At 45.8% G+C, this 54,538-nt stretch carries 77 protein-coding genes, 2 tRNA genes, 7 pseudogenes and 1 CRISPR repeat array (1 of these 87 cut by a window edge); of the genes and pseudogenes, 37 read left to right on the top strand and 49 right to left on the bottom strand.

From position 1 onward, the window contains the following. From JCM11216_RS06395 to JCM11216_RS06385, 3 genes are all read left to right on the top strand, one after another. Positions 1-169, top strand: partial view of an alpha/beta hydrolase gene (locus tag JCM11216_RS06395; RefSeq protein WP_243675522.1) — the end only. 257 nt of this gene lie to the left of the window's left edge; only the last 169 of its 426 coding nucleotides appear in the window; its start codon lies off the left edge, out of view; it ends in the stop codon at positions 167-169. 241 nt (positions 170-410) lie between these two features. Continuing rightward, positions 411-935, top strand: coding sequence for a hypothetical protein (locus tag JCM11216_RS06390; RefSeq protein WP_054853663.1), 525 nt, complete (start codon positions 411-413; stop codon positions 933-935). Next, complete coding sequence (locus JCM11216_RS06385; RefSeq protein WP_054853662.1) at positions 910-1,737, top strand: hypothetical protein; 828 nt, start codon at positions 910-912, stop codon at positions 1,735-1,737. The genes JCM11216_RS06390 and JCM11216_RS06385 overlap by 26 nt, the downstream gene beginning before the upstream one ends. Before the next feature lie 39 nt (positions 1,738-1,776). Here the strand turns inward: JCM11216_RS06385 and JCM11216_RS17265 are convergent. The 6 genes from JCM11216_RS17265 to JCM11216_RS17245 form a co-directional block, all read right to left on the bottom strand. After that, positions 1,777-1,881 (bottom strand) — tRNA-OTHER (locus JCM11216_RS17265). Between the two features lie 42 nt (positions 1,882-1,923). Beyond that, the gene (locus tag JCM11216_RS06380) at positions 1,924-2,409 is read right to left on the bottom strand and encodes a PaREP1 family protein (RefSeq protein WP_054853745.1); all 486 of its coding nucleotides are present in this window, start codon (positions 2,407-2,409) and stop codon (positions 1,924-1,926) included. 131 nt (positions 2,410-2,540) lie between these two features. Then, a complete protein-coding gene (locus JCM11216_RS17260; protein WP_243675520.1) occupies positions 2,541-2,876 on the bottom strand; it encodes a hypothetical protein in 336 nt (111 codons plus the stop codon). Positions 2,877-2,878: 2 nt separating this feature from the next. Beyond that, entirely contained in the window at positions 2,879-3,238 is a 360-nt protein-coding gene (locus tag JCM11216_RS17255) for a hypothetical protein (RefSeq protein WP_243675519.1), read from the bottom strand. Beyond that, positions 3,238-3,507, bottom strand: a complete 270-nt coding sequence (locus tag JCM11216_RS17250) for a hypothetical protein (protein ID WP_243675518.1) — start codon at positions 3,505-3,507, stop codon at positions 3,238-3,240. Before JCM11216_RS17250 ends, JCM11216_RS17255 begins: the two co-directional genes overlap by 1 nt. After that, on the bottom strand, positions 3,398-3,919 hold the full coding sequence (locus JCM11216_RS17245; RefSeq protein WP_243675517.1) for an MFS transporter: 522 nt from the start codon (positions 3,917-3,919) through the stop codon (positions 3,398-3,400). The genes JCM11216_RS17250 and JCM11216_RS17245 overlap by 110 nt, the downstream gene beginning before the upstream one ends. An 84-nt stretch (positions 3,920-4,003) precedes the next feature. On the opposite strand from JCM11216_RS17245, the gene JCM11216_RS06370 reads away from it, so the two are divergent. The 3 genes from JCM11216_RS06370 (at position 4,004) to JCM11216_RS17235 (ending at position 5,657) form a co-directional block, all read left to right on the top strand. Continuing rightward, a complete protein-coding gene (locus JCM11216_RS06370; RefSeq protein ID WP_243675516.1) occupies positions 4,004-5,038 on the top strand; it encodes a mandelate racemase/muconate lactonizing enzyme family protein in 1,035 nt (344 codons plus the stop codon). A gap of 215 nt (positions 5,039-5,253) precedes the next feature. Further along, positions 5,254-5,397: a hypothetical protein gene (locus JCM11216_RS17240; protein ID WP_243675514.1), complete on the top strand. Its 144-nt coding sequence runs from the start codon at positions 5,254-5,256 to the stop codon at positions 5,395-5,397. After that, on the top strand, positions 5,397-5,657 hold the full coding sequence (locus JCM11216_RS17235) for a hypothetical protein (protein WP_243675512.1): 261 nt from the start codon (positions 5,397-5,399) through the stop codon (positions 5,655-5,657). The genes JCM11216_RS17240 and JCM11216_RS17235 overlap by 1 nt, the downstream gene beginning before the upstream one ends. Here the strand turns inward: JCM11216_RS17235 and JCM11216_RS06360 are convergent. Beyond that, positions 5,652-6,329, bottom strand: a complete 678-nt coding sequence (locus tag JCM11216_RS06360) for an ABC transporter substrate-binding protein (RefSeq protein ID WP_243675510.1) — start codon at positions 6,327-6,329, stop codon at positions 5,652-5,654. The two genes, JCM11216_RS17235 and JCM11216_RS06360, sit on opposite strands and share 6 nt — an antisense overlap. After that, positions 6,326-6,469 (bottom strand): hypothetical protein, encoded by a 144-nt coding sequence (locus JCM11216_RS17230; protein ID WP_243675508.1) that lies wholly within the window; start codon positions 6,467-6,469, stop codon positions 6,326-6,328. The genes JCM11216_RS06360 and JCM11216_RS17230 overlap by 4 nt, the downstream gene beginning before the upstream one ends. Before the next feature lie 210 nt (positions 6,470-6,679). Here JCM11216_RS17230 and JCM11216_RS06355 point away from each other — a divergent pair, with 210 nt between their 5' ends. From JCM11216_RS06355 to JCM11216_RS17210, 9 genes are all read left to right on the top strand, one after another. Next, on the top strand, positions 6,680-7,612 hold the full coding sequence (locus JCM11216_RS06355) for a hypothetical protein (RefSeq protein ID WP_054853661.1): 933 nt from the start codon (positions 6,680-6,682) through the stop codon (positions 7,610-7,612). A gap of 31 nt (positions 7,613-7,643) precedes the next feature. Continuing rightward, positions 7,644-7,979, top strand: coding sequence for a hypothetical protein (locus JCM11216_RS06350; RefSeq protein ID WP_054853660.1), 336 nt, complete (start codon positions 7,644-7,646; stop codon positions 7,977-7,979). 120 nt (positions 7,980-8,099) lie between these two features. Next, on the top strand, positions 8,100-9,641 hold the full coding sequence (locus JCM11216_RS06345; RefSeq protein ID WP_054853659.1) for an aldehyde dehydrogenase family protein: 1,542 nt from the start codon (positions 8,100-8,102) through the stop codon (positions 9,639-9,641). A gap of 126 nt (positions 9,642-9,767) precedes the next feature. Continuing rightward, positions 9,768-10,082: a DUF779 domain-containing protein gene (locus tag JCM11216_RS06340; protein ID WP_243675506.1), complete on the top strand. Its 315-nt coding sequence runs from the start codon at positions 9,768-9,770 to the stop codon at positions 10,080-10,082. 133 nt (positions 10,083-10,215) lie between these two features. Beyond that, positions 10,216-10,869, top strand: coding sequence for a protein-L-isoaspartate(D-aspartate) O-methyltransferase (locus JCM11216_RS06335; RefSeq protein ID WP_054853658.1), 654 nt, complete (start codon positions 10,216-10,218; stop codon positions 10,867-10,869). A gap of 33 nt (positions 10,870-10,902) precedes the next feature. After that, complete coding sequence (locus tag JCM11216_RS17225; protein ID WP_243675504.1) at positions 10,903-11,346, top strand: MFS transporter; 444 nt, start codon at positions 10,903-10,905, stop codon at positions 11,344-11,346. 79 nt (positions 11,347-11,425) lie between these two features. After that, on the top strand, positions 11,426-11,932 hold the full coding sequence (locus JCM11216_RS17220) for a hypothetical protein (RefSeq protein ID WP_243675502.1): 507 nt from the start codon (positions 11,426-11,428) through the stop codon (positions 11,930-11,932). Beyond that, positions 11,932-12,087 (top strand): hypothetical protein, encoded by a 156-nt coding sequence (locus tag JCM11216_RS17215; RefSeq protein WP_243675501.1) that lies wholly within the window; start codon positions 11,932-11,934, stop codon positions 12,085-12,087. The genes JCM11216_RS17220 and JCM11216_RS17215 overlap by 1 nt, the downstream gene beginning before the upstream one ends. A gap of 14 nt (positions 12,088-12,101) precedes the next feature. Beyond that, positions 12,102-12,308, top strand: a complete 207-nt coding sequence (locus JCM11216_RS17210; RefSeq protein WP_243675499.1) for a hypothetical protein — start codon at positions 12,102-12,104, stop codon at positions 12,306-12,308. A gap of 13 nt (positions 12,309-12,321) precedes the next feature. Here JCM11216_RS17210 and udp read toward each other — a convergent pair. Beyond that, a pseudogene (udp, locus tag JCM11216_RS06325) lies at positions 12,322-13,168 on the bottom strand (uridine phosphorylase). Between the two features lie 52 nt (positions 13,169-13,220). On the opposite strand from udp, the gene JCM11216_RS06320 reads away from it, so the two are divergent. From JCM11216_RS06320 to JCM11216_RS17185, 7 genes are read left to right on the top strand one after another with little or no spacing between them, the layout of a single operon-like run. Continuing rightward, positions 13,221-14,648, top strand: coding sequence for a phosphoglucomutase (locus JCM11216_RS06320; protein ID WP_054853657.1), 1,428 nt, complete (start codon positions 13,221-13,223; stop codon positions 14,646-14,648). 52 nt (positions 14,649-14,700) lie between these two features. Then, a complete protein-coding gene (locus JCM11216_RS06315; RefSeq protein ID WP_243675498.1) occupies positions 14,701-15,579 on the top strand; it encodes a hypothetical protein in 879 nt (292 codons plus the stop codon). Positions 15,580-15,601: 22 nt separating this feature from the next. Continuing rightward, positions 15,602-15,802 carry a hypothetical protein gene (locus JCM11216_RS17205; protein WP_243675497.1) on the top strand — a complete coding sequence of 67 codons (201 nt, stop codon included), beginning with the start codon at positions 15,602-15,604 and terminating at the stop codon, positions 15,800-15,802. A gap of 55 nt (positions 15,803-15,857) precedes the next feature. Further along, complete coding sequence (locus JCM11216_RS17200) at positions 15,858-16,574, top strand: DEAD/DEAH box helicase (protein ID WP_243675495.1); 717 nt, start codon at positions 15,858-15,860, stop codon at positions 16,572-16,574. Beyond that, positions 16,549-16,758: a helicase-related protein gene (locus tag JCM11216_RS17195; RefSeq protein ID WP_243675493.1), complete on the top strand. Its 210-nt coding sequence runs from the start codon at positions 16,549-16,551 to the stop codon at positions 16,756-16,758. Before JCM11216_RS17200 ends, JCM11216_RS17195 begins: the two co-directional genes overlap by 26 nt. 46 nt (positions 16,759-16,804) lie before the next feature. Beyond that, positions 16,805-17,014 (top strand): hypothetical protein, encoded by a 210-nt coding sequence (locus JCM11216_RS17190; protein ID WP_243675492.1) that lies wholly within the window; start codon positions 16,805-16,807, stop codon positions 17,012-17,014. 10 nt (positions 17,015-17,024) lie between these two features. Beyond that, on the top strand, positions 17,025-17,909 hold the full coding sequence (locus JCM11216_RS17185; RefSeq protein WP_243675491.1) for a DUF1998 domain-containing protein: 885 nt from the start codon (positions 17,025-17,027) through the stop codon (positions 17,907-17,909). Here JCM11216_RS17185 and JCM11216_RS06305 read toward each other — a convergent pair. From JCM11216_RS06305 to hmgA, 4 genes and pseudogenes are all read right to left on the bottom strand, one after another. Next, positions 17,887-18,897, bottom strand: coding sequence for a lysylphosphatidylglycerol synthase transmembrane domain-containing protein (locus tag JCM11216_RS06305; RefSeq protein ID WP_054853656.1), 1,011 nt, complete (start codon positions 18,895-18,897; stop codon positions 17,887-17,889). The two genes, JCM11216_RS17185 and JCM11216_RS06305, sit on opposite strands and share 23 nt — an antisense overlap. A gap of 110 nt (positions 18,898-19,007) precedes the next feature. Then, positions 19,008-19,625 (bottom strand): isochorismatase family cysteine hydrolase, encoded by a 618-nt coding sequence (locus JCM11216_RS06300; protein WP_054853655.1) that lies wholly within the window; start codon positions 19,623-19,625, stop codon positions 19,008-19,010. 69 nt (positions 19,626-19,694) lie between these two features. Next, a complete protein-coding gene (locus JCM11216_RS06295) occupies positions 19,695-20,120 on the bottom strand; it encodes a hypothetical protein (RefSeq protein ID WP_243675490.1) in 426 nt (141 codons plus the stop codon). 102 nt (positions 20,121-20,222) lie between these two features. Then, a pseudogene (gene hmgA / locus JCM11216_RS06290) lies at positions 20,223-21,481 on the bottom strand (hydroxymethylglutaryl-CoA reductase (NADPH)). A gap of 55 nt (positions 21,482-21,536) precedes the next feature. On the opposite strand from hmgA, the gene JCM11216_RS17180 reads away from it, so the two are divergent. Genes JCM11216_RS17180 through JCM11216_RS06280 form a run of 4 tightly spaced genes read left to right on the top strand, consistent with a single transcriptional unit; the run spans position 21,537 to position 23,113 of the window. Further along, positions 21,537-21,965, top strand: coding sequence for a hypothetical protein (locus JCM11216_RS17180; RefSeq protein ID WP_243675489.1), 429 nt, complete (start codon positions 21,537-21,539; stop codon positions 21,963-21,965). After that, the gene (locus JCM11216_RS17175; protein ID WP_243675487.1) at positions 21,962-22,576 is read left to right on the top strand and encodes a thiolase family protein; all 615 of its coding nucleotides are present in this window, start codon (positions 21,962-21,964) and stop codon (positions 22,574-22,576) included. The genes JCM11216_RS17180 and JCM11216_RS17175 overlap by 4 nt, the downstream gene beginning before the upstream one ends. Continuing rightward, positions 22,558-22,701 carry a hypothetical protein gene (locus tag JCM11216_RS17170; protein WP_243675485.1) on the top strand — a complete coding sequence of 48 codons (144 nt, stop codon included), beginning with the start codon at positions 22,558-22,560 and terminating at the stop codon, positions 22,699-22,701. Before JCM11216_RS17175 ends, JCM11216_RS17170 begins: the two co-directional genes overlap by 19 nt. A gap of 1 nt (position 22,702) precedes the next feature. Further along, on the top strand, positions 22,703-23,113 hold the full coding sequence (locus JCM11216_RS06280; protein WP_054853654.1) for a Zn-ribbon domain-containing OB-fold protein: 411 nt from the start codon (positions 22,703-22,705) through the stop codon (positions 23,111-23,113). Here JCM11216_RS06280 and JCM11216_RS06275 read toward each other — a convergent pair. From JCM11216_RS06275 to JCM11216_RS06265, 6 genes and pseudogenes are all read right to left on the bottom strand, one after another. Next, complete coding sequence (locus tag JCM11216_RS06275; RefSeq protein ID WP_243675483.1) at positions 23,100-23,336, bottom strand: hypothetical protein; 237 nt, start codon at positions 23,334-23,336, stop codon at positions 23,100-23,102. The genes JCM11216_RS06280 and JCM11216_RS06275 overlap by 14 nt on opposite strands. Next, positions 23,326-23,478, bottom strand: coding sequence for a hypothetical protein (locus JCM11216_RS17165; RefSeq protein ID WP_243675481.1), 153 nt, complete (start codon positions 23,476-23,478; stop codon positions 23,326-23,328). Before JCM11216_RS17165 ends, JCM11216_RS06275 begins: the two co-directional genes overlap by 11 nt. 89 nt (positions 23,479-23,567) lie before the next feature. Next, complete coding sequence (locus JCM11216_RS17160) at positions 23,568-23,918, bottom strand: ATPase domain-containing protein (RefSeq protein WP_243675479.1); 351 nt, start codon at positions 23,916-23,918, stop codon at positions 23,568-23,570. Continuing rightward, the gene (locus JCM11216_RS17155; RefSeq protein WP_243675477.1) at positions 23,911-24,453 is read right to left on the bottom strand and encodes an RAD55 family ATPase; all 543 of its coding nucleotides are present in this window, start codon (positions 24,451-24,453) and stop codon (positions 23,911-23,913) included. The genes JCM11216_RS17160 and JCM11216_RS17155 overlap by 8 nt, the downstream gene beginning before the upstream one ends. 81 nt (positions 24,454-24,534) lie before the next feature. Further along, positions 24,535-24,819 carry a hypothetical protein gene (locus JCM11216_RS17150; RefSeq protein WP_243675475.1) on the bottom strand — a complete coding sequence of 95 codons (285 nt, stop codon included), beginning with the start codon at positions 24,817-24,819 and terminating at the stop codon, positions 24,535-24,537. Beyond that, positions 24,795-26,229: pseudogene (locus JCM11216_RS06265) on the bottom strand (AMP-binding protein). The gene JCM11216_RS17150 and the pseudogene JCM11216_RS06265 overlap by 25 nt, the downstream one beginning before the upstream one ends. 172 nt (positions 26,230-26,401) lie before the next feature. Here JCM11216_RS06265 and JCM11216_RS06260 point away from each other — a divergent pair. Next, positions 26,402-26,920 carry a hypothetical protein gene (locus JCM11216_RS06260; protein WP_243675473.1) on the top strand — a complete coding sequence of 173 codons (519 nt, stop codon included), beginning with the start codon at positions 26,402-26,404 and terminating at the stop codon, positions 26,918-26,920. 167 nt (positions 26,921-27,087) lie between these two features. On the opposite strand, the gene JCM11216_RS06255 is transcribed toward JCM11216_RS06260, so the two are convergent. After that, positions 27,088-27,924 carry a DMT family transporter gene (locus tag JCM11216_RS06255; protein ID WP_054853651.1) on the bottom strand — a complete coding sequence of 279 codons (837 nt, stop codon included), beginning with the start codon at positions 27,922-27,924 and terminating at the stop codon, positions 27,088-27,090. 111 nt (positions 27,925-28,035) lie between these two features. On the opposite strand from JCM11216_RS06255, the gene JCM11216_RS17145 reads away from it, so the two are divergent. Both JCM11216_RS17145 and JCM11216_RS17140 read left to right on the top strand, forming a co-directional pair. Then, a complete protein-coding gene (locus JCM11216_RS17145) occupies positions 28,036-28,857 on the top strand; it encodes a hypothetical protein (protein ID WP_243675471.1) in 822 nt (273 codons plus the stop codon). Beyond that, positions 28,787-29,935, top strand: a complete 1,149-nt coding sequence (locus JCM11216_RS17140) for a hypothetical protein (RefSeq protein ID WP_243675469.1) — start codon at positions 28,787-28,789, stop codon at positions 29,933-29,935. Before JCM11216_RS17145 ends, JCM11216_RS17140 begins: the two co-directional genes overlap by 71 nt. Here the strand turns inward: JCM11216_RS17140 and JCM11216_RS17135 are convergent. Further along, the gene (locus JCM11216_RS17135; protein WP_243675467.1) at positions 29,922-30,311 is read right to left on the bottom strand and encodes an MBL fold metallo-hydrolase RNA specificity domain-containing protein; all 390 of its coding nucleotides are present in this window, start codon (positions 30,309-30,311) and stop codon (positions 29,922-29,924) included. The genes JCM11216_RS17140 and JCM11216_RS17135 overlap by 14 nt on opposite strands. A gap of 186 nt (positions 30,312-30,497) precedes the next feature. Then, positions 30,498-31,865, bottom strand: coding sequence for an MBL fold metallo-hydrolase (locus tag JCM11216_RS06245; RefSeq protein ID WP_243675466.1), 1,368 nt, complete (start codon positions 31,863-31,865; stop codon positions 30,498-30,500). 144 nt (positions 31,866-32,009) lie between these two features. Between JCM11216_RS06245 and JCM11216_RS06240 the strand changes: the two genes are divergently transcribed. Next, positions 32,010-32,624, top strand: coding sequence for a dienelactone hydrolase family protein (locus tag JCM11216_RS06240; protein ID WP_243675464.1), 615 nt, complete (start codon positions 32,010-32,012; stop codon positions 32,622-32,624). Further along, positions 32,621-32,803: a dienelactone hydrolase family protein gene (locus JCM11216_RS17130; RefSeq protein WP_243675626.1), complete on the top strand. Its 183-nt coding sequence runs from the start codon at positions 32,621-32,623 to the stop codon at positions 32,801-32,803. Before JCM11216_RS06240 ends, JCM11216_RS17130 begins: the two co-directional genes overlap by 4 nt. Positions 32,804-32,951: 148 nt before the next feature. On the opposite strand, the gene JCM11216_RS06235 is transcribed toward JCM11216_RS17130, so the two are convergent. The 4 genes from JCM11216_RS06235 to JCM11216_RS06220 form a co-directional block, all read right to left on the bottom strand. Further along, the gene (locus JCM11216_RS06235; RefSeq protein ID WP_054853650.1) at positions 32,952-33,137 is read right to left on the bottom strand and encodes a hypothetical protein; all 186 of its coding nucleotides are present in this window, start codon (positions 33,135-33,137) and stop codon (positions 32,952-32,954) included. Further along, positions 33,128-33,379, bottom strand: a complete 252-nt coding sequence (locus tag JCM11216_RS06230; RefSeq protein ID WP_054853649.1) for a hypothetical protein — start codon at positions 33,377-33,379, stop codon at positions 33,128-33,130. The genes JCM11216_RS06235 and JCM11216_RS06230 overlap by 10 nt, the downstream gene beginning before the upstream one ends. Further along, entirely contained in the window at positions 33,363-33,812 is a 450-nt protein-coding gene (locus tag JCM11216_RS06225; RefSeq protein WP_243675462.1) for a hypothetical protein, read from the bottom strand. The genes JCM11216_RS06230 and JCM11216_RS06225 overlap by 17 nt, the downstream gene beginning before the upstream one ends. 131 nt (positions 33,813-33,943) lie before the next feature. Then, complete coding sequence (locus JCM11216_RS06220; RefSeq protein ID WP_054853647.1) at positions 33,944-34,561, bottom strand: hypothetical protein; 618 nt, start codon at positions 34,559-34,561, stop codon at positions 33,944-33,946. 258 nt (positions 34,562-34,819) lie between these two features. On the opposite strand from JCM11216_RS06220, the gene JCM11216_RS17125 reads away from it, so the two are divergent. Further along, positions 34,820-34,966: transfer RNA gene (locus JCM11216_RS17125), tRNA-Pro, on the top strand. Positions 34,967-35,146: 180 nt separating this feature from the next. On the opposite strand, the gene JCM11216_RS17120 is transcribed toward JCM11216_RS17125, so the two are convergent. The 5 genes from JCM11216_RS17120 to JCM11216_RS17105 all read right to left on the bottom strand — a co-directional run bounded on the left by JCM11216_RS17120 (position 35,147) and on the right by JCM11216_RS17105 (position 37,648). Then, positions 35,147-35,314: a hypothetical protein gene (locus JCM11216_RS17120; RefSeq protein WP_243675460.1), complete on the bottom strand. Its 168-nt coding sequence runs from the start codon at positions 35,312-35,314 to the stop codon at positions 35,147-35,149. 264 nt (positions 35,315-35,578) lie between these two features. Next, the gene (locus JCM11216_RS06210) at positions 35,579-36,679 is read right to left on the bottom strand and encodes an ATP-binding protein (RefSeq protein ID WP_243675458.1); all 1,101 of its coding nucleotides are present in this window, start codon (positions 36,677-36,679) and stop codon (positions 35,579-35,581) included. A 67-nt stretch (positions 36,680-36,746) separates the two neighbouring features. Next, positions 36,747-36,971, bottom strand: coding sequence for a hypothetical protein (locus JCM11216_RS17115; protein WP_243675457.1), 225 nt, complete (start codon positions 36,969-36,971; stop codon positions 36,747-36,749). Between the two features lie 60 nt (positions 36,972-37,031). Beyond that, on the bottom strand, positions 37,032-37,301 hold the full coding sequence (locus JCM11216_RS17110) for a hypothetical protein (protein ID WP_243675456.1): 270 nt from the start codon (positions 37,299-37,301) through the stop codon (positions 37,032-37,034). 41 nt (positions 37,302-37,342) lie between these two features. After that, positions 37,343-37,648: a Rieske 2Fe-2S domain-containing protein gene (locus tag JCM11216_RS17105; protein ID WP_243675455.1), complete on the bottom strand. Its 306-nt coding sequence runs from the start codon at positions 37,646-37,648 to the stop codon at positions 37,343-37,345. A 291-nt stretch (positions 37,649-37,939) separates the two neighbouring features. Between JCM11216_RS17105 and JCM11216_RS06200 the strand changes: the two are divergent. Beyond that, positions 37,940-38,660 (top strand): annotated as a pseudogene (locus JCM11216_RS06200) (SDR family oxidoreductase). 51 nt (positions 38,661-38,711) lie between these two features. On the opposite strand, the gene JCM11216_RS17100 reads toward JCM11216_RS06200, so the two are convergent. Then, positions 38,712-38,873 carry an ATP-binding cassette domain-containing protein gene (locus JCM11216_RS17100; protein ID WP_243675453.1) on the bottom strand — a complete coding sequence of 54 codons (162 nt, stop codon included), beginning with the start codon at positions 38,871-38,873 and terminating at the stop codon, positions 38,712-38,714. Positions 38,874-39,018: 145 nt separating this feature from the next. On the opposite strand from JCM11216_RS17100, the gene JCM11216_RS17095 reads away from it, so the two are divergent. After that, on the top strand, positions 39,019-39,564 hold the full coding sequence (locus tag JCM11216_RS17095) for a hypothetical protein (RefSeq protein WP_243675452.1): 546 nt from the start codon (positions 39,019-39,021) through the stop codon (positions 39,562-39,564). 6 nt (positions 39,565-39,570) lie between these two features. On the opposite strand, the gene JCM11216_RS17090 is transcribed toward JCM11216_RS17095, so the two are convergent. The 12 genes and pseudogenes from JCM11216_RS17090 to JCM11216_RS06140 all read right to left on the bottom strand — a co-directional run bounded on the left by JCM11216_RS17090 (position 39,571) and on the right by JCM11216_RS06140 (position 49,512). Further along, a complete protein-coding gene (locus JCM11216_RS17090; protein WP_243675450.1) occupies positions 39,571-39,777 on the bottom strand; it encodes a hypothetical protein in 207 nt (68 codons plus the stop codon). After that, a complete protein-coding gene (locus JCM11216_RS17085) occupies positions 39,767-40,075 on the bottom strand; it encodes a hypothetical protein (RefSeq protein WP_243675449.1) in 309 nt (102 codons plus the stop codon). Before JCM11216_RS17085 ends, JCM11216_RS17090 begins: the two co-directional genes overlap by 11 nt. A gap of 306 nt (positions 40,076-40,381) precedes the next feature. Further along, positions 40,382-40,867: a PaREP1 family protein gene (locus JCM11216_RS06185; RefSeq protein WP_054853741.1), complete on the bottom strand. Its 486-nt coding sequence runs from the start codon at positions 40,865-40,867 to the stop codon at positions 40,382-40,384. Between the two features lie 18 nt (positions 40,868-40,885). Further along, positions 40,886-42,273: a CRISPR direct-repeat array (repeat unit 25 nt; unit sequence CCTTCTATTCTCTTTAGAGAATTTC). 250 nt (positions 42,274-42,523) lie between these two features. Continuing rightward, positions 42,524-43,372 (bottom strand): CRISPR system precrRNA processing endoribonuclease RAMP protein Cas6, encoded by an 849-nt coding sequence (cas6, locus tag JCM11216_RS06180; protein ID WP_243675447.1) that lies wholly within the window; start codon positions 43,370-43,372, stop codon positions 42,524-42,526. 69 nt (positions 43,373-43,441) lie between these two features. After that, positions 43,442-44,470, bottom strand: a complete 1,029-nt coding sequence (locus JCM11216_RS06175; RefSeq protein WP_243675446.1) for a hypothetical protein — start codon at positions 44,468-44,470, stop codon at positions 43,442-43,444. A gap of 52 nt (positions 44,471-44,522) precedes the next feature. Continuing rightward, positions 44,523-44,756 (bottom strand): hypothetical protein, encoded by a 234-nt coding sequence (locus JCM11216_RS06170; protein ID WP_243675444.1) that lies wholly within the window; start codon positions 44,754-44,756, stop codon positions 44,523-44,525. Further along, complete coding sequence (locus JCM11216_RS06165) at positions 44,732-45,007, bottom strand: hypothetical protein (RefSeq protein ID WP_243675442.1); 276 nt, start codon at positions 45,005-45,007, stop codon at positions 44,732-44,734. Before JCM11216_RS06165 ends, JCM11216_RS06170 begins: the two co-directional genes overlap by 25 nt. 335 nt (positions 45,008-45,342) lie before the next feature. Beyond that, entirely contained in the window at positions 45,343-47,127 is a 1,785-nt protein-coding gene (cas3, locus tag JCM11216_RS06160; RefSeq protein ID WP_054853641.1) for a CRISPR-associated helicase Cas3', read from the bottom strand. A gap of 23 nt (positions 47,128-47,150) precedes the next feature. Then, on the bottom strand, positions 47,151-47,291 hold the full coding sequence (locus JCM11216_RS17080; protein ID WP_243675440.1) for a hypothetical protein: 141 nt from the start codon (positions 47,289-47,291) through the stop codon (positions 47,151-47,153). Further along, positions 47,288-48,023: pseudogene (gene cas5a, locus JCM11216_RS17075) on the bottom strand (type I-A CRISPR-associated protein Cas5a). Before cas5a ends, JCM11216_RS17080 begins: the two are co-directional and overlap by 4 nt. 33 nt (positions 48,024-48,056) lie before the next feature. Then, positions 48,057-49,096: pseudogene (gene cas7a / locus JCM11216_RS06145) on the bottom strand (type I-A CRISPR-associated protein Cas7/Csa2). Positions 49,097-49,101: 5 nt separating this feature from the next. Beyond that, complete coding sequence (locus JCM11216_RS06140) at positions 49,102-49,512, bottom strand: hypothetical protein (RefSeq protein ID WP_054853638.1); 411 nt, start codon at positions 49,510-49,512, stop codon at positions 49,102-49,104. 122 nt (positions 49,513-49,634) lie between these two features. Between JCM11216_RS06140 and JCM11216_RS17070 the strand changes: the two genes are divergently transcribed. Genes JCM11216_RS17070 through JCM11216_RS17060 form a run of 3 tightly spaced genes read left to right on the top strand, consistent with a single transcriptional unit; the run spans position 49,635 to position 50,391 of the window. Continuing rightward, positions 49,635-49,955 carry a hypothetical protein gene (locus JCM11216_RS17070; protein ID WP_243675438.1) on the top strand — a complete coding sequence of 107 codons (321 nt, stop codon included), beginning with the start codon at positions 49,635-49,637 and terminating at the stop codon, positions 49,953-49,955. Next, complete coding sequence (locus JCM11216_RS17065; RefSeq protein ID WP_243675436.1) at positions 49,862-50,260, top strand: hypothetical protein; 399 nt, start codon at positions 49,862-49,864, stop codon at positions 50,258-50,260. The genes JCM11216_RS17070 and JCM11216_RS17065 overlap by 94 nt, the downstream gene beginning before the upstream one ends. Continuing rightward, positions 50,227-50,391 (top strand): hypothetical protein, encoded by a 165-nt coding sequence (locus JCM11216_RS17060; protein WP_243675435.1) that lies wholly within the window; start codon positions 50,227-50,229, stop codon positions 50,389-50,391. Before JCM11216_RS17065 ends, JCM11216_RS17060 begins: the two co-directional genes overlap by 34 nt. A gap of 1,216 nt (positions 50,392-51,607) precedes the next feature. On the opposite strand, the gene JCM11216_RS17055 is transcribed toward JCM11216_RS17060, so the two are convergent. From JCM11216_RS17055 to cas4a, 5 genes and pseudogenes are all read right to left on the bottom strand, one after another. Further along, the gene (locus tag JCM11216_RS17055; protein ID WP_243675625.1) at positions 51,608-51,832 is read right to left on the bottom strand and encodes a Dna2/Cas4 domain-containing protein; all 225 of its coding nucleotides are present in this window, start codon (positions 51,830-51,832) and stop codon (positions 51,608-51,610) included. 348 nt (positions 51,833-52,180) lie between these two features. Continuing rightward, on the bottom strand, positions 52,181-52,456 hold the full coding sequence (gene cas2, locus JCM11216_RS06125; protein ID WP_054853636.1) for a CRISPR-associated endonuclease Cas2: 276 nt from the start codon (positions 52,454-52,456) through the stop codon (positions 52,181-52,183). Continuing rightward, complete coding sequence (locus tag JCM11216_RS17050; protein WP_243675634.1) at positions 52,457-52,705, bottom strand: hypothetical protein; 249 nt, start codon at positions 52,703-52,705, stop codon at positions 52,457-52,459. A 15-nt stretch (positions 52,706-52,720) separates the two neighbouring features. Beyond that, positions 52,721-53,457: pseudogene (gene cas1, locus JCM11216_RS06120) on the bottom strand (CRISPR-associated endonuclease Cas1); the annotation flags it as partial. After that, positions 53,450-54,247 carry a type I-A CRISPR-associated protein Cas4/Csa1 gene (cas4a, locus tag JCM11216_RS06115; protein WP_054853635.1) on the bottom strand — a complete coding sequence of 266 codons (798 nt, stop codon included), beginning with the start codon at positions 54,245-54,247 and terminating at the stop codon, positions 53,450-53,452. The pseudogene cas1 and the gene cas4a, both read right to left, overlap by 8 nt. Positions 54,248-54,538 lie beyond the last annotated feature (291 nt).

Raw genomic sequence — 54,538 nt, 5'->3', positions numbered from 1 at the left:
CATTGAGAACCCCATACTTATTGGGGGGGCCAGTTTAGGTGGTGAGACGGTCCTTAGGTACTTGGCACTCAATTACCCGGCAACCGCGGGTATTGTGGTTGGGCCTGTCAGGGTGCCAAGCATTAACCTGTCCAGGATTAAGGTACCTGTAATGGGCATTTGGGGGTAGTAATGACAGGGTCTCGGGTAGGGAGAACATGGAGGCCATGAGGAGGGCTGGCTTTAGGGTTGAGGTCATCAATGACGCCGGTCACCCAGCCTATTTGGATAGGCCCAGGGAGTTCGTGAAGCTTGTGCTCGATTTCCTAAGGTCCATCAACGCCGTTTAGTATTATATTCATGTATTACCTACGTAATAATACTTATTATAAGGCATAGCGTAATTTATTTCCGTAACCATTAAAGATAACGTGGATAGGGTTGACCTGGCTTACGTAGTTGGTGTTGTGCTTGGTAAGGAGGACGTTGATGGCATTAGGGTTGCGTATGCCACGTACACGAGCACCCTGGGCAAGTGGGTTAGGGACCCAGAGGGTGTTGTTCAGTACCTGGTGAATACTGGTAAGGCCAGGGTAGTCAGGAGTGGCCAGGGTAGGAGCGTGATATTGACGGATAGGGAAATGATGAGTAGGGTGAATAACCTATTAACGCCTAGGGAGGATGTTGATCCACTGACGCTGGTTATTGAGGGCACTAGGAAGTTGGCGAATCCACTGTCTGGCTATGCGGATATTGGTGATGTTATTAAGTACATAGAGGGTAGGTTAAACGCGACGACTAAGGAGGCCGAGGAACTATTGATCAAGGCCATAAGGTTTCATAGGGGGGGTAGGTTCGTGTTCGCGCATGGTGGTTCCCGCAGGTTGAAAATTGGTTCCTCATACTATGGCTTGATAAAGGTGGTGAGCGATGCAGAGACTCCTAGTACCCAGTAGGAGCTCCGGTGTGAGGCTTCTTGGGCCTTCGTGGAGGGCTGCCCGGGATAAAGTACTGAGTATGGTTCATGAGGATTACCAATTAATCACGATAATAGGCAGGGCAGGCGCTGGGAAGACGACGCTCCTGCTTAGTCTCGAGGGCATGGTTGACGGAGTCTTCATGTACGCAGACATGACCGAGGTTAGAGATAGGGACTTATCGGCCATTGTATACACGGTATTTACAGACAACATACGCAAGATACAGGAAATTCAGGAAAGGCTGAGAAGGATAGGTGCTAAGGGTTTGCTCAGGGCATTCGCCAAGGCAGGCATTGACGAAGTCCTTGAAAGCGCCAAATTAAGGCCCATGGAAACCCTGAAGCTACTAAATGATGCAGTGGGGGGGTTACTGGGCATGTCGCCACTGGTGATTGGGATTGACGAGGGCCTACTCAGTCAGGATGATTCAAGGGCCATGGACTTCATAAACGCAATACACGCGCTCAGGAATAACATGCAGGCATTACCATCAACCAGGATAGTAATAACGCTACTCCCTGACGTGGTTAACCTAATATCGAAAGTCGACACACCGCTATTCGACATACTGAGGTTAGGAGCAATAACGCTGCCCGACTACGTAACGAGGGAGGACCTAAAGGAGGTTATCCAGGAATATGGATTGAGTGAGACCGAGATGGGAAAGATCGAGGCGTTAGGCCCATTAACCATGAGACAGCTCATATGCCTAATGAACACGAAGATGGACGTAATAAAGTGCGGAATAGACACGGCAGGAGAAATATCAATAGAATGATATTTCCAGGTATTTATAAAACGTGGTTGATAACTCTGTTGGAGCCCCCCCGGCCGGGATTCGAACCCGGGACCTCCCGCTTACAAGGCTTGCACGGGGCTTTCGCCCCCCCAGGGCGCTCCGACCGGGCTGAGCTACCGGGGCGGGGATGTGTTTTCCTGAGGAATTTTAAGCTTTTTGTGATGGTTATTGAATGGTCTTCTTCGTGAGTTCCCTAGTCTTACTTATCAATGTCCTTATATCCCTAGCTGCAGACTCATCATCTGGGTATGGACTTAGTATGCCCTGTTTATCTGGCCCATTGTATTGGTACTCATGTAGCCATAGCGCCATGTTTGTGTATACGTCAACGTCACCGCCTATTACCTGAGCCACGGGTTTCAGTACCGTCGTCGGCATGACGGCTACGATCCAATAGGCCTTTTCAACCCTCGCCCTGAGTCCCCCCCTTAATTTCTTTGTGCCTGGGAATAACTTCCTTAACTCATTTATTTTATCCACGGCATATGCCGCCACTAGGGCCTTCCAGGTCTGGAATGCCTTGCCGGTGGCATTCCTTATGAGTCCCTGGTTTAGGAAGGACTCGGCGAGTTCGGCTTCGTACATCGCCTCCCTTAACCTGACCTCCCTGTACTTATTGAGGTCGAACCAGGGCTTGGGTAATTGCTCCAACATAAGGTTGTGCTTGTCCTCGCTTAAAAATGCTTAATCATCAATGATTATGGAATACTCATGGTGTTACGGTTTATTCACTATCCTTCTTTGCTGTGTCATTGGTACCCTTGTCCTGCTCCAGGACGTTGCTATTGCCACGCTATTAGGGCTAGGGATGCCCTGAAGGCCATGTGTAGGCTATTTACGAAGGGTAGCATTAGGCTTGGTGTTAGTGTTGATGATCCCACGAATATTTGGAAGGCGACACTCCTCGGTATCGCCATTGAGGAGACCACGATGGCTATTATGAAACTGAGCAGTATGCCTATATTACCAATCGTCCTGTTCGTGCCGGAGGCTATCCCATACATGTCCCTTGGGACGTCCAGCATCACCATCTTACCATTGGCCGCGAAGAACATGCCAGCCCCCCCAATGCCACTTATTGATGCGATTATTGTTATGTAGTAGAACGGCGTTGTCAACGTTAGTAACGTGTCATACAGTATGTAGCCACGGCCTGAAGCGTGAGGCCTATCGACGCTATCACCCTGGCGTCAGACTTATCCGCTAACCTACCACCGAGGGTCGCTGCTATTGAGCCTAGTAGGTAGCCGGGGACTAGCCATATGGACGCGTAGAACGGGTTTAGTCCCCCCCTGACTCCCTGTAAGTACATTATTAGCAGGAATAGTATTGCGTTGTTGGCCATGTACTGGAAGAAGTAGGAGAAGCTTGATAGCGTGAACATTTTGATCCTGAAGAGCCTTAGGCTTATTAATGGTGACTTCGCCCTGGTCTCTATGTAGATGAATATGGCAAATAGAACTAGCCCCAATAGCGTCATTAAACCCACGGCATTGTTATAACCAACGCGGCGTAGGTTATCCCAGCCATTGATAGGAGGCCGAGGGATAACCCGAGGGTTACTGCACCGTATATGTCAAAGTCCTGCTTAACCCTAACACCCCCCCTATCCCTTAGGTACATTAAGCCAATTATGAAGCTAAATATGGCTATTGGCACGTTTATGTAGAATATCCACCTCCAACCAATGAACGTGGTTATAATACCGCCAGCCAATATACCAGCCACCGCGCCCAGGTTCCAACCCATCGACGTTGTACCAAACACGAAACCCCCTCTCCTCTGGTCTAAAGTAATCACTGGCTATGGCCATGGTGTTGCTGGTCATTAATGACCCACCAAGCGCCTGTATTGTCCTAAATCCAATAAGCTCCATGGCGCTTGTCGATAAGCCGCATAACGCGCTGCCTATACCGAAGAGTATCATGCCGATATTAAACATTTTAGCCCTGCCCTTTAGGTCGCCGAGCTTTCCCAACTGTGTTGAGAATATTGTGACGGCGAGTATGTAGATTAGTATTACCCAAACTAGCGTGGACAAGTCGCTATGTAGCGCGGTTAGCATTACAGGTAATGCCAGGACAACGATTGTGCTATCCAACGCAGTCATGAACGTCGCCAAGGTTAGCAACACTAAGACTATGAATTGTGTCCTATCCATTAATTACATCGTTGCCTCAAGCCCCCCCTTTAAACTTTATACTGCAAAGTCCAAACTTAAAAATGAGCGCATTATCGGAATTGTATGACAACTATTAAGGACGTAGAAATATACCCAGTCAGTGACCTTGCCACGGCTAAGGCATCACCATGGGCCTCGGTCTCGATAATAGTTAGGGTCGTCACGAGTGATGGGCAGGTTGGTTATGGGGAGGCCGTGCCCACTCTCAGGGTTAACCAGGTCGTTAAAGCCATTGAGGAGGTTAGGAGGTTTATTATTGGTAAGGACCCATTCAGGATTGAGTACCTATTCAAGGAGTGGTATAAGCACGAGTTCTACATTAGTCGCTCGTTTGAGGCGGCTACGGCGTATAGTGCCATCGACATAGCACTACACGACCTACTGGGTAAGTACCTCGGCGCACCCATATATCAATTCCTTGGCGGCCTTGTTAATGAGAAGATTAGGGCTTACGCAAATGGTTGGTATAGCGACTGCGTAACACCTGACGACTTCGCAAGGAGGGCTAAGGAGGTTGTGTCCATGGGATTTAAGGCGATGAAGTTCGACCCATTCGGGCCGTATTTCGATCAAATGGATGAGGAGGGGGGGCTTGAGGAGGCTGTGGAGAGGGTTAGGGCTGTTAGGGAGGCTGTGGGTAAGTACGTGGATATATTGATAGAGACTCATGGCCGCTTTAACATAAATACGGCCGTTAAGATGGTTAAGGCCATGGAGCAGTTCGACCCATTGTTCATTGAGGAGCCGGTACACCCTGACCTGAACTTTGAGGGCCTCGCGAAGATAAAGGCTGTAGCACCTAGCGTTCGAATTGCGGTTGGTGAGAGGATAATCAGCGTTGAGGAGGCGCTACAGCTTCTGGAGAGGGGGGGTTTAGTGGATGTTCTTCAACCTGACATAACCAATGCCCTGGGCTTCACGGGTATGAGCAGGATCAAGGCCTTAACGGAGGCGTACGGAGTCGAGCTAGCGCCACACAATGCCTTCGGCCCTGTGCAGCATGCAGCGACTCTACAGTTTGATGCGAGTACATATAACCTGCTGATTCAGGAGAGCTTCTACGAATTTTGGCCCCCAGTGGAAGAGGGATATCATTAATAATTCCATTAAGCTTGAGGATGGTTATTACAGGGTGCCCAACAGGCCTGGCCTTGGCGTTGACGTTAATGAGAAGGTTCTCGCTGAGATGAGGTTTGAGGGTATGGAGCCATTCCATGAGGAGGAGCCCGTCTGGGTCATAAAGGGTACATGGAGGAGGTATAGGTAATCCCGAGTTATTGATTTAAACTAGGCATTAAGTCTTAATACCTATAATGCCGTACGATGTAGACGCCATAGTAAACCAACTCACGGATCTAGAGAAGAAGATATTGGCCCATATATATCACTACGGCCCAGACACACCCTGCTACTGGCCAGGAGGCTTCTTGGGGGGGCGGCTGGTTGGAGACCGATAGTGCCTGAGGATGAGGTTGAGAGGGCCGTTCAACACCTGGTTCAATTAGGCCTACTTCAGGAGTTTAGGGGGGGTTCGCTTAAGGGTAAGGTAACATCGTCAGTTAAGCCCTGGTTAAAGGTTAAGCAGCGTAATCCTGAGAGGCGTGGTAGGGGGGGCATTTACTATGACTTAACGAAGATGGGCAAGAAGGTGGCTGGTGAGGTTTGGAAAAACTATGTTAGGCCAAGTATTAAGAAGATACGTGGCAATGGGTCATAGGTAGGGCTTGTACCAGGGATCACTGAGGCTCGGTCTTGTGATGCTTGAGGCGTTCTTTACGAATTTCTCTCCGTTTTTGATGGCATTAATTAGCAGTTGTATGTCAAGTGGAAGACTCGGTCCAAAGTGTGCGAGGACATCGTTTGGCGTATGTATCGTTGGTTTATTTATCCAATTCGTTTCCTGCGGTCTATAATCCTTGGTTTTTCCCTCATAAATCACCAGTTGTGGGTTAACCCTATTAATCATACTTAAAACGCCATCCCTATTCGTGATAAGCTCAACACACTTAAGGCCATTAACATACTTAATACCAACCCTGTTGAGCGCTGATGCTATGTATGATGCCTCACAGGGTATTACGTAATCACCTAGGGATAGAACAACCATTACGTTCTCCACATCGATGGAGTACCTCAGTAGGTCCATGTATACGCCCATTGCTCTCTGCGCTTCATCATCCAGGTCAAGCAATTTACCCACCATTTCAAAGGAGCTCATAACGGCGTTTAAATTCACGGGCATTGGAACTGCAAGTACGGGAGCAATACTACTTAATGGCTCAACCATCTGCCTTTGGACCGGGTATGAGAGTATTACTAGGTCGGGATTTAACTTCTTTATTGTCTCGATATCGGCCGATATGAATGACCCAATCTTGGCAGTCTTCATAGCTCCCTGGGTCTGTAACTCCAAACGTCAGTGCCAACTACCCTATTACCTGCGCCTATTATGAATAGGAACTCGGTTATTGATGGGTTGAGACTTACTATCCTACGTGGAACACCATCTAACGCCCTTGTTAGTAACACAGGCCTTAATAATGCATTAAAAATTTTTAGTTTAATGTTTGGGTCTCTATTGATGATGAACCAGGACTTATATGAACTGTGATTGGGTCTTCTCGCCCCTGATCATCAGCTGGCTCATAATTAATCATCAGTCATTGACTTAGCCATCATCATTAAGTAACTGTTTAAGGGAAAGGTTTATTAGCTCTTTTGGCTTTCCGTGGCTTGATAATGTCGTTTGACAAAGTAAGCAAATCGATAAAGGAACCCAATCAATTAATTACTCCATATCATGAAAGTACCAATTATTTAAGAAAGTTACTCGTCAAAATACCGAAATTAAATGCAAGCACTAAGGTAGTGTTTTGCCGATGGCTTAGGTATGGCTTCATAGAGGGTGTACAGGCAGAGGTCTTGCCAATAGGTACTGTGATACTCACTGATTGGTCATCTGAGGTCGATTCAGTGATTCACGAGCTTCTAGATAATGAAATAGCGACTCAGGTGGGTAATGGATATGTGGAAATACCATTTATGATGACAGCGGCCGACCAACTTGATTTAAGCTTGGTCTGTGATGGCGATGATTATTCATTAATTAATGATGGCGAAGTTATTTATCCAAGTCCATTAATTATGAAGGTGCCGCATACTAAGGAGGTTGTTGAGGAACCTTATGATGATTTAACGCGGTCTGTAGCCTCAATGATTAGGAAATTTAATTATTACTTAAGCGGAAAGATTATTCATGTCGGTATTAATGTTAAGTCCATTGGTATGATGAGTACCATAGTATTTAGACACCCGATAGATATCCTCGTGGTAACGGACAATCATTATTCAATTGCCCATAGAGTGCTTGACCCAAATAAGACGGTTCATAGGGGCTTATCGGCATTAGAGGGTTATTTAATGGATGGTGTTGATTACGCAGTGCTTGTTCATAAGTATACGCATTACGAGGCTCACGTGGAAACATTTAATAAAATAATAAATAGGCAATACATAATGGATTCCGGCTTTGTCCTGGTTCCTAATGATTTTGATTATATGATATTCCTTAAGTGGCCCAGGGCAAATTCATTGATGAGAAAATCACAGAGCGTAGTGAGCAAACACTCATTGATCAACAGCGCCCTTACTTTCATGATCAATGCCCGTTAAACATTTATTCTTCACATTATATGGCTAGCCAATGTCCCTAGTGTGGGTTTATCACGGTAATGAGTATAGGAGGGCATCAGACCTGGACCCTAATCAGGTAATGCTTATGATAGGTAATGGATGCGATGGCGTGGGTCAATTAATTAACTACGTAATTAACAACGTGCTTTCCACAGGTAATTACAGAAACGTAACTGCAAGAATCTATAGGGGTAATGATGAATATTTGGTGCACTTTCTCATAAATCTAGCGAACAGTTCCGAAGAAGTCATGATTTTAGTATCGAAAAACCCAGCTGATACATTGTTCAATTACTATACACTAGTATCTTCAGAGAATATTATTGAATGCAATTACGTAAAATAATGAATTAATTATTTAATTTAGGCCTTAATTTTGATAAATATTATATATAAAATCATTATATCATTAAATAATAGGCATAAAAGGCAATATTTATTAATTTAAGCCTTATTAATTATCCTGATGTCTACGGTATCCTATGGGAAGTTTACCATTGAAATACCAGTAAAGGTTAAGTTATTTATAGACGGTGAGGAAGTACCCTCAAGCAAGGGCAGGACATTCACCAGGGAAAACCCTGCCAGGTTTGACCAAACAATTGCCATAATTGAGGAGGCCTCCACAGACGACCTCAACAGGGCTGTTGACCTGGCTAGGGAGGTATTTGATAAGGATAAGTATGGTTGGGTCACGAACTATAGACAGAGGGTCAGGGTCCTATACAAGACCGCTGAGATAATTAGGGAGGAGGTCGATAGGATTGCGGTCACGGTAGCCCTTGAGAATGGAATGCCAATTAGGCAGGCCAGGGCTCACGTGCTTGCCTCAGCCGAAATCTTCGAATTCTACGCAGGCCTTGCAGATAAGGTCTATGGTGACTCCATTGTTCTCAGTAATGGTAATGTATCGCTAATATTTAAGGAACCCGTTGGAGTTGTCGCTGCCGTATCGCCGTGGAACTTCCCAATGACCCAAGCGGCTAGGAAGATAGCGCCTGCCTTGGCCGCGGGTTGTACCGTTGTTTGGAAACCAGCCAGTTACACTCCAATGAGTGCTATGGAGATTTATAGGGCATTGGCTAAGGCTGGTCTTCCCAAGGGTGTTGTTAATGTGATCTATGGGCCTGGAGCCACGGTTGGGAATGAATTAGTTAGGCATCCAAAGATTGACTATGTCAGCTTCACGGGCGAGACTACGACGGGTAAATTAATAATGCAGCAGGCGGCGGCTGGCATTAAGAGGATTGGGCTTGAGCTCGGTGGTAAGAACCCAGGTATTGTGTTTGATGATGCTAATATTGAGGAGGCCGTTAGGGCGATTGTGTTTGGCGGCCTTAGGAATACTGGGCAGGCCTGTGGTGCGATTAGTAGGGTCCTTGTTCATGAGAGTGTTCATGAGAAGCTTGTCAATAGGTTGGCCGAGGTCGCCAAGGGCCTTGTCATTGGTTATCCACTTGATGATAACACGGACATGGGACCACTGGTGTCCAAGGCTCAGGAGGAGAAGGTACTCGGTTACATAGACTTTGGCAAGAAGGCTGGATTTAAGGTGGCGCTTGATGGAGGTAAACTAAGCGGTGGCATCTATGACAAGGGATACTTCGTAAGCCCAGTGATCTTTGATGATGTCGATCCAAAGAGCAGGCTCGCGCAGGAGGAGATATTTGGGCCGGTCATTGCGGTCATACCATTTAGAACAGAGCAGGAGGCTATCGAGATAGCTAATAACGTGATTTACGGACTCACGGCATCCATATTCACCAAGGACCCAGCAAAAGCCCTCAGGGTGGCCAGAAAGCTCCAGGCGGGTACTGTGTGGATCAACGATGCCTATACACAACCAACAGAGGGCATCTGGGGCGGATACAAGCAGTCCGGTATTGGACGTGAATTGGGTCTCTACGGCCTTGAGGAGTTCCTAGAGATTAAGCAGGTGTATGTCGATACCACGGGCAGCCTCGATAGGCCGCACTGGAGGACTGTGATGAAAATAGATAGGTTATGATCGGTGTCTCGTTTTAAATTATAAAATACTTATTTTATATTTTCATTTATTTATTGAATAAATTTTATAATACTACCCATTAAATGATCAGTAAAGTTTTTAAGCCGAAGCTACTAATGTGGGAATGTGTTGAATGTTGATGTCGAGTTTGGGGGGGATGATGTTAAGGAGTTGATTAGGAATATGAAGGAGAAATACGGTGATATTATCATAATCCTTGGGCACGGCTGTTGCTCACCAACGGAGCCACAGATATATAGGGCTAGTGATTTCATTGTTGGTAGTGATTATATCGAGGTTGGTAGGGTTGATGGTGTGCCATTTTACATAGAGCGTAACTTAGCCGAGTCCTACAATGGATGGATACTCACGCTTAAGGTTGAGCCGCTTAATGGGGGGCTGTTGATGATTCATTCTCACTTGATGTGCTTGAGGGTGTAAGGTTGAGACTTGGTTTTAAGGCTATGAAGGTCTCATTATCAAAGAACCTAAGTATGGAGTTTCCCCAATAATGGACTAAGTTATTGAGAAGGGTTAAGAGTTATTAGGATTTTAATACAAGGTACTTATTGTAATGATTGATTTTGAGTCAGCAAGGAGAAGACTGATTAACATGCTCAGGGACGAGGGGGGGATAATTAAGAGTGATAGAGTTGAGAGGGCCTTGCTTAGTGTATCCCGTGAAGAATTCCTACCAAATTACCTAAGGCTTTACGCATATGAGGATACACCGCTCGAGGTCATGTATGGCCAAACAATATCGGCACCGCACATGGTCGCCATGATGTGCGAATTACTTGACCTCAAGCCTGGGCTTAAGGTCCTTGAGGTTGGCACCGGTACCGGCTATCACGCGGCCGTGTGCGCCGAGGCTATGGAGAGAAGAGGCGCGATATACACGATCGAGTATTACCCAGGGCTTGCCCTTTACGCTACTCAGAACTTGGCTAGGCTGGGTTACCTGGGCGTTGTTCATGTGTTCGTTGGCGATGGGTCGAAGGGTCTTCCTAAATATGCGCCGTTTGATAGGATATTGGTTACCGCCGCTGCCCCCCCTAAAGTACCGCCCAAGTTGTTTGAGCAGTTATCTAGTGATGGTATAATGGTTATACCAATTGAGGAGAGGTTCACCCAGGTGCTCTATGTGGTTACTAAGGAGGATGGTGTGCCTCACATGAGGCCTGTGACCTACGTATCCTTCGTTAAGATGAGGTATAGCGAGGAATAATGCTTTTAATCCGATATTGAAAAATGAATTAACGTGATAAAATTAAGCAGTGGTAGGAAAAGGTTGATATTATTTACGACATCCCTGGCCGCCTTTCAAACGCCATATAACTCAACAGTGCTTTCCTTCATAACGCCAGTATTGGGTAAGTACTTCCATGCGCCATTGGATGTTTTGATTTACGTACCAATAATATACCTAATACCATTACCAACACTAATGATAACCCTCGGCAGGTTAAGCGACATCTACGGTAGGGTCAGGATGTTTCGCATAGGCTTCATACTATTCCTAATAGGCTCAATACTTGGCTCAGCAGCGCCCAACATTTACGTATTAATAATCGCATCGTTAATGATGGGTTTCGGTTCATCAATACTATCGCCGGGCTCCGCAGCCATTGTAAGCCAGGTATTTCCCGAGGGCGAGCGTGGATTCGCCCTTGGCATAAACGCGATGGCGGTTTACCTAGCTTAACCTCGGCTCCATTCTTTGGCGGATTAATAACCAGTTCCTTGGCTGGAGGTTTGTCCTAGTAATAACGACAATATTAACAGTGATTGGCCTGGTAATATCCTGGTTCTCGATGGAGGGTATTGAACTACCCAGGCGTACTGTGAGGGTTGATTACCTGGGTGCCCTTACCTTCACCTTGGCTATTTTATCCATTGTTATGTACCTAATATTGTCAGCAGTAAGTGGGTGGTTATACTACATATACCTACTAATTATTGGCGTTGCATCCCTTGCGGCATTCATAGTGATTGAGAGAAGGGTCGTAAACCCAATGCTCGACCTCAATCTATTCACCCGAAATGTTTCGTTTATGGCTGGAAACGTAACCGCACTGCTTAATTATATTAGTACGTACTCGGTACCATTCCTATTCTCACTATACCTACAGGTCGTCCTTGGCTATAACCCATTCATTGCTGGGTTGATCCTGGTCTCGGAGCCTGTATTCATGGCTGCATTATCGCCAGTCAGCGGTAAACTCTCTGACAGGTATGGCTCTAGGGAGATAGCGGCATTAGGCATGGGCTTGATAGGCCTAGCTTCGTAATGCTCCTACTACTGAACATTAAATACGCCATTTATATAGCCGTCTCCCTAATGATCCTGGGGATAGGCTTCGGCTTCTTCTCAGCACCAAACACAAACTCGGTAATGGGCTCCGTCACCCCCCTGATAAGTACGGAGTTGCCTCCGGCGTTTTAGGCACAATGCGCTTTATGGGCCAGTTACTGAGTATTACCGTGGCCAGCGCGATACTGGTTAGTTACCTGGGTAGGTACGCAAGTCTTTACTTATTCACGGGCATAATGATGGGTAATATTACGGTGTATCAATCATTCATTACGGGATTAAGGGTAGTACTGGTAATATCAGCTGTGCTAAGTTTCATTGGCGTTTACACATCGTTATTACGTGAGAAATAAAACCACGGTCTCATCACCTCTTTAACCAATCCCTAATTACATTCATTGTTAAGTACCTAAGCCCCCCCATGTTAGCCTTTATCGCGTCCCACTCATAAAGTATTCTAACGGCTTCATTGGCTACCTTAATCGCATCCTCGACTCCGGCGTCCGGCGCAAATTCATTAGTCTTCCTATTGGCTATGACCGCCATGATACCCCCCCCAGCCCTTGCCCCCCCATGTACATTGGCTATTGTGTAAATCGTTGCAGCCTCCATCTCAAAGTTGAGTACGTTCATCGAGGATAACGTATTAACGAGATCCCTTGACCAGGGTGGTTGGTAATCCCTGAATCCCGGTCTGCCCTGGCCTACATAGAAGTCTGCTGTCGATGCCGTTAACCCAACGTGATATTTAACGCCGAGCATTTCTGCGGCCGTTATAAGGGCCAAGACCACGTCGTAACTGGCCACCGCAGGGTACTCGGGCATTGCGTAGGCGTTACTCGCTCCGTCAAACCTAACGGCGCCTGTGTTAATAATGACATCACCAACCCTAATCCACTCGTGTAGTGCCCCCCCAGTCGTGCCAACCCTAATGAAGGTGTTTGCGCCGAGGGTGAGTAATTCCTCAATGGCTATTGCCGCCGCCGGTCCGCCGATACCGGTGGATACCGCCGATATTGGGGGCGCCCTTGTAAGTTCCCGTGTAGGTTACGTACTCTCTGTGCGTTGCCACGGCACGGGCGGAGTCCCAGTACTTGGCAATCCTGGGTACCCTGTCAGGGTCGCCTGGTGTCAAAACGTATGGCGCCACATCACCAGGGCCAGCCATTAGGTGGTACGCCTTTGTACCCACCATCGGCCTTGACGCAGACATTAATCAATGGGCGACGCTAATCTTTAAAGAATTAACTATCCCAACTGCATAAGTGGGTAAAGAAGTATCGTTTCACTTTGGTACTGATGGAGTACGTGGTGTAATTGATAGGGATTTTAACGAGAGACTTGTAGCCATACTTGCTGAGTCCACCTTTCGCTATTGGTCACGCAGGTATGGATTAAGGAAGTTGTTAATTGGTTATGATGTTAGGAGGAAATCAATGGATTATGCGAATGTGGTTGCCAGCGTGGCTGTTGAGCATGGGATTGACGCGGTAGTTACCGAGAGACCCACGCCAACCCCCCCCGTGATTGCCTGGTACAATGCTCGCTTTGGTTTTGACCTCGCAATTCAGATCACGGCTAGTCACAACCCACCAATGTACAACGGCTTCAAGGTAATAACGAGTAAGGGTTCGCCGGTTCCTGATGAAGATACGAATGGAATAGAGAGGCTATATGACCAGGAGTGGCGGGATATTGATAGATCTGTGTCGAGTATTAGGATTACGAAGCCTCAATTAGTTGATCCGGGTTATCATTACGTGGACCACGTGATTAGTGATGTACTTGAGATGTTTAAACCGAGGAGCAGGTTGAGGGTTATTGTTGATCCCCCCCTATTTGGTACGGCCATTAACTATACGTCTAAGGTACTTAGGGAGTTGGGTATGGATGTTGTTGAGGTTCATAATAGCTACGACCCAGGCTTTGGTGGTAGAAATCCTAATCCAGAGCCCGAGAATATTTATGACACGGTCCAGGAGGTCATGAGTAAGGGTTATGATATTGGTATTGCGCATGATTGTGATGCAGATAGGATTGCCGCTATTGACCCCTCGCATGGTTACTTAAGCCCAAATAACGTGATAACAATTGTACTTGAGCACTTAATGAGGAGAGGGGGGGTTGTTAAGAAGGGCGTTGTTAAGGCTGTGTCTACGACTCACATTGTTGATTTGATAGCTGGTAAGTATGGGGGGGTTAGGGTTTACGAGGTTCCCGTTGGCTTCAAGCACTCAGTTAAGCACTTAATTAATGGTGACGCTGAGGTTGCTGGTGAGGAGAGTAGTGGTTTGGCCTATTCGTGGCACGTGCCTGACAAGGATGGCATATACACGGCGGCGCTATTAACGGCGATAGCCTCTGAGTATGGTAACCTGGTTGATGTATTCGACGGGATAATTAGGGAGTACGGCAGGTCATTCTATAGGAGAGTTGATGTACCGTTTAGTGATGGTAAGGAATTCGTGAGCAGGAATAGGGAGGTAATCATTGATAGACTTCATGAACTGGGTAGTGTTAGGCAGGTAATAACCATTGATGGTGTTAAGGTCGTCTTTAACGATGGTTCCTGGGTCCTAATTAGGGGTAGCGGCACCGAGCCTATCATTAGGATTTACGCGGAGGCATTCTCGGAGGATAGGTTAAGGCAGGTGATTGATTACGCGGTTTCATTGATTAAGTCCCTGGGTTAATGCCGTAATGTTAATAGCAAGGTTAATAATGGTGTGGTGCTAACTTCGTCATGTGAGGATACTCATTAAGTGGTGCGGACTGCCCTGGTGCATGTTCGCCGGCTCCTGGTTATTTGAGGGTTTGGAAGTTGTTAAGTATGTTAGGGATGCCACGCCGGTAGCACCGCCTGAGCCCATAGTTGAGTTGAGTAATGTTAATGGTGATGTTCTTAGGCAGTTATTGGGTAGGCTTAGGCAGTTAATATCGTTGGCCAGCGCAGTTGCGTGGGCCAAAAGGGTTGGCCTTAGGGTCTTTATTTATGGTTCGGCGATGCCTGACCCAGTCAGTGATTTCATTAGGGCTTCGTTGGCTGGCGGTGCTGATGGCGTATTAGTTGATGATTTCATAAGTATCAATAGTGACTTAATTGATGTTGTTCGTATTAATCAGAGTGTTAGTGATGACTCCGTGAATTACGTGGTTGTGAGTCCTGATAGGCCGTATCAACAGTCCATTAGGGCTTATGGCGTTATTATTAAGGATGGAGTTATTGATAGAGATTGGCTATTACGTGTCAGGGATAGGTTTAGGATTGTTTATGGTAGTAAGGAATTCCTGATGATGCTTGATAATTCATTGTTTAGGAGGGAGGTTATTGAGGAGTTGCAGGATGTGGTTGATGGTGTTGTAATTACGGAGGTGCCAAGCCTCGTATCGCTGGATTTCGATGATTACAGGGCGATAAATGTCTTCAGATGTATTAATTGCTATATCGATTTTGAGACTGAGGGTGAGATGAGGAAGTGCCCCCCCAGGTGTGGTAATAGGTTGAGGCCCATTATTAGGCGTTGGGATAAGTTTACGGTGATCGAACCAAAGGTACTGAGGCTTAAGGCGGTTGATGAGATTAGGTATATGCGGTTAAACCCACCCAAAGTTATTAATTACTAAGGTACATAGTGCACTTAGTGCAATGATTAGGGGGGGCGATAGGCTCACAGTGGCCAAGTACATGCTTGAGGATGAATTCATAGGCGAGCTAGGTAGCGATAGAGCTAGAATGATCCTCTACGTACATGAGGACAAACCCTCAGAGCCGAGTTACGGGCCATCAATCGACAGCTTGAAACTACCAAGGGAATTGATAAGTAGGTTGAGGGGGGCTTGGGATTGATAAGCTCTTTGACTTTCAATGGGAGGCCTATCAATCAATTATTAATGGGAATAATGTGGTTATAATGGCCGGTACCGGCGTTGGTAAGACCGAGGCATTCCTACTGCCATTAATAACGATGATCAATAAGGAGGGTGTTAAGGCAATAATTATGTACCCAACAAAGGCCCTCGCCAGGGACCAACTACTCAGGATGCAGAGGTACTTCACGGCGATCAACGTGTCCGTAATGCCGTATGACGGTGACACACCCAGTGATATTAGGTCTCGGATATACTCCTCACCACCTGACATACTCATCACAAACCCTGACATGGTTAGTGAAGCATTAACCCACGTCAGTAAGTTCAGGGATTTACTCCGTAATTACAGGGTAATCGTGTTGGACGACTTCCACGTCTATAATGGGGGGGTCTTTGGCGCTCACGTCCATTATGTCCTTAAGAGGATGAGAAGGTTCATGAGAGGTTACCAATTCGTCGTTTCCACGGCCACTGTTGGAAACCCAATTGATTTTGCCAGGGAATTGCTTGGCGTCGATGATGTTAGGCTGATCAGAGGTCCCGAGGGTAGGAGGGGGGGCTTGGTTAGGCATGTCCTAGTTAGCCCAATAAGTAGGGGGGGTAGGCTTGCCGAGGCGGCTGAGTTGGCTAGGGTGTGTGTTAGGAGGGATATGAAGTGCCTTGTCTTTGCTGATAGTCATAGGTTTGTTGAGTTGATTAAGAGGTTTGTTGATAGGGCTGGGTTTGGCGATAGGGTTAGGGGTTCATAGGGCTGGGCTCACGATTGAGGAGAGGCATGAGGTTGAGGATGGGTTTAGGGAGGGCAGGTACCTAGTGCTCCTAACCACGCCGACGCTTGAGATGGGTATTGATGTTGGTGATGTTGATGTTGCGGTCATGGCCACAATACCGCCCAGCTACTCGAAGTACCTGCAGAGGAGTGGTAGTTGGTAGGAGGGTCAAAGGGCCTATGTGATTCAGGTCCTTGGGGGATGACCCAATGAGTACCTACTATAGTTCGAATCCACGTGAATTCTACATGAGGAGGCCTGAGGATTTGTACGTTGAATGGAGAAATGACGAGATAGCCAGGAGACACTGCCTGTTGATGGCTTACGAGAGGCCCGTGAGGAGTGGTTCCGTGGATATGTACTGCGAGGAAATACTTAAGTCATTAGTTAATGATGGCTTAGTCGAGGTTAGGGGGTAATTACTACGTCGTGAGTGACAAAGGCCGTGAGGTTGTTAGGGCAATACATGGTATTAGGGGTGTTGGCGAGGTTATTAAGATTGTTGAGGGTAAGAGGGTCATTGGCCATAGGGAGCTGCCTATGGCATTGAGGGAGCTTCATGATGGCGCCATTTACCTACATGGCGGTAGGGTTTACGAGGTCTATAAACTTGACCTAAGTAGCAGGACAGCATACGTTAGGAAACTACAAGGTGATTACGACTTTTACACAACAGCGCTATATAGCTCTGAACCTAGGATTGACGAGATCCTTGAGGAGGGTTTCATAAAATCCGTGCCCTATCAATACGTTAGGTTAACAATTAAGGAGGTTGTTCATGGTTACGTGGTTAAGAGATTCGGCAGTGGCGAGGTTGTTGAGAAGAGGGAGTTCGGTGAGCCGTTTACGTATGAATTTAGGACAAAAGGTGTTGTTATTTATGCGCCGTTCATAACCTTCAGCCCGTTTGAGAATGTTGATGTTGTTGAGAGGGGGGGTAGGGCCTATCACGCGGCTGAGCATGTAATGATTATGGTTGGTGAGAACGTGATTGGGGGGGCGGGGCCCACGGACCTAGGCGGTATCTCATACCCAACTGGGCACATAATAATCTACGACTCATACCCAGGCGGTTCAGGCACTGCCAGGATGATTATTAAGAGGATTGATGAAGTCCTTAAAATCTCGCTTAGTGTACTTACGCATTGTACATGCACTGATGGTTGCCCCCCCAAATGCGTGTACTCACCCTACTGTGGTAATGATAACCACTACCTATCCAGGAAAAACGCAATTAAGGTTATTGATGCAATACTGAAGGGGGGGGTATCATCAAGTGTTTCAGAGCTACCTACTGGAGGTTCCTATGACTAATGTTTATAGTTAATCTCCTAGTTATACCTAGGAATAACGGCATGAGAATTATTAATGGTATTATGTAAGTTATGATCCTAAACCAGACATCATAAGCCAGGTAATAATTACTTAAACCGAGATTGTTGAGTATGTATAGATTCGCAAGTTCACCAATGCCTGCTGACCCAGGTAATAGTGATATGTATGTGAGGACAGTATACGATAGCATAATTAACACACCAATGATGAAATTCGTATTGACGCCCAAGGCGTAAAAAATCAACGTAACATTTAGGCCGGATAACAACCACTGGGTGGCGGATAGAATAAAAAGCACGAGGTAATCAATTGCTGTGAAGCTAACACCGTAAGTCTCATTCTCATTCGCTACAATAAAGTTCCTAGCGATATTAACCCTGGAACTAATAAACCTAAACATACGCTCAATGTACCTACCTAACCTGGCGCTTACTATTGATATGAACAATACCATATACACCACAAAGAGTACTACCGCCATTACAAACGCGATAAAGGGAACCGTAGTCAGGCTAAATAGGTAGAATATGAGTATCATTAACGTAAGCGTTATTGTGTCTACTGTATACCTAAGTACGATACCCTCAGTAACCCTGGCAGTTGGAAGGCCCTTATACGTTAGGTACGTAATCGTGATAACCTCACCACCGATGTAGAAGCCAGGTATTAATAGCGACATATATACCTGAGCCGCCACTACCTTAATTAAATCGGCCGTATTTATTTTAAACCTCATGCCCCTATTAAATATTATACTAAGTCTTACGCCAATGAGTGATATCTGCGCAAGGAAAACAAACTCAGAAATAATGAGATAAAATGGATACTTAGGCGGCTCATACCTAGCCTTAGCAAGGCCTGATTCCAATAGTATCACTATTGTAATTATTATTGTAACAATGGATAATACAATAAATAGGGCATCCCTACGCCAATCTATATTACCAATACGACTATGATTACTCACTGTACACACTTAAAAGCGGTATTTTTAAATGTCCCACCACAAGGTAGTGAAGCATTAGGACATACTATACTTAATACTATTTCTACATAAATATACCATAAGAAGATTTACTACGTGAATTTTACCCCATCAACCTTAGTAAGCGTACCTTTGTACAAGAATGATATTTGCCTAAGGGCCGCGTAGTAATCAAACTCATTTAGTGCGGAGATCCCATCAATTGGTACGACAACGTTGTACCAATTAAGTGCGGCGCTACCCGCAGTGTGCAGTACGCATATGTTGGCTACGGTACCCACTATCACGAGGTTAGTCGCATGAACAACATGCCTAAGCACGTAGTCAAGATCCGTGCCGAAGAATGCATCATACCTACGCTTCCTTATTACTATGTCACTAGGCATGGGCTTAAGCTCATCAACTATCTCGGCACCCCCCCACGTATCCATTACACAGTGCTCACCCCCCCAAATCCTAAACTCTGGGTCATTCTTGAAGTGCCAGTCCTGGGTGTATATTATGGGTACATTGGCATCCCTGGCCTTCATAAGCAGCTTCCTTATCGCAGGTACTGTGGCTTGCGCTGTCGGTACGTATAGTTTACCGTTTGGTTTTACGAAGTCATTCTGCATATCGACAACTATTATAGCCGTGCCGGACGATGGCAACTCGACACTCTCTTTAATCTCCATTTCAGGAATTTTTACAGTACCTGTTACCTTCGACATCAAATCTAGGAATGGGTGAATAACCTAATATATTTGAAGCGGCAATTTTTACCAAATTGCCTATCGATTTTAAATCATCCTTTGAACCTTAAGCATGAACTGCTTAATCTTTGACATCACGTTCTCGACGTGCCAAACAGGGTTTACGAAAACCATCAACCAGCCCTTGGACCCCCCCATCTCGAAGAAGGCAATTTTGAAGTTTGAGTAGCGGATTATGAGGTATTGATAGGGACCGAGGAGGTCATCATTGATTTTAGCGGTATGATCAACGAACTCTATGAGGGAGAGGAGGTTTTTAAGGGATTTAACGGTGAGGGTGTTTGGGATGTGATAAATAAGTGGAATACCGTTTGAGTCAATGATTGCGGCGCCAATTATTACCTCACCATCTATTAACTCGCTAAGCATTATCCGCTTAAGCTCTGTTTGAAGTGTCTTCTCAACGACCTTCTTATCGGGAGAAACATAAATTACCAAACTAATCCCCCCCACAAAAATGTTAGCGCAACTCTTTATAAGCCTTATCACTTCAATTTATGTGCTATAGAGAGTACGTATGAATATGTAGATAAACATATTTATAATTTAAGAAAATCACGTACTATCTCTCTTGCCAGCCCTGCCCAACATCTCATGCGCCCTCGCCAACTCATCTCTAGCCAGGGCAAGGACTAGGTTAACCTCGCCGGCGAGTACCGCTGCCGCTACTATCTCTGCGAACTTCAGGCATTGGTACCGGGTGGGTTCCCTGAGCCATAAACACCGAGCATTTGAAGCATTTCTCTCTGTGTTGGTAACCCGGTGCCGCCACCGACGGTGCCAACCTCGAGACTAGGCAGTGTGACTGATACGTAGAGGTCACCATTGTCGAGGGGGGGTTCCATCCAGGTAATACCCATGCTTGACTCAACGGCTTGGGCAGCATCTTGACCGGTGGCTATGAATATGGCCGCGATTATATTAGCGAAGTGGGCGTTGAAGCCGTATGAGTGAGCCAGCGCCGAACCAAGCAGGTTCTTCCTATTATTGACCTCGGCCACGTCCTCCGCAGTGACGCCCCACTTCTCAAGGGTACTCCTTGGTATTACGGCCTCGCTAATCACGGTCTTACCCCTACCAAGCAGGAAATTCACGGCATTAGCCTTCTTATCCACGCACATATTGCCGCTGAGGGCGACTAACCGAGCCCTTGGGAAGTTGCTGAGTATGTACTTAACGGCTTTGTCAGTGGCTATTGTAACCATGTTCATGCCCATTGCATCCCCCCCAGTCGTGAACTTAAACCTAAGCCATACATTATTACCAACAATGAATGGTTGAATGCTTACTAACTTCGCGTGCCTACTGGTTGACTCGGCCACGCTCTTCACCTCATTGAAGTGTTCATTAACCCAGTTAACGAGCTCGACAGCGTCAATGACGCTTGGTACGGCTATTACGGGGGGGGCCCTGGTCATACCATCATTAATAACCTTACTCCTTGCGCCACCGGCTTCAGTAATTACTTTGGCACCCCTATTTACTGAGGCAACGAGTGCCCCCTCCGTTGTTGCTAATGGTATGTAGTAAAGGCCATTAGCATAATCGCCGATTATGCGTAACGGCCCGGCAACACCTATGGGTATTTGGGCGGCGCCTATTGTATTTTCAATGTTTCTACCAACGACGGTGTTGAAGTCTATTACGGTCTTACCGACGTTCTCAAGCCTCGCACCGACCTTGCTTTCTATGTATTTCCTCCTAATTTCTGTTGCCTTGTTTGAGTCTCCGAGGACCTTGTCTAGTTCGTGAAGTTTCAATTTACCTTCATCAATCTTTGCGAATACATCCTCAAGGCTTACCTCCTCAACCATTATAATGGCTATATTCAGGGAATATTTAAAAACTTCACATTTATGGCAACTGCTGGTGTTTAATACGACAGAAGTATATGTCGTGGCCCACTCCCTGGTACCTGGCGGTAGGCATTATGAGAAGGGATTGAAGGAGTTATTCGCCGACGCATTCCTAAAGGTCCTTGACCAGGTCGGTAATGCTAACCTGGGTGCAATATACGTTGCCAATGCCTTCTCCGAGGTGCTTCAGGACCAGAGTGTCCTTGGGGGGGCTTACCTGACGGATTATATTGGACTTAGGAGGATACCAGCCATTAGGATTGAGAGTGGTGATGGGTCAAGCGGCATAGCGTTCTTAGAGGCCTATAACATGGTTAGGGCTGGTATTTACGACTGCGTCGCTGTTGTCGGCGTTGAGAAAATGCACGACGTGATAAACGTAAAGCTAAACAAGGCATTGGCCACGATAACCGATTACGAGTATGAAGCTTCTTCGGTGTGACGCCGGCGGCTCAGGCAGCCATGGCCATGAAGGAATACATGATTAAGTATGGTTACGACTATGAGGACTTGGCAATATGGCCAATAAAGATGCACGAGAGAGGTAGTAAGAACCCACTCGCATACATGAAGAAACAGGCGTCGCTTAAGGACGTACTTGAGTCGGAGGTCGTTGCCGACCCATTGAGGCTTTACGACGTTGCACCGGCTGTGGATGGGTCGGCCGCTGTCGTGTTATGTAACAAGCCGTTAAAGAACGACGCAGTAATAAGGGTTGATGGTATTGGTGTTGGGGGGGCATATGGGACATACATGGGCCAGAGGGATTCATTGACTGAGCTATACTCGGTTAGGGATGCCACTAACATGGCGCTCAGGATGGCTCATGCAACGACTAGTGATGTAAAGCTTGTGGAGGTTCATGATACATACAGCATACTCGGCATGCTGGCGTTGGAATCCATGGGTCTCGTGAGGCCTGGTGAGACACCGAGGCTTCTATCCACGGGCGCCTTAGACGCGGGTAATAAGTTAGTCGTTAATGCAGGTGGTGGGCTTAAGTCAATGGGATTTCCAGGGGGGGTGCCTCGGGTATGTATGAATTGGCGTTAATGGTTATGGAGCTAATGAATGTGAAGCCCTTTGAGTCACTGGGTAGGGCTGAGTTAGGTATTGTTCAGGATATGGCCGGTTTTGACTTGGTATCAACATCGATAATCCTCAGGAGGGTGAGCTGACATGGTTGACCAGAGACTATCCATACCAAGGTACTGGAGAAGGATGCCCCAGTACTACAGGCTCGAGGGTGTCCAATGCGTTAAGTGCGGCCGAGTGTACTTCCCACCGAGGGCTGTGTGTGAGTGCGGTTCCAGGGAGTTTAAGCCATACCCATTGCCGAGCACGGGCAAGCTCGTAAACTTCACGGTGCTCTACTCGGTGCCTGTTGAGTTTGAGAAGATGAAGCCTCTGATAATAGGCATGGTGGATCTTGGCGGTGTTAAGGTTGTTGGTCAGATAGTGGATTGCATGAACCCTGAGAAGCTGAGTCCCGGCATTGATGTTGAGGTTGTGTTTAGGATGGTTAAGATGGATGGCACATACGGCCTGATAAACTACGGCTATAAATTCAGGCCAGTCAATAATTGCTAAATCTCCTAAGTATCAAAACCCTCGCATTAAATGCCCTCCTAATCCAATCACAATTACCTTTACCATTATTACTTACGCATAGTATGTACGACCTAGCAATGAACGCCAGATCAGCTAGAAAACCCGCGGTTACGTAGTCCTGAGCCTTCAATGCGCGGGTCATATTATCAACAATGAGTGAGTACGTAATGTCCGGCCTCGTAAGATCTCCATCAATGCCCACTAGATAATCCCCCATCGATACGTAATTCGCCTCTGGCTAACTTAACGTATTGATAATACGATACTGCGGCTGATATGGTATTACCTGGTTCGTCGCCATCGACAACATTTAAGTACGGCTTAGCGGTATCACCGCACTTCATAAGTTCGTTTATTACATCCCCCCCCTATCACCACCGACTGCAGGATCCATAGAAATTCCTCCATGGCCCTAATTATTCGAGAGTTACAATCATTCATCTCCGTTTGGCTCCCGTTCCTTTGCATACTCATCAAACCACTTCTTTAACTCATCAATCCCCGGCTCTATAAGTGTTAATCCCCTGCCGGGCTCAATCTCGTACTTCATGGCCTTCCTGTAATGATTCGTCAGCCTGGCCTTCTTGATAATGAGCCACCTCTCAATTTCCTTCTTCTTCTCAGGCTGTTCAATCCACATGTGTATTATTGCGTCCGCAATGTGCTCAGCCCCCCCGAAGCCGAAGGTCATGCCTGTGGTTGGTGCGAATTGGTTAGTCATAATCACAGTAACATTCGAGCGGTAGAGCCTCTGCCTAAGTCGATAAGTGATGAGCCTAGCCATCGCCGGCGCATGGGCCCACATCGGGGGCCAGGGAGTCGATGATGACTAGGACATCCTTCGTCACCTTACCCTCCTCACTCACGCCGAGTACCTCGTAAGCCCTCTCGATACTGGCCATCACAACCTCCATACTCAATGGTGACCTAGCCTTGGATTTACCCTCTTCTTCCTCACCTGCCCTAAGCAACTCCCTGTACTCCCTAGCCAACCCAAAGAGGTCGATGACGACTAGGTTCGTCTTAACATCCTTGACCTTACCAGCCAATACATCGGCAAGGCTGACCGCATCGCTTAGGTCAATGTTGAATTGCCTAGCCTGCCTAACAACATCGAAGAACCTGGTCTCCGTGCTGACGTAGACGACGGGCATGGCATCCACATTGGCCCCCCCAGCAGCCTGTATTGTGAGTATTGACTTCCCAACGCCGGGCTCGCCAGTAATGAGTAGCCAATTACCCCTCGGCACCCCCCCACCAAGCATCGCGTAATCAAGCCAGTCAATACCAAGGCTAATCCTCCTTACTCCACTGGACATTTTGCTTCAAGGAAAATAAATAATGAATTTATTTAAAAGCCATTTTAAGGGAACTTTATGTGTATTATACCTTCAACTGCCTTATGTCTGGGAAGTCGTCCTCAAAGTACTCATGCTCACCCTAATGCCCTTGTTCCTCTTCTCACGTTCAAGGCCCCTAAGCTCAACACGCCTAATCTTGCCACTAATGGTCTTAGGCAGCTCAGGCACGAACTCAATGGCCCTAGGCCTCTTATACGGCGCTATGTTAAGCCTAATGAACTTAAAGATGTCATGGGCCAAGTCCCTACTCGGTGTGTAGCCGGGCTTTAACACTATGTATGCCTTTGGTATGAAGCCCCTTATTGGGTCTGGGCTTGGGACCACGCAGCCTCAGCAACGGCTGGGTGCTTCAATAAGTCACTTTCCAGTTCGAATGGGCTAATCCTATAGTCGCTTGACTTGAATACGTCGTCTGCACGGCCAACGAAGTATAGGTAGCCTTCCTCATCCATGAAGGCGACATCACCCGTGAAGTAAAGACCGAGCCTAAACACCTCCTTATTCTTATTCTTATCATCATAACCAACCATTAAGCCAATGGGCCTCGGGCTTGTCTTAACGGTTATGTGGCCATCCTTATTAGTGCCCACGGGATTCCCATCCTCATCAACGAGGACCACGTCGTAGCCGGGGGCTGGCTTACCCATTGAGCCAGGCTTAATCCTCATGCCTGGGAAGTTACCAACCATGAGCGTGGTCTCCGTCTGCCCGTATCCATCACGTATGTACTTACCCGTGGCTTTGTAAACACGTTCAATGACCTCTGGATTCAGGGGGCTCACCGGCGCTCACGAAGCTCTTTATCTTCTCGAGGTTATACTTCGTTAAGTCCTCAAGTATTATCATACGCCAAACAGTTGGCGGTGCGCACAGCGTATCAACGCCGTAATTCTCGAGGACCTTTAAGTGGTTCGCCGCGCTGAACCTGCCGCTATAATCATAGACAACGGTGGTCGCGCCCGCGTTAAACGCGGCGAAGAATGTTGACCAAGCCCACTTGGCCCAGCCGGGGGGGCTTGAGATGTTCATGTGCCTATAGCCAGGTTTGGCGCCCACCCAGTACATGGTTGTTAGGTGACCAATTGGGTAGCTTGAGTGGGTGTGCATTACCATCTTCGGCTTTGCCGTTGTACCTGACGTGAAATAAACCAGTAATAACTCATTGGTTTTAGTCCTAACTCCCTGGAAGTTCTCAGACTTACCACTTGTTAATTCATAATAATCGAGCCAGCCAGGTCCTGGCTTACCGAGGGTTATGAAGTACTTAACACCAAGCTTCTCAAGCCTATCCCTAATTTGATTGATTCTGCTGACGACCTCAGGATCAGCGATTATGGCCTTGAAGTGCGCCCTCGCAGCCCTATCCTCAATGTCCGCCGGTAACAGCAACGTAGTGGCTGGCGCTATCACCGCACCCATCTTCATTAGTGCCAGGAATGTTTCAAAGAGTTCAGGCCTGTTATTGAGCATTACCATGACGACGTCCCCACGGCCAATACCCAAATCACTGAGTGCATTGGCTAACTTATTAGACCTGGCCCTAAGCTCAGGATAACTGAAGACCCTAGAGTCACCAGTCCTGAATAACTCATCATTTATGTATACGAGGGCAGGATTGGTGGCGGTCTCGGCAAGGTACTTATCAAAGTAATCCACAGCCCAGTTAAACTCACCAGGCGGTGGCCACCGGAAGTTCGCCTTAGCCTCCTCATAGCTACCCGCATTTAGGAGCATACTTCTTTGCCTTAAGAACTCGTCGAAGGTTGAGCCATTCATATGCTCACTAGTATACAGTAATCATATAGTTTTATAAGTTTTTCCTTAATGATATATTTTATTAATTATCATTTTATTTATGTAAAAATAAGGTAATATTTAAAAATAAGCCAAATACGACTAATGTGATATGGTCTCTATAGCACAAACAGCACTTAATACGTTGTTCTGGGAAGCCGCCGTAATGCTCCTTGTAATAGGCTTCGTTAATATGGGGGGGGTGGGTAAGAACGAACCTCGGGACTTCGGTATTGTGCTTCTCTCAGGTGCACTAATGGAGACCATAGCCATGGCTTTTGTGATTATGGAGGGCGACATTTTTGGCGCTACCGTTGCCGCAGCCCTTGTATTGCTGTTATGGATGTTAGGTATAGGTCTAATCATGGGTAAGAACTTGATGGCCATGAATCATGCATTATGGTTCACGGGATTATTCTTTGCATTGATAACAGCGGAACTCATTAGGATGGGCGCCGTCACGCTCTCGCTCGCCATAGGCCTGCTTCCAATAATAACGATATTACTATCTATAGCCCACTACCTTAATATGCCATTAATAGGCAAGGTGGCTGGCATAATTTCCATAATCGATGGTTTCGCATTCTTCGTACTAGCCTTTGCAGGCGCGGCCGGCATGGTACTGCCCTGATTCGCTGCCTAATCCTGTTCTTGTCAAAACATTTACCTATCTTTCCTTTGTCTTTGTATTTTTAATTCATGTATATAGATATTTCAGCTCGTCTCTTCCTAAATCACCGGTCATCCATATCATCGACCCATCATCACCGAGTAAATAATTGTGCTCAGATTTTAAATCTAAATGCCGATTAGAGATGCCACTATTATGCCTATTATTACGGCTATGAAACCTAGCGCCGATCTTAGGTTCAGTCTCTCTTTAAGCTTAACTATTGCCAGTACCTCGGTAATCACGGGCGACAATGCCGTTATTAACGTTGGTACGGCGATTCCCGCGTAATCCACGGACAAGACATAGAGGGGGGGACCTCCAACACCGTAACTAATTAACCCAGCGAGGAAGACCTTACCACTAACTTTAAACCTAAAGCCCTCAACCACAATCTTCAGTATTAATGCGCCTATCATTAGGGCGATGCCCCCCCTAATGAATATTATGCCCCCCCAGGGACTTGTGTACTCATAGGCCTTATATAGGGCTAGGAAGGAGAAGGCGTAGAGTATGGCTGAGAGCAGCGCCATGAAGTACCCGTAAAGAGTGCCTTTGCCGGAGCCCATTATTAGGTAGAGACCGATCATTATTAGCGCGGCGGGCCACGCGTATGCCAGGTATGATGGGCTAATCACGAGTAATATTATTGGGAGTAGGACTACGTAGGCGTAGGAAATCACGTTTGCAATACCAACATCGGCATACCTTAACGAGATCAGGAATACGTAGGTGCCGAAGACAGGCCCAAGCACCGCGAAGAGGGTACCGTAAAGCCAGGCGCCGCCATTTAGTGATGGTTTAAGTAGTACGAATGGTACTGCTAGCGTGAAGGCACCTAGCGAGTTTGATATTAAGTCATCGAGCGCACTATCCGTTGCGCCTACCCTGTAGAGTATTGGTGAAACTGCCCAGGTAAATGACGCGGCTATGGCAAGTATAATACCGAGTATGTACATCAACATAGTACCTCCACAATGTATCTTAGATCTTCGGCATTAAAGTAATATCTTAGGTTGCTTAATTGAATGTTAGTTCGGGATAAAGCATTAAAGGACCCATGAAATTAATGATCAATGAGCAAAAGAGTTATTTTTCTAGTTATTGGGCTTGTATTATTAATAATTGGTATATTAATAATCACGTTATCATTAACTCAGCATCAAGTCACCATACAGATGCCGGTAAATGCATCATCGCCGGCATACCTATTACTAAGTAATTGGAAAAACCTGAGCATATACATATCCACAGGCTATCCAATACCAAAGCCAATACTAAATGGTGAATCCTCAAGGCCACCATCAATCCTTCAGGTATTTTACGGAAAGTATGGGTTACTTAATATCAACGTCACGATTATGGGCTTAGGAAATACCAGCGAGGCGTATCTTGCGCTTAATAACACGGTCATTATAAAAGGTAGCAATGGCGAAGTATCAATATTCACACCGCCAAATTACACGGCGATAGCCATGATAGGTGAGTCCAATGAGCCATTGACGATTGAGGTTTTCTTACCTGGGTCATACGTTTATGAGACAATTAATGATACTTATGTTATGGTTAAGTCACCATTTCCCCTCAGCATTTACTCGAATTGCGGGATCACAGTAAGGGGGGGTGTGGGCTATTGGACGGTACTTAGTATCCATGGTAATTACACATACATAGTGCTCAATCTCGGCAGTGGGACGATTATTCCAATTAATGAATTAGCTAGCATTAATAATAATGAGGTTAGCAATTGGCTTGGATTAGCTAGAAAACCTAGGTTGAGCGGTGCATTGCTTACTGAGTATTACTTGAGTCTCCTCCTGCTGATGGATGATCAGAACCCAGTCACTGGGGGGATTTGTCGCATCACCGGAGCCCGTATACTTCTACACCTGGGTTAGGGACTCATCATTCGCGGCAATGGCGCTTCAGGCCGCCGGTTATTATGGACCGGCAATGAAGTACTGGCTGTGGATGTGCAGCGCGCAAAACCCAAGTGGCACTTGGTATACACGCTATGACTTCTGGAGCGGGGAGCCGGATACCTCATTTGGCATACCTGAGTATGATAGTGTTGGTCTATTCCAAATAGGTGTTTGGCAATTCTATGAGTATACCCACAATAAGTCATTCCTACTGGCGGTGCTACCCTGCATCAACAAGTCCCTAAGTTGGGAGTTGAGGAGTATTGAGGATAATGATGGCTTAATACCCAAGGACCTAAGCATTTGGGAGAGCAACTACGCCTACAACTTCTGGACCCAGGCAATTGATGACCTAGGCCTATACGCCTCAGCACAGATATACAGGGCATTGGGTCTCAACAACACGGAGATACTCAGGGCGGCCGATGAATTAAACGCCACGATACAGAGATACTTCTACACCGGCAAGTTCTACTCGCAGGCCATTACAAGCACCGTTGTTTACACGAGCAATGGCTCTCAAGTCACGTACGTACCCAATGGAATACCTGACTCGTCAGCGATTCTACCCATAGCCATGGGACTAATGAACCCACGTAGCACTGAGGCATTAAGCACTGTCGAAACAATAACGCATGTATTAACGGTTAATGGAGGGTTAGCGAGGTTCCCCCCCGGCGATGATTACCACTACGATTCAAGCCTTTACGACAGTACGGCGCCAGACCCACCCTGGTTGATAACCACGTTATTCCTGGCCATGTACTACGAGGACCTTGGAAACTACACGGGCGTGCACAATATATTAGCATGGTGCGTTGAGCATTCACAGCATGGCCTATTGCCCGAGGCCATTGACCCAAGGCTTGGCTACCCATTACAGACGACATCGCCACTAACCTGGTCAGCCGCTATGTATGTAATTACGGCAGTTAATTATATCCCGTCACAAAAACCCGTGGTTATAATACTAATACTTACTATGATCATCATCATTTTATTGGCAATGGTTATGTCCATAGTTTATGGAAGAAAAGGGTCTAAACGAGCCTAATGGTCTCCCCCCCATTATTCATGAATATTGTTGGTATCTTCAACTGGAGCTCCAGGGTTAGGGCTAGGTTCATTATCTTGCTTGGTTCGCCGTGGACAAGCATTATCTTATGAGGCTTCGGCTCCATGTTCCTAGCGTAATTAATCAACTGTCTCCTATCACTGTGCCCCCCCGAGAAGCCCGGTATCGACTCAACCTTCATCTTAACATCAAGCGTCACCCTATCCGAGTAATACCTAACAGTCAACTTCCTCTCGCCCTGCTGAATCCTCCTACCAATCGTGTTCTCGGCCTGGTACGAGACAAACAATAACATGTTCCTCTCATCCTCGGCAGCGTGCACGAAGTAGTCCATTATTGGTCCTCCATTGAGCATGCCGTGTGGGGGGCCAGTATGACTGCTGGTGGTCCCTGGAGTATCTCCATGACCTGCTCCTTACGCTTCTCAGGGTCCCTGGCCCTCTCGATTGGCTTAACGTACTCACTCAGGAATGGTTTATGCCGTCGTATATCATCTCCCTGAGGGTCCTATTCAGGTAGTCGGGGAACATTAGGTGTACGTTTAGTGTTTCCAGCACCATCCCATCGACGTAGATTGGATCTTGGGTAACTGCTTATTGTTAATGGCTTCATTAAGCACCAGGAGTATTTCCTGGGCCCTACCCGTGCTGAACACGGGTATCAAAACCTTACCCTCATGCTCAACGGTGTGCTTAACCAAATCAACAAGCCTTTGCTCACTTTCCTGCCTTGGCGGTTGAATATCCTCCTTGCCACCGTAGGTACTCTCCATAATGAGCAACTCAGCCCTCTTGAACTTATTATGGGCTGGGTTCAGGAGCCTCGTTGGTCCGTACTTCATGTCTCCCGTGTAGATGATGTTGTAAAGGCCATTACCAATGTGTAGGTGCACCACGGCTGAGCCAACCTCATGACCCGCGTCGAAGAGCATCAACTTCGTGTCCGGTGATATGTCCGTTGGGTGATCAGCGTAGTTAAGGGTTATCGTGTGGTAGAGGGCTTGGGCAAGGTCCTGCCTACTATACGGTGGAACCCTACCCTCAGACTCCGCCTGCTCAATATAGTCAGTGAGTAGCACCTCCATTAGGTACTTGGTCGGCTCCGTCATGTAGACCGGGCCCTTATAGCCATACTTGAATAGGTATGGTACATAGCCGATGTGGTCCATGTGCGCGTGGGTTATGACTACGGCGTCTAGGGTGTCCAGGTCTAGTTCATCAAGTAATGGTGCCTCATCTCCCGAGCTTGATGGCTTAACGCCGCAGTCCAGGAGTATTGAGCTTTCCTTCGTCCTTATGAGTATGGCGCTCCTACCAACCTCCATCTGAGCGCCTAGGCCGGTAACTGTTATCCTGGCATCCCTGTAAATGGGCTCCCTATGAATCCTCATTCCAAGCCTCCTAAGGAACTCGAGCCTATCCTTTGCCGTGGCCAATTGTATCTGCTTAACGGCATCTATATCCGACCTAGGCAGTCCAGCGCCCATTTCTAGGGCCGTGGGTATTATCCAGGGCTTCCAGCCAGTCTCAGCCAGTATCTCCTTCTCCAACTTACTCCTCTCCCTAACGGGCTTCTTCAGGTATACATAGACCTCACCGGTCGGTTCGTCAACCACAATATCATCGATTATGTTTGAGCCCACGCTCTTAGTTACCATATCCGTTATGGCCCTCTTCAACTTATCAACCTCCCTAATCCTAACCTTCGGATCACCCCCCCTAATGATTATGTACTTCTTCAACTCCTTAGCCAGGGTCTTTATGTACTCGCTGTGCTCCATCACGTACCTTGGGTTCATCACGTAAATAATTACGTTAGGCCCCCCCTCAAAGTCCACCCTAGAAAACTTGGCTTCGGGCGGTAGGATCTCCATAATCTTCTTCTCCATCTCCTCCTTTAAGGATGCCATACTCAAAACCTCAAGAACTGGGGGGGAACGAGTACCGCAGGCACTTAAAAAATTATCTCTAAAGAAGCATGGGAAATAACAAGCAATGCGTCTCGGAAATCCGATAACGAAAACCTAATAAGACAGCAGGCAAAGCCTAAGGACATGCCGAGGGAGGAGTACACAAGGTATAGGGCGAGCGACGGTAGCGAATTAACAGCCTTCCAGGTAACGCCGGACACGACGTATAGGTCAGCCGTGATTGTAATACACGAGATATTCGGCATCACGGAATTCATAAGGAATATAGCCAGGAGACTGGCAGGCCTTGGCTACCTGGCCATCGCACCAAACCTATACTCTAGGAGGGCTGACGTATTTACTGAGCAAAACATCGCAGGCGTAATGAGGAGGTTTTGGTCCCTACCGCCGGAGAGGAGGGCTGATCCAAAGGCAATCAGTGAGTTAATGAGCTCGTTATCGCCGACAGAGAGGGAGATAGTGCAGGAACTAGTCGTTAATAGGGAAGCCACTGAGGAGAGGATGGTCAGGGACATAGTGGACACGTACAACTACGTAAAGAGTACGTACAAGGTGGAGAGAGTGGGCATAATAGGCTTTTGCATGGGCGGCGGCCTGGCCTTTGAGGCATCGACTAGGGTGCCCCCCCTTGACGCATCGGTGATTTACTACGGTAGGAACCCGAAGAATTTAAACGACATAGCCAAGATCAAGGGGGGGCAATACTGGCTATTTACGCCAGCGAGGACCCAGCCATAAACCAGGGAATACCAGACCTAATAAAGGCCGTACTAACCCACAAACCAAGGTTCGAGATGGCCTTCTACCCAGGCACGTACCACGCCTTCGCCACCGAGGGCGGGCCAGTATACAATGAGACGGCCGCGAAAGACGCCTGGGAAAGGACGGTTAACTTCTTCAGGAAGTACCTGGGTTGATGGGCATGGGTGGTGAAAAGGAACAAAGGTGGACTGGGAACACCATCACCGACTGCTTCCTAACATGGGTGGAAATACTAAAGCAAAAGGAAGGGAAGGGCCAGACCGAGAACAAGGGTGGCAATGATTAATTATAAAACCTATTCACCTACCGAGTTCCCACCAAGTCCTCAGTAGTGGTTTGGCAGCCAAGCCTAGCCATGGCGACATTAATACTTCGCGATCTCCCATCATCACCATTACCCACGGCCTCCCTCAGCATCTCAGTCAGTTTTCCACATACCACGGCCCTAACCCAATCATGCCTCATCACCTCACCCTGCCTTACACGCACGCGCTCATGCCACCACCCCCCCACGGAGTAACACTCGCAATAATCCCCCCCAGGGCCCTAAGACTCTCCAAAACCCTCGCGATTTCGGCTCCATCCTTGCGGACGGCCACTAACTCTACATAACCGTCACGAACTCTCACCGTCATTTTCACACTGCCAATAATCACGGAGGACCTACCCTTCGGCCTATAACCCACGCCAGCCAACCCAATCAATTGCCTAAGCTTAACAGCATCGCTCAATCGAGCCAAATCCCCCCCCAATAATAACCCCCCCCAAACACGGGATCACCCACCCACTCCCTAGCCAACTTAGCAGCCCTCGAAGACCTAACCCTAACAACCCACTCCCCACCCCATACTCACCACCCCCCCTAAAACCCAACCCCCCCCTCAACCTCTCAATAATCGGCCCCCCCCACATCACGTACTTACCACCACCCATGAACAACCGAATCTCCCTCACATCATACTCATCCTGAACATCGACATTACCATCACCAAACACAGCAAACAACAAAAACCACAAAAACAACCAATCATCAAAACCAACAACCTCCCCCCCAACAAAACCACGCTTAACATCAACAACACTCCTACCCTTAAACTTATAATCAATGGATGTCAAGAACCACGTAATGGTTATGCCCCCATCATTTATATTAATACTCTTCACATATATACTATTTTTGCCCGGAAATATCAATGGCCATATAATGCCTTGCCAAAGGTGGGTCGTGCTCATTTCAGAGTATCCATCCCTATCAACAGTACCATCCGTCAATAACAACCCATATTGCATGGCTCTTAATACATTATTGTCAAACAGCCTTGGCGATATAACGTGAATACCCTGATATTAGTAAGCATTAGTCTCACGGTTATACCACGGTTCCTAGGAAATTTCTCAACTACGACTATTAGATGCCCAGCATATAAATAAATAGAAAAGCCTTCCTCCTCTTTATTTAATTCACCATTAACTAATACAGTTACTTCGCTCTTCACTAACTTAATTATCAACTCCTCAAGCTCAAGCCTTCCCCTCATAAGCCACCTTTTCCTAACCCTCCTCAGAAGCCTTAACATTGTGCTGGAAACGGTAAGTAAAGCCTTCCTAAGCTCAATAATAGTCCTCTCCGCATTATCAAGCTGTCCCGGATTATTAACTTCACTTAACCTCGATCTCAAATAACCGATAAAGTTTTCCAACTCATCAATATACATATCGAATGGAGTCCTCTCATTACCTAGCAAAACATCCCTATACTTCTCAACCCTTCTAAGAAACTTCCCAACTAAATTCAATACCTCACTTCTCGTAACCTCATCAACTTCACCACCACATGTCAAACGCCTTCTACCCCCCCTAATCCTCACACCCCCCCGGCAAACCCTAATCCTATCAAAGACCGCATTAATCATCCACGGACTTAATTCTTAACTCGATTAATAAGGCACTTTCATCATGGCTAAGTTGATTTTAAGCCAAATAGAAAGTAAAAACGCACCATATAGCTTAGGAACGTCACTGTTAAGAACACAATAGTCAATATATTAACATAATAGATAATAGCAGAAAGAAGATACGTTATCGTAAAGGACAAAGCATCACCCCCCCTTATCCATAAAGCGAATCATCAGTAAAAGCTTAAAAACTACATTAAGTTTATGAAGAGCGGGGGGGCCGTAGTCTAGCCTGGCTAGGATATGCGGACATCGCACCTAAAGCTCGGCTTGGATGTCCACCACCGGGACATTGCTTGAAACCGGTGGTGGCGGGGGGGTATGCCCGAGTGATCCCGGGTTCAAATCCCGGCGGCCCCCCCACCACGTTTGTTCATGCTGCTGGTTTTGTCTTTAGCCTGGTTTTTCTGTGTGTTGGGGATTTCCGTGTCGTTTTTCTTGATGAGGGTTACGATTGTTGTTGCCTTTTTGTTCAGGTGCTTGATCATTGCTTCGTCAATGTTTCTCTCGATTATTCCGTCGATTGTCTTAGATCTCCGCCTGTCACGTGGTCATTAGTAATGCCTCGGTGGGTTTTAGCCTCTTTTCAATGGGGGGGTCTGGTGTCAGGCCGAGTTGTTCCATGGTTACTGAACCAAGTAGGTATATGCCCTCGTCACCGAAGATGGCTGGCGTTGCTGATGCCGTGAATCCATCAATCTCAATGCCCACCTCACCCAATGGTCTCTCAATAATCCTACCGTCAGCCAGCCTAGGCCTAACCGTCCTAGTGGCTTGATGCCTAAATCCTCGAGTATCCTGCTGGGTATTACGGTGTACGTTGAGCCTGTATCCACGAGTAGGTCAACCGTGGTTGACCTCGCTGGTTCCCTAACGTTCCAAATGCGCGCTTTGACGCTGAATACGCCCATGGCTGACTCGGTCACTTATTATTTCCATCATTTATTTATTTTTTAGCTCTTACCTACCTAATCTTTAGGTTCTGAATGCCGCACCTATCAGTGGCTCGGCTGGGCAGTACTTATTGTCCACCTTGACTATCCAGGCTGAATCAAGTAATTGCCTTAAGTACTCGCTTATCCTTGAGTCGCTAATCTCCATGCCGAGCTCCACCTCAAGCCCATTCTTAATCTCACTCCAACCCGCGCATTCCCTCGCCACGATCCTCATTATCGTCAAGTACCTATCCCTCGCAGCCACCTTATCGGTTAGGAAGTTATTGAATTCCTGCCTTATCAACGCTATCGCGTAGCTCACGGTCTCATTAATCGCCTTATTTAGGTCCCTATATTCATAGTACCTAAGGCCAAAGTACGTGAGCCAACCTGGGATGCCGCCAAGCCTCTCATACACAGCATCGAAATCCCTAAACTCAATACCCAACTCCTCGAAACCCCCCCGCCTCAGGAATTCAGCAACCTGGTCCCTGGTGAAAGGCGATAACTCCACAACGCCCATCGCCCGACCAAAGAGTGGCGACTCAGGATCCCTAATCCTAAGGAACCTATAGAGGAGCCCCATTTTTGAGCCACTTACTATGAACCTAATCCTCCTCAAATTATCGTATGCATAGGCAAGGACTGGCAATACGTTGAAGCCCCCCCTCGCCTTAACAAGCTCCTGGGCCTCGTCGAACACAATAACAACGCCATTACTAGCCCAATCATTTAAGGCATCAAGTAATGAGGCAAGGGAAACCCTGCCACTGCCCTTCCAGGAGAAGAGGACTTGATTACCCATAATACTAACGCCACTTATGTTCCTAAGGAAGTCGATCAACCCAGGAAATCTACTGGTGAGATTGTTAACCTCACGTTGAATCTCAAGGACGAAGTCCCTATATGACAGGTACTGCCTCTCCTCAAACTTCCTTAAGTCGATATATATCGATGGTAGACCCAGTTCCCTGATAGCTACGAGTATTAAGGAGGACTTACCGACCCTACGAAAACCAAGAACCAGGGTAATGGGTAAACCCAACCTACCGACATACTCAATAACCCTGCTAAGCTCAACCTCCCTATCGAAGAGATCATACTTGGTATACTTTGGCCGTAAATCAAAGAGCACTTCCACCCCCCCCGGAAGTAACTTCTGCCCCCCCAGAAGTTTATAAGGGTATTTCGTAATGGCTTAATTCATGCTAAGGCGTCACTGCGCCATTCAATAACTTGTTTAGTTCCTTGTCCCTTAGGTACATCCTCCTATACAGCGCTATTGGGTAATCTGCATGAATTAACTTGTCGTGGGTAATATCATTGGGTTGCGTGAGTACTACCCTGCGGTCTTGATGAAGTACGTAGATGTTAAAGGGCATCAGCAACTTGGTTATTGCCCTATCCATCGCCCTGACGCCGGTCACCCTCATGTAAAGCCTTACGTAGATCCTAGTACTACCCGAGTCAATGGGTGCGAAGAAGGCTATAACTCATGTTCCTGGATATGTAATTCTCCCAAACATTCGGTATATGAACCAGAGGTAATTCCTCAACCCACTGGCGTTTATTTGACTACTCCTCAGTGGTTTTTGTCCTCTATCGACCTCATTGAATGGGTAAATAATGAAGGAGTAATCATCAAGGACCTTGACCAGTGGACCGTGAACCAGGGTCTTACCACCCCTACCAATGGTGTTATAATGAACGAAGGGCAGGTGAAACACATCAAGCTGATTCTCAACGGCCCTCGGCAGGGACACACCCCACACCTCACTATACTCAGAGTACGCACTTAGCCCGTCTAAATCGTCGAAGAACCTCGGCGGCTTACTCGGTCCCCCCCACTGCCGTACCAAAGCCAGATAATGCCGTGGGCCTCATACACTGGGATGGAAAATGCCCTTAGGTACTTCGGTATTTCGGATGAGCTGCCCAGGGCAGGGACCTTAACAGCCCTCCCAGAGCCGTCGAATTCGAAGCCGTGGTACGGGCATTGAATATTGCCATTAACTACCTTACCCAGTGAGAGTTTGGCATGCCTGTGCGGGCAGTCATCAAGCAGCGCATTAACTCTTCCCGACTTGTCACGCCAAAATACCAGGTTCATGCTCAGCCTCTTGACACCAAGGGGGGGCTATCCCTCCCTATCTCACTTGATGAAAGTATAGCAATCCACATGGTATATGCAAGCATTAATTTTAGGTCTTAGTTAATAAATTTAATCACAACAGTGAAAATCTACGCATGTATAAGTAGTATTGCCTTCCCTGGGCTAAGGTTTAATAAGTACCGTGATGGTGACGTTGGCGGCATGAGCAAGCCAATCAACGAGTTAATATCACTCAGGGGGGGAAGGAGGGCCCTCATAACTGGTGCAGCCTCTGGGATGGGTAGGGCCATGGCACTTAGGTTCGCCGAGGCAGGGGCGTCCCTATACCTCGTTGACGTAAATGAGGCCGGGCTTAATGACGTGGCTAATGAGATCAGGAGTAGGTTTGGCGTTGACGTTAGTACCTACCGCGTCGACCTATCCAGGAAGAAGGAGATAGACGCCCTATGGGACTCCATTAAGGGTAGGGAACCTGACATTCTCGTTAATAACGCGGGCATTTACGAATTCGTGGATTTCCTAGAGGTTGATGAGGAGGCCCTGGAGAGGACGCTTGCCGTGAACCTGAAGTCAGTCTTCTACATGTGCCAGGGCATGATAAGGGGGCAGGGGGGGTGATAGGGGGGGCGGCGTAATAATAAACATTGGATCCATAGAGTCAATACTACCCTTCGCAAGGAACCTGGTGCACTACGACATGAGCAAGATGGGCATAATAGCACTCACCAGGGCCCTCGCCAAGGAATACGGGCCGAAGGGCTTCAGGATAAACGTGATAATCGCCGGCGGAATAAACACACCAGGCGTCCAGAGACTAAGGCAGGAGGCCATACTGAAGTTGAGGATTGACGTAATAAGGACCGGCATTGAATACTTCATGAGGGTACCACTCAAGAGACTTGGCGATCCAGACGAGGTCGCCAGGGTAGCGCTATTCCTCGCCTCGGACATGGCGAGTTACGTGCATGGAGCCGCAATACCAGTCGACGGAGGCTTCCTCTCCGCGTAACTAAACACAACTAACCTCCAACAACATATTCACAGGCCAAGCCCGCATTCCTCAGCCCCTCCCCAAAACCGCAGACCTAAGCATTGTCGACTTACCAGCACCACTAGGGCCAAGCAGAGCTACGGCCTCACCGCACTCTACTTCAAAACCAACACCATTCAAGGCAGGGATACCGCCAAACCTCTTAACAAGCCCATTCGCAGCCATGCACATGCGCATTCATAATCATGACGACGCTAATAAGCCTTACGCTCACGACATTAGTAATGCTTTTAGACAAAAGTAATAATAATTCATGTATGAATCATGACAATCAAAGAATAATCACAAGATTAGCCAGGCACTAATCGCGGTTGGCGTGGCACTCATCGCCCTGGGCTCTATCGGCCTATACTCAGTGATTAACCACGCAATAATGCCTTCTTCATACGTCAATACCGATCTAGGCCTCATAACCATTGGCTTAATCTACCTAACCACGGGACCCCCCCTAATGATCAGGGCCACAAGAAATAAGGACCACGCAAAAACAGCCCTACCAATCACCGCAATCGCCATTGGCGCACCACCTGGAATACTCATGGGACTAAGTATATATCACATAACAATCCTAGGACCAATCATCACACTAATCACACTAATACTCACAATACTATCAACATACGCATTAATACACACCATGACAAACCACGGACTAAGCACAACAGCCATGCTAAACATGGGAATAATCACAACATCCCTAGGCACACCCCTAATGCTCACCTGGTCAAGCACAGCAGGTAGCATAATAACAGCAACAGGACTAGCATTAACAGCCACGGGACTCCAGCAACACCTAAACAAGGCACGAGGATACCAGCCCATCAAAGCACCAGAGACTTTAAGAACAGCCAATACAAACTAATTCATATTACTCACCAGAGCCCCCATACTCAATGTATATGTCACCAGGCCCATTAACAACGACCCTAAAATAATCATCACCAACCCTCAACCTACCACCATCCCTATACACGTAAGTCACCCCCCCCACATGCAAATCACCAACAACATCAATAAAACCCCCCCTCCTAAGAACCTCACGCAGAACATCCTCAAAGGAAGCATCACCACCCACCCCCCCCAAAGACCATGGGCGGTACGTCCAAGCCAACATCATAAATAATGAGACAGGGATCACGAAACGCCGCACCCTCACCACACTCAATACCAAAATCCCTAACAATCCCAAGGGCCAACCTACGGACAAACCTACCAACATTAAGGACAACACCACGGTAATTACGATAAGCACCCAAGTAATCAACATACAAAACCCTCAACAAACTCAACAAAGCCCCCCCAGCCTGCCTCCTACCAATCGGAGCCTCAATAATGAAATCACCAAAGGCAACAACAAACCTCGACCTACCCATCAAAAACTAAACACAACCAGGTATAAAAATTAATTCCACCCCCCCACCAAATACAGCAATTAAGCAGAAGTATATAAAGGATTAAACAGAGGATTGAACGATAATCACCCACAACATCGCGATAGTATTATCAATGCACGTCCGTACTTACTACGTTATAGTCATGACAATTCATCATAGCAATTAAACAAGCACTGTCTTAACAAACTACCTTGATAACCTATGGTCTCATTTCTCCATTACAAAGCCTTAAAAACCCTTACTTCCCGGGCATAGGTTCAATACCGGTATATGATTAACCATAATTTAACGACTCTCTTCAAATAATTTCCTAGCTTCACTGAACATCGCCTTAACCCTATTCACACCAACCCTCACATAATCCACCGTAAGTTTACCCTCATGAAAACCCCCCCACACATGAAGATCATACGCAGCATTCCAACCATCAACCACCCAATCACCTAGGCTCTTCGCCAAGGTCTTACTAGCCATACTAAGCAAGTACGTGTGCCACCTACCCTCCTCCAAGGCCCTTTGATACTCCGGCGTCCTAAACCTCTCAGCAAGCGCCTTAACAACCTCCTCAGCCGCTCTATACGCTTTCTCCGACGCCTGAACAGCATCACCCTTAGCGAGATACTCCTCACACTCCCTTAGGTAAACCTCAGCGAGTCTCATCCTCTCCCTAGAACTCTCACTAAGATCCTTCATACCCAAGGCATCAAGCAACACCTCATTAACGTCAATCCCCCCTCTCCATAAGCAAGCAGAAAATGCATGAGACAGCATAATCCACAACCACCTCATCCTTCTATTCTCTTTAGAGAATTTCCGTATTGCTCCTCCAACTCGATATTCAACTGCGATAGCGACTGCGACCTTCTATTCTCTTTAGAGAATTTCAGGTTCGTATTCGGCACGGGGGTTGGCTACACAACGAGGGAGACCTTCTATTCTCTTTAGAGAATTTCATGACTGGTTGGACACTTACGTTGCTTATGTACGCCTTGTTCATACTGCCTTCTATTCTCTTTAGAGAATTTCTCAATTGAAATCCCGGGCCCGCCCCCCCCACTACCAATGTGGTAGTCCTTCTATTCTCTTTAGAGAATTTCCCGAGGTACTTAGCTACGAGTTCTGCTAGGGTCGTCTTTCCCGTCCCAGCCCTTCTATTCTCTTTAGAGAATTTCATTACACGTGTAATCACGACTGGGTACTCATCATGAAGCCTAACCCTTCTATTCTCTTTAGAGAATTTCGTACTTATTAAAATACTTTGCCCATAAGAAGTTACCGTGTACGCCTTCTATTCTCTTTAGAGAATTTCGCACTCATTTATGAAGCTGACAGCAACGGCAATTACTATCTAACTCCTTCTATTCTCTTTAGAGAATTTCCAACTTTCTTAAATACTTTCTTTCCAATGTTGATATTCTCAATGCCTTCTATTCTCTTTAGAGAATTTCTTAATCCGCTTTAGGAAAGTGGTTAAGCAACGCATTAATGACGTAAACCTTCTATTCTCTTTAGAGAATTTCTTGGGTAAAATCACTGGGAACAATAACGACTCAATACTAAACTACCTCCTTCTATTCTCTTTAGAGAATTTCTCCCCCCCTCAATAATACTAATACCAATTGCGATTCATGAGAAGCTCTACCCTTCTATTCTCTTTAGAGAATTTCAATGCCTGCAAGGATACCTTCAGGGCTAAGAAGGTCATTGGTGGTAAGCCTTCTATTCTCTTTAGAGAATTTCAGACCTTTCTCTCGTTGTCTATGTAATCAAATAGTTTTGTAACGAGTCCTTCTATTCTCTTTAGAGAATTTCCCTCCTCGAGAGGAGGAACATCAGTAAGGACCCGGAGAGGGACATACCCTTCTATTCTCTTTAGAGAATTTCTTACAAATACTCCTGGGTATCAGAAGGGAATAACCTTCTCGATTAATCCTTCTATTCTCTTTAGAGAATTTCTCATAATCATACTAATAGCGTTGATTGGTGCATTGAAGTCGTAGTCCTTCTATTCTCTTTAGAGAATTTCGCGTTATTGTTATCCCGAGAGTGATTAGTATGGCTTATTTCGTAGACTCCTTCTATTCTCTTTAGAGAATTTCGGAGTGGTTTGGCCTTGGCCCTGTTTGTTGGTTTTTTTCCATCATTAATTATTCCTTCTATTCTCTTTAGAGAATTTCTGAGACGTTACTATTTAAGCTTTCTTATAAGCCTTTCTTCACACGGGTCTGCCCATCATTGGAAGAGGTATACCCACGAACATCTACGATACGCACTTGTTCCCACGAACTACCCAACGACGGTAATTCACGTTCTAACAATTACAATCAATCCCACATGAACATACCTGTTCCCCACGACCCAACCACACCACCAATAACCACCTCCCACACCACAATCAATCCCACATAAACGCAGGTGTTCCTACGGTCACCGTTTATTGACCCTCGATAGGCGTTTCGTATCCACGATATCGGCAACCACATAACCGAGGCCCAAGGCCCTATTCTTACCCACACCATAGGCATTAACCACATCAAGAAGAAGCCTAAACAAGCCGGGCCTATCCGTGTACGTGACATACTCAGCAAAACCCTCAAAGGCAGGCACCCTCCTACCCCCCCTACCAAGGTTAAGATCAACTTTCCTAACCCTCATGTCGAGAACCTCCGTGTTAAAGGCTAAATCCCTAACAAAACCCTTAAAATCGGCATCATTAATAATGCCAATTAACGGCTCACCACCCCCCCTACTAACCAACAAATCACCACCCCCCCTCAAAACCCTAACAAGCGTAGAAGCAGCCGAAGACAAAAACCTAGAAGGACTAGGCCAAGCAACATAATGACTCCTAAAAATAAACGAAGTAGGCCAAAACCTAACACGCCAACGAAAAACAGCCCTGTAGTCATCATGATCACGCATCTCCAGCTTGGCTTCATTAACCTCGGTGCTAATTACCTTAATGGCCTCACCATTACTTAACCTAAGTTCACCCTTAACAAATAAGCTAGGTACAATAGAGCAATCAACCTCAGAACATATTAGGGAAACCCTAACATTATAGGGCTCACCAGGTATAAGCCTACTAACTACATTGCCTTTAATGTTAAGTATTGGAGATACCGTGAACGGCTTCTCTCTAGCGGTATGAGGAATATTAAAACCCGCACCACTTAATACCTCACTAACCAAGCGATTAACAAAACGACCACACCACGTATTAAACGTAACCTCCCAATCAACGGTAAAAGCAACCTTAATAAGTAAACCAATCACCACGCAATTATACTATACCTGTTAATAAATGCTTCAGGCACATAAAAATGTTCTCCATATGGTTAAAAACTATGTTTCTAATAATGCATTAACTAAGTTTTGTGCTACACTAAGATAAGGTCTACATACATTTTTCTCATCTTTTTTCACATTTAATAGACCTATAATTTCTCTAGCAATGTCATATATATGTTCCTTTATTACGTTATTAATTACAGCTTCGTTCAATTTAGCAAGAATAGTTGGTCCATCTTCGTTTTTAAGGAAGCATTCGTTTAGAATTTTCGGCCACTGTGGTATATAGTACTTAATACCTGATACCGTCTTTAGTAATCCCTCTATATTAACCTGGATATAATTCGGTATTCTCATGAAGTTTCCACTTTTTTCATAAACCCATATTAATGCATCCATATTCTCAAATGCATAGAGGGTTTCTCCGAAAGATAACGCTATTAATGGTACTGCAAGAATTGGAATATCTAAATTAAATTCATTATATTTATATTCAAACGCTCTCTGCACTAGCATAATATCGATTAAATCAGCCTTAATTGATGGAACTAGGGATACCATTATTGAACTAATTCTATTGCCTTTATTAATCCTTAATATGAATACCCCGTAAGCAAGGCCCATGTTAGCAAGTAGGAAACATGTAGGACACACCATGTATTGTACATTTTCCTTGACTACGTAATCCTTACTGAGGTATTTACCATAAATGGGGCCTAATGGTAGATATACCGTTGAATTTACTTTAGATGATCTTCTACCCTCATTGCTGCTTACTGCATGATCTATATCTGCATAAATTTTTATTGTCTTAAATTCCTTAATTGCGCTTTGTAATGAATCGAACCAACTCCTAAGGTTCTGTTTAGTCGAATTGACGTTGGATGCCCAAATCTTTTTAATGATTAATCCAATAGGCTCTTCTCTTTCAATAGTAGCGTTACTCAGTTCTTGCAATGTTTTAAGCGTTCTTTTTGCTTTATCCTCGTCTATTTCATCATCGATGATTATTTTGAATCTCTCACCAATCCTCTCCACGGATCCATGCCTAGCCCCCCCTGCCCAAACCAAGTACCTAACCATGCCATGCATAATCAACGAGTCCGTGACTAGGTTATGCCCTGGTGTGTAGAGTTCAAGGGGGGGCATTGCCTATCACCTTGTTGATTGTATTCTTAATCTCATCGATACTTACTGGTTCAGCGCCTCTAGATACTCTTTCAACTATCCAATTACCCTCATCCTCCTTACTTCCACCCCTAAGTGTATTAGCGGCTATGGAATCCGCTAACGTTATTAAATGAAGTACTGAGGCCACCTTGGCTCTACGTATGAGCAGATCCTCTAAAGGCCCCCCACACTTGCCCACGCAATCATATCTTTAATGGAATATATGATGTCATCAATTTTAATACCATTATTTAACCAATGGTTTATAAACCCCCCCATAACGTCATTAGTAAGTTCATCATTTACGAGTCCTTCTCTTGTTAGGAAGTTCTTTAGTAATTCATTGAACGTCTGCTTAACGTCGCAATTGGGTTTGAGTTTATTCCCAAATGCATTAAGGGTTCTTTTGATGTTACTTATCGTTAGGTACCTCTCACCTAGTTCGCCCACGTATACTCCCATTAGGATGTTTTCATGATGAAGAGTTACAGCTAATGATAGAACCATTCTCACATCCTCAGGTGCTTTCTCGAGAATTTTGTACATGGCATAGCCGCTAAATATTTCGTGCCTAAAGTTTCTGCGACTATTCCCATACGCGTCTGTGAGTTTTCCAATGTCATGAATAGCCAGGCTACGGCTATTGGGTCAAATTCTAGCTTACCTAATACTCTATCCAATACCTTCCCATAGTAAGGCTTAATGATTCTCCAGACTGCACAGCTGCCTTTATATGATCTTCGTATCTCTCCTTATTGTATGAGTAGCAGATGCTCATTAAATCATCACCTCTTACGGCCCTTTCCGCCTTTTTTCTTAGTTGTGGCTTGTTGGCTTGGTTTAAGTAGCTCGGTGTTTAATCCCGTATAATGTTGATATATTTGCAGATTATCAACTTCACTAAGTATTGCTATTAATGGTGGTGGATTCCATAATAAGTAATTTACTTCATCGTTTTTATTAATGTTTTCGAATATAAAAAAGTCAATATGCATATTCCTCTCCTCAGCCTTATTAATAAGATCAGTGGCTTTTTCATCCCTGTTGAATGTTAGTAGGTATATGCCCGGGGGGGAGGTAGCATTTCCTAAATTACTTACTAAACTTTGATATTTATTAAGCGGTCCCTCACGTAACTCAGAGATTGATAGTTTAAACATGTTCATGTGTACAGTGTCCTCGCTACATAATATCCTTACTTTATTATTTCTTGTTTCATAACGTACGCAGCCGCCATTCATTAATTGTGCTAGGGCCTTATCTACGCTCATATCACTGTCATAATGTATTAGCTTATCAACATCAAGTATAACAACCTCTACATAGTAGGATGGCCTTATCAGGAATTCGTATGCTTCCTCATCAGGAGGATAGGCGAAGAGGTGTAGGTTTTCTAAATAGTCCATAGATTTATGGAAAAGTTCATCGCCTCTGCTGGATATTTTCTCGACTAAGTCACTTGTGTACACGCTATCTAATAAGTTCGATACGGCATTAACGTCACTAAAATCAATTGTTTTTAGCCTATTGATTTGATTGTGAGTCACTTTGATTATCTCGTCATTGTAAGGCGCTGGGCTTTCAAGTTGCGTAAAAATCGTGGCCTCGCCTTTTACGCCTCTCCTACCTACTCTGCCTATTCTCTGGATTAAGCTATCCATTGGCGATGATTCCGTGTATAACCTATTGAAGGAGAAATCTATGCCTACCTCAACGGCCTGGGTTCCAACCAGTATGAAGCCCGTGCCTTTTTCACTATTGCGTAGATTCTCAGCATTACTTATTCTCCTGTACACCTCCTCTCTATCACTTCTCGTCATTAATGAGTGTATGAGGGCAACTTTACCCTCATTATTCTTATCACACCTCTCTCTTAACCTCTCATACGCATTGCGAGCCCTATCCACAGTATTTAGTATCACTATTGAGAAGTCGTTGCACGGTATCGTATCTATATTCTCGATTAGTAATGAATCCACTATGTTAACGGTTACTTGACGCATAGGTCCATTAATCGTTATTTCCCTTATACTATCATCACTGCATAATTCAGTGAATTCTTTCTTAATGGACTTTGGTAATGTCGCGGTGGCGAAGATAACTAACCCACCAGCCTTAACAATGCTACAAATAACCCTGGCAAGCACCCTAGACCCCCCCAGGAATGCCTCATCCTGTATTAAATGCGCCTCATCAAATATCACCAACGAATTCATTATTAACCCAGCGGGTAATGTATACCTACCCGTCTCAACCCCACGCTCTCTCCAGGTTTGAACCCTCCTGGCTACATAACCATAGATCAGCGTATCTACGGTAGTTAAGGTTATCGGTGCCGTGTATAGAAACGTCTTATTAATTACCTCTCCATGATCCTCACCGATCTTCAACGATTTATTAACCAATTTAGCGTAGATTTCCAGCCTATCCCTCATCTGCCTAAGCAATGCGTGCATCGGCTCAACCCAGTAAAGCCTACCCGCAAACCAATCCTTCATACGCCACTGCATTAGGAATACGGAGGCCAGGATCTCCGTCTTACCACTGCCCGTCGGCGCCTTAAGAATCACTAATTTGCCCCTATCGGCGCTGTTTAATTCATTATAAATGTCCTCAGCAGCTTGGCCTGTCTCTTTAGGTACTCTTCATTCACCGTACACTTACTCCTATCACGCTTTGTTGCGCACCACTCAATTATGAAGTCCCTAATCAACTCTTCGAAATTGGCATTCACCAATCATCACCGCCAGGAAATACTATATTCACGCCATTAAGCCTAGCACATAGTGTATCGCCGCCATAGCTCATCATTGATGGGTAATAAACATCACCCCCCCTGCTACCAGATATGATGGGTAATGCGAACGTGGATTCATTACCCACTTCATCAGTGGCCTTGACTACCGTGAACCCGCCACTGATACGGTTTTGGTCATACTTAACAATTACATTAACATTCCTATCATTGCACCTTTCCGCGTTAGTAACGGTTACTGAAATCGTGGATGCCCAAGACTCACTATTGCCAAACCTACCCATAAGCCATGATGCACGTTTTAATAAGTCAATGGAATCATCATCTCTAGGTATTATCAATACGGTTCTTGAGTGTGATAACGCGAATTCCCTAATCATCGCATCTAAGAACCCCCTTAAACTCCTCAATATTTGCCGGCATCCTATTTTCCTCAAGCACACCCCTAATCACACGTAACACCAAACTCCACTTAACTATGGGTAGCCCATCCTCTATTATCGATGTATCGCGCGCCTTAAGGACGTGCTTCCTCGTAAAATCGAGACATTCTTTAACGCGGTCACGCCATACCTGCCCCCCCGACTTACCGCAATAGCCTAATACAGAGAATGCGTAGGATATGGAGCCTATTAGGGTTGATGGTGGAATTAATGGGTAAGAAACGGCGACTTGGTAGGTTTCGGGTATCCTTATGGAGTATATAGGCATTATTTTAACAAGTAGAACCTTCATCAAAACCGCCTACTTGTATTTCGCAATCATATCCTCAACCTCCTTAATAACCTCATCAAACAGGTCTTTAAGATTATCGTGAACCTTCACGGACATATTCTTGAACGCGGTAAAGGACTTACACTCGCTTATTCCATAGCAATGAACGTATACGTGAGCTTCACTTACGATAGATGCGTAGGTCTCTAATACGGTGATCGACTGCTTAACATAGTCAGGGTAAGCACCATGCACCAGGTTAGGTATTGGTGCATCGGAAACTGCTATGATCAACTCCTTTAAGTCACTTATAGGCAATGAGCGTGCCTGCTTAGAGCCACTGCCCATTAACATGTTTAAAACTGCCAATATTGACGCCCTAGCCCTCCTCTTTCTCTCTTCATCTACATTCGCATTATTAGGTAATTTGCTTATAATACTGCCATCACCCTCATACCTAGGTCTCAAAACCCACCCAAGGTCCATACTCATGGCGAAGCATATAAAGGTCCTGACACATATTCTTGCTTAAACACCATCATACCTTCGCCCTCTCCTTTTGTGACTTGCTTAGGAACAACCCTATTATGTTGAACTGCAAACTTGACGACATTTTCAACATTATCGATAGCTAACACGGGTATGGCATGACTAACCTCAATAAGTGAATCCCTCTTAAGCTGCTTATCAGGTATTAAAAACCCATGTAAGTCATTACAAAGGTCAATTATGGCATCTTGTTCACTATCAGCGGATGCAAGAGAACCAGAGTCCATTTGATTTACAGTATATTTATATCCTCTTAATCCAACCCCATGCTTGCATAGAATATTTAATAATGAACCTTTCAATTTCACGTATTCTTGAGCAAGATAAACGGCATGCCAATGCTTAAGGGCGTTTCCCGTGATTATGGGTACACTATCATAAACCCTATATGTACTACCATTTGGAACAACTATCTTAGCAGTAGCAACCTGATTATAATTACCAATATTGCCCGATCCAGTTAGGGCTGAAACCTCCACCGTAAATCTACCAGTAACCTTAACGTAAGGTGGGTATGCCATGGTTATCACCTCATACTTTCTTCACACTCACTAATCTTAACCACGTTATTATCTGGTGCTAATGCATATGCCGCAAAGCGCTTAATTTCAATACGTACGTCCTTAATATTTTTAAGATAATTGTACAATTCATCCTGTCTCTTAAACCACCATTGTAATCCACCCATGACATTTGTTATCACACTCCTACAATCATCTCTATTCACCTTATTCTTAAGGTCATTAAGGTCGTTCAGAGTCTTGGTCACTAGCCTGGAGATTTTAGATAATGCGTCGATTAGGGTCTCGAGTTTAGGGTTGTTAGCTAGTTCATCAAGAATATCGTATGCTTGTTCACGGTGTATAACAATCCTCACAATATCGGCAGCGTCTTTCACATAATCCCTAGTCTCTTGGGAAACTGATTGTTGACTCATATTTTCACTAACTGAACTGCTGAGGCAGTTTTATATACTTAATTGCGCTATTCTGCTCAATTTATGGAGAAGTTGAATGTTAGGAAGTGTGTGGTTGTTAGTGTTGGTTTTTATCCGGGGTAATGCGAAGCAGGCGTTGGTTAGGGCTGGGCCTGTGGGGTGGTGATGTGGTTTTTCTGGTTAATAGTGAGCCTAGGGTTGTGCCTGAGGAGGTGCTTAGGGGGGGTGGTAGGAGGCAGCCTACTGAGGCTATGGAGGTTCTTCGTAGGTTTGTTAATGAGTTGGATAGTGGGGGGGTTGAGGTTGTTGATGTTTGGCTTGATCCTAGGGATGGGGGGTTGCCAATAGTGTGGCTGGTCTTAGGTCGTTGGTTGAGGGTTATGCGCCGTGTAGGGTCATTATTGGTATGGCTGGTGGTTTTAGGTGGCTTAGTGTTGCTTTGATGTTTTTGGCGTTGGCCTTGTCCTCGGTTGGTCGTTACGTGGGCGTCGCTGTGGATAGTGTCTTTGTTATGCTTGAGGAGGAGAGTCCGTCGGTTAGGGCCTTGTTTAGGAATGTTGAGGAGAGGGTTATTCCCTGGCCTGTTGTGCCTCGGTTAGCCGATTTAACGTATGATGAGTACAGGGTCCTCAAGCTAATAGGCAGTGGCATGCATAGGGCTAAGGATATACATGGCGAACTCAATAGGGATTGTAAGAAGCCCGGGGGGGTTGTGTGTCCATGGCCACGGTTCAGAGGATTCTCGTGAAGCTCATTAGGAAGGGGGGGTTGATAGGTTATGAGAAGAGGGGGGGTAAGGCCCATTACTACGGGTTGAAGCCTCTAGGCCTTATGCTCGTGGGTGTGGCAAAGGCTCCGCGTGAGGAGTCGCAGGCCTAGTCATTAATAGGGTCATTGGAACACTGGCGTTGTTTAGAAATTGAACGCAAGGCTAAACCAGGGTTGTTCATTATTAAATCACGGTGTCATTTATCGTGGGAACAGGCTTGTTTATGTGAAATAGAACGCAAACAACAGAACATTGACGAGCTTATAAGGTATACCGTGGGAACAGGCACGCACCATGCATGTTCGTGGGTATGCATGTTCCGATAGTTATAAGTATTGTGTGAAGAAAGGCTTATAAGTAAGCTTAAATAGTAACGTCTCAGAAATTCTCTAAAGAGAATAGAAGGAATAAGTATGTTCCATCAAGTGGTTCAATATCAACAACAACAAGTGGGAAATTCTCTAAAGAGAATAGAAGGATGCCGATAGACCCAGGCATAAACACTAATTATTATAGTAATTACGAAATTCTCTAAAGAGAATAGAAGGGTCTATAACATAGACTAACTAGTTTATAAGCATTTCTCTCCGTGAAAGAAATTCTCTAAAGAGAATAGAAGGATGATTGCACAGCAATCAACCGTGGAAGTGAGTACTTAATAAACTTCCGAAATTCTCTAAAGAGAATAGAAGGTGTTATGACTACGACGGTTGCTAAAACGATTAGCAACACAATCAGAAATTCTCTAAAGAGAATAGAAGGAACGCGTGACAATGTCAGAATTCGTTAGAAGATTAATTAGGACGTACGGAAATTCTCTAAAGAGAATAGAAGGGCGTCGTGGTCTCCTAATCCTTTTGCATTGACGGGTTGGACAATGTGAAATTCTCTAAAGAGAATAGAAGGTTGTTTTATTTCCTTGCTGTCTCATGTTGATGACGAGCATCGTGAAATTCTCTAAAGAGAATAGAAGGGAACGGCATGTTTAGTGACTTAGCCACCCTGTATGCAATGAAGCGAAATTCTCTAAAGAGAATAGAAGGTTCATAGAGGATGAAGCAAGGAGGCACCACAAGATAGTGGACCCAGATATTCTCTAAAGAGAATAGAAGGAGCCCTAAGTATTGGATGCATCCTCCTGGCAAAGAGTACGTTGATATTCTCTAAAGAGAATAGAAGGTGTGGCTCACCGCTAAGGGTTAAGTTCTACGGTGAGGTAACGGATATTCTCTAAAGAGAATAGAAGGGTCCTAGATGCATGAAGTCCTGTGGGCCTTGCCTCAGTAGCAATTGCAAGATATTCTCTAAAGAGAATAGGGTTGTGGTTTATGGTGGGCATATGTTTTTGTAGTAGCAGGTTTTGCATTTTGCTTTGTTTGTTGTTTTTGGTGGTGGTTCTTGGTTTTGTATGTGTTTTTTCATTTCTTGGATTGTTCTTTTTATCCATGTTTTTAGGTTTGGTGTGGGTTTTATGGTTATTGTTGTTTGTTTTTCTTGGTTTATGATTATTATTTTGTCTACGGTGACTTTCATTGTTTCTTCTACGGCTATTGTGTATGCTATTGTTTGGGCTAGTATGTGGTTGTATTTTTGTGTGTAGTTTCTTTTTGTTTCCTATGTTTAGTTTTGTTTCTATTATGGTTGCCCTGTTTCCGTTTATTGCTATGGCGTCTACCCTGCCCACTATGCCGAGGCTTGTGGACTTTACTGGTACTTCTAGTTTTATTTCTCCCTGTATTCCCTGTTGTTTTATGGCTTTGGTTATGTTTTCTGTATTTGTTGTTTGTTTTGCGTATTTCATGGATTCTGTGGGTGGTTCTTTCATTATCATTAGTTTTAGGTATGCCTGCCTTGGGCAGTACGTGTATTCCTTCACCATGCTTATTGGTATGTAGTCCATCATATCACCGTTGGTTCGTTTGGTATTGCTAGGTTTGCGGTGCCTAGTTTTATTGCGTTGTTTAGTGTTTGTGTGTCAATTATTAGTATTATTACGGAGTCTTCCTTGTCCATGAGTCTAGTTAGTGCTCTTGCCGTGTCCTTGGCTAGGGCGCTGCCGCCTCTGGCTATGTATAGGCTTCTTTGTGCTCTTATGTAGCCCATTGCCTTTAGTTTGTTCATTATTTCGAGTCTCCTCTTATCGTTGCTTACGTCGTATGAGACGATTACATACATTTAGAACACCCAGGTGAAGCATTCGTAGTCCTTCACGTTGCCTTCCCTGATTATTGAGGCTAGGTGCCAGGTCTCGTGTTTCATTATCTCTGTTAGTGGTGTCTTTCTGTTGGTTTTTGGGTTTATGTAGTCCCTGTTTAGGTTATTTAGTATTACTCGGGCCACGGCTCTTCTTGAGTCGTAGTCTAGGAAGCCGTTTACGGTGTTTAGCTTGATATCGCTTATCTCCGTTATTAGTGGCTTATCCACGGCTACTGGCCTGAAGATCTCGACTATGTCGAAGACAAGTGATGGTTTTCCGCTCTTTATTGTATGGAGTATGCTAGGTATGGGTCTAGCCCGGCCATTATTAGGTACTTTTCCATTGTTGAGTAGAGTATTCCGTAGCCGTAGTTTAGGGCTAGGTTCATGAGGTCTGTGCCCTCGGGGGGGTTCCTGCCGTGGAACCCAAGCCAGTTGGGTAGTAATGATGTTACGACGTCCCAGTACGCATTGGCTGCCTTGGCCTCGATGCTTTCGATGACTTCTGGGTTTAGCTTATTGGTTTCTATGGACATTAGTTGTGTTGCCATTGATGATATTGAGTAGGCTATGTCGTTTAATGAGGGTTCCCTGCGGCTTTTGGCGAAGTACCTGACAAGCCTTGCCTGGTTCTCGATCTTGCATGCGATGATTCTGCGTGCTAGTTCAAGTCTTGTTTCGTTGTTTAGGAATAGTTCGTATTGCCTTATCCTGGTTATAACGGTTTTGTTTATGATGGGTGGCGTAATAATGGCCGCGGGGTCCCCCCCAAGTGGGTTTAGGATTACTAGGTTTGTGCCTTTTGTGGCGAGTATTCTTATTGCCTTTGTGGATATTGAGGCTTTTGATGTTGCGATTATTACCTCCTCCGTGTTTGGTGGTAGTACCTGTTTGTTGCCATTCCTGCCCACTATTATTATTGTGCCTTTCCTTGCTATGATTCTTGTACCTGGTTCTGTTATGAATACTTCGTTAGCCATGGCAGACACCATAGAATGGGCAGGTCCTTGGGCAGGAGCTAGCGGGTCCTGGGTCGTCACCATGCTCGATTATTCTAGCCACGGTATCTCTCATGTCGAGGAACATCTTCCTTAGTGCATCGTCTATCTTGACAACCCTCCAGGTGAGTCTTGGCTTTCCGTTAATGCTTATATGAAGTACTACGCCTATGTCCACTGGGTGGCCGATCCAAGCCTCTATGGCTAGTGCGTATGCTGTGACGGCTATGTCCTTCCTATTAGTTAATTCTTCCGTTGGTGATGATGTCACTATTTCCACGGGTATGAAGCCCACGAGTATGTCGGGCTTAATAATGTCGGAGAGACCGATTGGCGCCCCCCCTGGTATTGCTGGTTCAACGCTGATTGGTATTCCCTCCTCACGGGTGTTGAGGGCCATGGTCACGGCCTTTATATAGACCTCGTATAGTTGGGTCCTGTACTTGATGCCTAGATCTCCGTACTCGTTGATTATGCTTTCGAATTTAGCGTCGAGTTGTGAGAATGGTATTGACTCTCTGAATGGTGTTAGGAATACCTCATGTACTAACCTGCCGAGTCTTAGGCTTTCGCTGTCCTCTATTGGTATCTTAGCGACGCGCCTTAGATATGCATCGCGCTTTGTTGGGCATGGTGATGATACCTCAGATACCGTTGGCCTAATGGAATGCCTTGGGACAACTGCGTCTCTAACCCAGCCTCTGATTTCTGCGTATGACCCGTTCTCCATCGTGGTTTTAATGTAGTCCCAAACCCACCTGGGCAGTACCATATGTTTTCTCAAACTTATTTATGTAATTTATTCTTAATTGTGAAATACATATCAATTAATTGAGAAACAGAAATAAACCAATACCGAAGTTGCCAATGATTCTAATCCGCCATTACACGTTGACGCATTAACGCACCTGGAATTATGAAATCCCAGCGTGGGCATAGAGTTGTTGATTGTTGATGATTAGTGTGGTTTGTGTGTTGGTGTGGGATTTTGAGAGGCCATGTGTGGTTGTGTTTTTATTGTCTTGTCGATAGGTTTTTATTTTTGGTTGTTGGTTTTTGTTTG

The sequence above is a fragment of the Vulcanisaeta distributa JCM 11216 genome, from assembly GCF_001315985.1.
GTDB classification, from domain to species: domain Archaea; phylum Thermoproteota; class Thermoprotei; order Thermoproteales; family Thermocladiaceae; genus Vulcanisaeta; species Vulcanisaeta distributa_E.
Note: the sequence above shows the minus strand (reverse complement) of the source record. Positions and strands in the feature narration are given on the sequence as shown.

Coding starts and splice junctions, on each gene's coding strand:
- JCM11216_RS06385 (WP_054853662.1), top strand. CDS start 910: ATGCAGAGACTCCTAGTACCCAGTAGGAGCTCCGGTGTGAGGCTTCTT.
- JCM11216_RS17255 (WP_243675519.1), bottom strand. CDS start 3,238: ATGACGCTATTGGGGCTAGTTCTATTTGCCATATTCATCTACATAGAG.
- JCM11216_RS17250 (WP_243675518.1), bottom strand. CDS start 3,507: ATGGGTTGGAACCTGGGCGCGGTGGCTGGTATATTGGCTGGCGGTATT.
- JCM11216_RS17245 (WP_243675517.1), bottom strand. CDS start 3,919: ATGGATAGGACACAATTCATAGTCTTAGTGTTGCTAACCTTGGCGACG.
- JCM11216_RS06370 (WP_243675516.1), top strand. CDS start 4,004: ATGACAACTATTAAGGACGTAGAAATATACCCAGTCAGTGACCTTGCC.
- JCM11216_RS17240 (WP_243675514.1), top strand. CDS start 5,254: ATGCCGTACGATGTAGACGCCATAGTAAACCAACTCACGGATCTAGAG.
- JCM11216_RS06360 (WP_243675510.1), bottom strand. CDS start 6,329: ATGAAGACTGCCAAGATTGGGTCATTCATATCGGCCGATATCGAGACA.
- JCM11216_RS06355 (WP_054853661.1), top strand. CDS start 6,680: ATGTCGTTTGACAAAGTAAGCAAATCGATAAAGGAACCCAATCAATTA.
- JCM11216_RS06350 (WP_054853660.1), top strand. CDS start 7,644: ATGTCCCTAGTGTGGGTTTATCACGGTAATGAGTATAGGAGGGCATCA.
- JCM11216_RS06345 (WP_054853659.1), top strand. CDS start 8,100: ATGTCTACGGTATCCTATGGGAAGTTTACCATTGAAATACCAGTAAAG.
- JCM11216_RS06335 (WP_054853658.1), top strand. CDS start 10,216: ATGATTGATTTTGAGTCAGCAAGGAGAAGACTGATTAACATGCTCAGG.
- JCM11216_RS17215 (WP_243675501.1), top strand. CDS start 11,932: ATGCTCCTACTACTGAACATTAAATACGCCATTTATATAGCCGTCTCC.
- JCM11216_RS17210 (WP_243675499.1), top strand. CDS start 12,102: ATGGGCCAGTTACTGAGTATTACCGTGGCCAGCGCGATACTGGTTAGT.
- JCM11216_RS17205 (WP_243675497.1), top strand. CDS start 15,602: ATGATTAGGGGGGGCGATAGGCTCACAGTGGCCAAGTACATGCTTGAG.
- JCM11216_RS17190 (WP_243675492.1), top strand. CDS start 16,805: ATGAGTACCTACTATAGTTCGAATCCACGTGAATTCTACATGAGGAGG.
- JCM11216_RS06300 (WP_054853655.1), bottom strand. CDS start 19,625: ATGTCGAAGGTAACAGGTACTGTAAAAATTCCTGAAATGGAGATTAAA.
- JCM11216_RS17170 (WP_243675485.1), top strand. CDS start 22,558: ATGTATGAATTGGCGTTAATGGTTATGGAGCTAATGAATGTGAAGCCC.
- JCM11216_RS06280 (WP_054853654.1), top strand. CDS start 22,703: ATGGTTGACCAGAGACTATCCATACCAAGGTACTGGAGAAGGATGCCC.
- JCM11216_RS17165 (WP_243675481.1), bottom strand. CDS start 23,478: ATGAAGTGCGGTGATACCGCTAAGCCGTACTTAAATGTTGTCGATGGC.
- JCM11216_RS17160 (WP_243675479.1), bottom strand. CDS start 23,918: ATGGCTAGGCTCATCACTTATCGACTTAGGCAGAGGCTCTACCGCTCG.
- JCM11216_RS17155 (WP_243675477.1), bottom strand. CDS start 24,453: ATGTCCAGTGGAGTAAGGAGGATTAGCCTTGGTATTGACTGGCTTGAT.
- JCM11216_RS06260 (WP_243675473.1), top strand. CDS start 26,402: ATGGTCTCTATAGCACAAACAGCACTTAATACGTTGTTCTGGGAAGCC.
- JCM11216_RS06255 (WP_054853651.1), bottom strand. CDS start 27,924: ATGTTGATGTACATACTCGGTATTATACTTGCCATAGCCGCGTCATTT.
- JCM11216_RS17145 (WP_243675471.1), top strand. CDS start 28,036: ATGAGCAAAAGAGTTATTTTTCTAGTTATTGGGCTTGTATTATTAATA.
- JCM11216_RS17140 (WP_243675469.1), top strand. CDS start 28,787: ATGATCAGAACCCAGTCACTGGGGGGATTTGTCGCATCACCGGAGCCC.
- JCM11216_RS17135 (WP_243675467.1), bottom strand. CDS start 30,311: ATGCTCAATGGAGGACCAATAATGGACTACTTCGTGCACGCTGCCGAG.
- JCM11216_RS06245 (WP_243675466.1), bottom strand. CDS start 31,865: ATGGCATCCTTAAAGGAGGAGATGGAGAAGAAGATTATGGAGATCCTA.
- JCM11216_RS06240 (WP_243675464.1), top strand. CDS start 32,010: ATGCCGAGGGAGGAGTACACAAGGTATAGGGCGAGCGACGGTAGCGAA.
- JCM11216_RS06220 (WP_054853647.1), bottom strand. CDS start 34,561: ATGATTAATGCGGTCTTTGATAGGATTAGGGTTTGCCGGGGGGGTGTG.
- JCM11216_RS17115 (WP_243675457.1), bottom strand. CDS start 36,971: ATGAGGGTGACCGGCGTCAGGGCGATGGATAGGGCAATAACCAAGTTG.
- JCM11216_RS17105 (WP_243675455.1), bottom strand. CDS start 37,648: ATGAACCTGGTATTTTGGCGTGACAAGTCGGGAAGAGTTAATGCGCTG.
- JCM11216_RS17100 (WP_243675453.1), bottom strand. CDS start 38,873: ATGTGCATGGCTGCGAATGGGCTTGTTAAGAGGTTTGGCGGTATCCCT.
- JCM11216_RS17085 (WP_243675449.1), bottom strand. CDS start 40,075: ATGGGTAGGTCGAGGTTTGTTGTTGCCTTTGGTGATTTCATTATTGAG.
- JCM11216_RS06185 (WP_054853741.1), bottom strand. CDS start 40,867: ATGCTGTCTCATGCATTTTCTGCTTGCTTATGGAGAGGGGGGATTGAC.
- JCM11216_RS06175 (WP_243675446.1), bottom strand. CDS start 44,470: ATGGTTAGGTACTTGGTTTGGGCAGGGGGGGCTAGGCATGGATCCGTG.
- JCM11216_RS06140 (WP_054853638.1), bottom strand. CDS start 49,512: ATGAGTCAACAATCAGTTTCCCAAGAGACTAGGGATTATGTGAAAGAC.
- JCM11216_RS17070 (WP_243675438.1), top strand. CDS start 49,635: ATGCGAAGCAGGCGTTGGTTAGGGCTGGGCCTGTGGGGTGGTGATGTG.
- cas2 (WP_054853636.1), bottom strand. CDS start 52,456: ATGTATGTAATCGTCTCATACGACGTAAGCAACGATAAGAGGAGACTC.
- cas4a (WP_054853635.1), bottom strand. CDS start 54,247: ATGGTACTGCCCAGGTGGGTTTGGGACTACATTAAAACCACGATGGAG.